Consider the following 49563-nt stretch of genomic DNA (forward strand, 5'->3'; position numbering starts at 1 on the left):
AGCCATGTCGTTCTGTGAGCCAAGGAGTTGGTAGAATGTTTTGTCTTCCTAAGACCGCTTGGCCTCCGACTTGCGTCAGCGTCGGGCCATGCGCATCCTTGACGGGCGCGACGATGCTGACGGTTTGCACCGCCTGCGCGTCGGTCCAGCTCTTCAGCTTGCGCGAGTCTGACGCGCGCACCGTGAGGCCCGCCGCAACCACGGCGACGACCAGCACGACACCGACGATGCCGGCCGTGACGAGCCGGCGGCGCGGCGGCTCACCCGCATATCTGGATTCAAAACCGGGTTCAACGGATTCAGACGACATGAGCAGGACCTCCCGAGGCGGATGCCGGGCTTGCCGCGCGTTTGTCGCGCGCGTGAATAATGCTAAACAGGATAGGAACGAAGAACAGCGAAGCGGTGGTCGCGAACAGCAGGCCGCCGATCACCGCGCGGCCGAGCGGCGCATTCTGCTCGCCGCCTTCGCCGAGCGCGAGCGCCATCGGCAACATGCCGATGATCATCGCGAGCGCGGTCATCAGCACCGGGCGGAAACGCGTGAAGCCGGCTTCGATCGCGGCCTTGACCGGATCGCCGTGCTCCGCGAGCCGCTCGCGGCAGAAGCTCACCACCAGAATGGAGTTCGCGGTCGCGACGCCCATGCACATGATCGCGCCGGTCAGCGCCGGCACCGACAACGTGGTGTGCGTCGCGAACAGCATCCAGACAATGCCGGCCAATGCCGCCGGCAGCGCGGAGACGATCACGAACGGGTCGGACCACGACTGGAAGTTCACGACAATCAGCAGGTAGATCAGCACGACCGCACCGAGCAGGCCGAACAGCATGCCGCCGAACGCGGCATTCATCGTTTGCACCTGGCCGAGCAGCGCGACGTTCGAGCCCTTCGGCAGCTCCTTCGCATGCCGCGCGACGATCTTCTGGATGTCGGAAGCGACCGCGCCGAGATCGCGATCCTGCGTCGCCGCGAAGATTTCGACCATCGGCACGATGTTGTACTGGCTCACGACCGAACTCGTCGCGGTGCGATCGAAGCTCGCGAGGCCGCCCAGCACCTGCGCGTTGAGCGGTGCGCCGGCCGTGATCGGTATGTTGCGCAGCGCGGACAGCGAATCGAGCGTGTACTGCGGCGTCTGCATCACGATCGGGTACGACACGCCGTTCGCGTTGTTGAGCCAGTACGTCGGCGCGACCTGGCTCGAACCGGCGAGGTTCACCACGAGGCTGTTCGTCACGTCGCGCTCGGTGATGTTGAGCAGTTGCGCGCGCGTGCGGTCGACGTTCACGTTGAACGTCGGAATCTGCTGCGACTGCTGGATGCGCGCGTCGACGACGCCCGGCACCTCGCGGATCTCGCGCAGCACCGCGTTCACATAGGCGAAGTTGCCGTTGAGGTTGTTGCCGCGCACCTGCAGATCGATCGGCGCGGGCGAGCCGAAGTTCAGGATCTGGCTGATGATGTCCGCCGGCGGGAACGAGAACGTCTCGCCCGGAAAGCGGCGCGGCAGCTCTTCGCGCATCCGGCGCACATAGTCGGCGGTCGGCGCGTGGCCTTCCTTCAGCTCGATCTGGATATCGCCGTCCTGCGAACCGATCGTGCCCGTGTTGTTGTACGCCGTGTTGATACCGCTGACCGGCTGCCCGATATTGTCGACGACGGTGCCGAGCTCGTCCGGCGGAACGATCGTGCGCACCGCATCCTCGATATTCGCGAAGATTTCCGAGGTCCGTTCGACGCGCGTGCCGACCGGCGCACGCACGTGCATCAGGATCTGCCCCGCATCGACGGCGGGAAAGAAGTTGCGGCCGAGAAACGGCACGAGCGCGAACGACACCAGCACGAAGCCGAGAAAGCCGGTCAGGAAGACCTTGCGATGATCGAGCGCGAGCGTGAGCAGACCGCGATAGACGACCCGGGTGCGCTCGAAACGCGCTTCGAAGCCTCTCTGGAAACGCACGAGCGGGTTGCGCGACGGCGGCTTGTGCCCGTCCCCTTCGTGCGCGGCGTCGTGCGGCTTCAGCAGGAAGTTCGCCATGGTCGGCACGAGCGTACGCGACAGGATGAACGACGACACCATCGCGAAGATCACGGCCTCGGCCATCGGCACGAACAGGAAGCGCGCGACGCCGCTGAGGAAGAACATCGGCACGAACACGATACAGATGCACAGCAGCGAGACGAACGCCGGCGTGACGATCTGCGCGGCGCCGTCGAGAATCGCGTCTTCGACGGGCTTGCCGTGCTCGAGGTGCCAGTTGATGTTCTCGATGGTCACGGTTGCGTCGTCGACCAGAATACCGACCGCGAGCGCAAGGCCGCCGAGCGTCATGATGTTGAGCGTCTCGCCGAGCGCCGACAGCGCGATGATCGAACCGAGAATGGCGAGCGGAATCGAGGTGGCGATGATGACCGTCGAGCGCCAGCTGCCGAGGAACAGCAGAATCATCAGGCTCGTCAGCACGGCGGCGATCACCGCTTCGCGCGCCACGCCGCTCACGGCCGCGCGCACGAACAGCGACTGGTCGCCGATCGGATCAATCTGCAAATTGTCGGGCAGCGCCGCGCGCGCGTCGGCGACGTGCTGCTTGATGCCCGCAATGATCGCGAGCGTCGAGACCGAGCCGTTCTTCAAGACCGACATCAGCACCGAGCGGTGGCCGTTCACGTGCACGATATTGGTTTGCGGCGGCGCGCCGTCGCGTACGTTGGCGACGTCGCGGATATAGACCGTCGTGCCGTTCACCGCCTTGACCGGCAAGTCGGCGAGATCGCGGATCAGCGACGGCGCATTGTTCAGCTGCAGCACGTATTCGTGGTCGCCCATCTTCGCGGTGCCGACCGGCGTGGTCAGGTTCTGCGTGGCGAGCGCGTTCGCGACATCCTGCGCGGACAGTCCGCGCGCCTGCAGCTTCGCCGGATCGACGTCGATCTGCACCTGGCGCGTCTTGCCGCCGAACGGATACGGAATCGATGCGCCGGCCACCGTCACGAGCTGCGGACGCAACTGGTTCAAACCGAGGTCGCCGAGGTTCTGCTCGGAGAGGCCCTTGCCCGATAGCGCGAGCTGGATGATCGGCACCGTCGACGCGTTGTAGTTCAGGATCAGCGGCGGCGTGGTCGCGGGCGGCAACTGCTTTAACTGCGTCTGCGCGACGGCCGTGACCTGCGCGTTCGCGGTCGCGATGTTCACGCCCGGCTGGAAGAACACCTTGATCACCGCGAAGCCGTTGATCGATTCCGCCTCGATGTGCTCGACGTCGTTCACCGTCGTGGTGATCGTGCGTTCGAACGTCGACGTGATGCGGCCGGCCATCTGGTCCGGCGGCAGGCCCGTGTACTGCCACACGATACTGATCACCGGAATGCGGATGTCGGGGAAGATGTCGGTTGGCGTCTTCAGCGCGGACAGCGGCCCGATGATGAAGATGACGATCGCCAGCACGACGAAGGTGTATGGCCGCCGAAGGGCAATACGTACCAGGCCGAGCATGAGTATTCCTGGGTAGAACGGTTACAGGGAAAAGCGCCTGATATACGCCGCCGCGACACCGCAAAAGATACAGCCGCGCCGCACGTTGCCCGCTGCGGCGCGCATGAGATCGGTATCGGCATGGCCATCGCCGCTTACGGCGGCGGCTGATGGAGGCGCGGGGTGGTGCGCTTCACTTCTTCGAAAGGACCGCGAGCGAGGTCCGATCGCAGTCTCGCTACAGGTGACCGGCGATAAATCCTTTCCAAATCCTTTCTGAAACATAAACGGAGCATTGCGAGGATCGTGCGGTGCCGATATGCACTGCGTTCGCGATGCATATCGACCGACCAAGCGGGAATTTACACAAACGCTGAATATTTTGCAGGCCTGCACGCGCTGCTTCGGCGCTGCGAAAGATGCTACTGCAACCATATTTCGCGCGTGCGCGATCTCGCTTCAATGCTGCCGCAACGGCCCTTATTGCCGTTGAAACAGGCGCTTGCGGATGCTGCGCATGCCTGCGTGGGCAACCATTATGCACACCCCGGGCAACATAGTTTTTTTTATTACCGTTTATTTTTTGCCCCGCCGCCGCCCGCGAAGCGCCCGTCGCGCCCCGTCGCGACTTTGTATGGCTTAGTCCATACAAATGAAATAGAAAAATAAAGAAAGCATTCAGAAAAGTTTGCGCCTCACAAACTTAATAAGCCGGTGTTTCAATTCGCGCTGTTTCATCCGGAGCGGTCTGCAGGCCTGCGGCTGTACCAACCAGCAACCACAAAGAATCCCAGTTCACACCACGCGCGAGACGGGTGAGCTGGAACAGCGACATTGAAAATTGGAGCCCCCCTTCTATGTTTCGCAAAGCGATCCTACCCATGGCGTTGGCAGCAGCGCTGCTGACGCTTGCCGCGTGCGGCGACGACAACAACAACAACAATTCGTCGACGCCGGCCGCCTCGGTCAGCCCGCAGGACGCACTGCAGACGGCCACGCCAATCAAGCACCTCGTCGTGATCTACGGTGAGAACGTTTCGTTCGATCACTACTTCGCCACGTATCCGAATTCGACGAACGCAGCGGGCGAACCGCAAGTCACGGCCGCCGCCAATACGCAAAAGGATATCAACACCCTCCAGAACGCCGGCTTGCTGGCACCGAACAATCCGAACGGAGCTGCCGCGTCGCCGAACGTTGCTGCGGCCACGATTAATGGGGTATCCACGCAGCCGCCCAATGTCAATGGCGTCACGCTGACCACGACGACCTCTCAACCGTTCCGTCTCGACCGCACGCAGGCGAACACGAAGAGCCAGAACCATAGCTACGGTCCGGAACAGCTCGCTGCCGACAACAACAAGATGGACGCGTTCCCGCTCTTCACCGCGGCGAGCAGCGTGCTCAGCGGCAGCACGGGCCAGTTCGGGTCAGCTGCACAGGTGCTCGGCTACTTCGACGGCAACACGGTGACGGGTTACTGGAACTACGCCCAAAACTTCGCGATGAGCGATAACGCGTGGACAGACACATTCGGTCCGTCGACACCCGGAGCGGTCGCAGTGGTCGCTGGCCAGAACAACGGCATCCAGCTGTTCAAGACGACGTCCACCACCGACTCGAGCCTTGGCACTCAGGTCACCGACACAAGCACGTCCCCGACCGGCAACGCAATCATCGACGGCGCGAGCGGCTTCACGCTGATCGGCGACCTCGACCCGGCCGGTGACGTCTGTACCAACCAGGGCAACAGCGTGGGAGCAGTCGTCGCGCAGTTCGCGCCGACGGTCAAGAATATCGGCGACCTGCTGAACGCAAAGAATGTCACGTGGGGCGGCTTCATGGGCGGCTTCGATCTGACGGCCACCAACCCGAACGGCACGATCGGCTGCAAGCGCTCGACCTTCTCGTCGGTGCTGAACAGTGCATCGACGGACTACGTGCAGCACCACGCGTGGTTCCAGTACTTCCCGTCGACCGCCAACCTGACGCACCAGCGCCCGTCGTCGCCCTCGATGATCGGCTTTACCGATCCGACGCTCGACAACACGGCGACGCCGGTTCACCACCAGTACGACGTCAACGACTTCTTCAGCGCTGTGACGGCAGGCAACTTCCCGTCGGTCAGCTTCCTGAAGGCGCCGGCGGTTGGCGACGGTCACCCGGGCAACTCGGATCCGCTTGACGAGCAGCAGTTCGTCGTGAAGGTCGTGAACTTCCTGCAGCAGCAACCGGACTGGAAGAACACCGCCGTCGTCGTTGCCTATGACGACTCGGACGGCTGGTACGACCACCAGGCACCGACGATCACGCACGCGTCGTTTGACACCTCGCTGAAGATCACTGCAAGCAACAGTTCCGCTGCGACCAAGCCGGTGTTCCAGGGCGCCGACCAGCTGATCGCGGCCGGTCAATGCACGGGGCCGAACGCGGTCCAGCCGAAGGGCGTGAGCGGCAATGTCGTGAACGGCCGCTGTGGGCCGGCGACGCGTACGCCGTTCCTGCTGATCTCGCCGTGGGCGAAGGCCAACTTCGTCGACCATACGCAGATTTCACAGGCGTCGGTCGTGAAGTTCATCGAAGACAACTGGCTCGGCGGCCAACGCCTCGGCAGCGGTTCGTTCGATGCCGACGCGGGCGACATCCGCAGCATGCTGAACGCGACGGGTACGACGCCGACGGTGTTCCTCGATCCGACCTTCGGCACGAAGCTCGCCGCGGCGCCGACGAACTGAGCGGCAGTGTGAATGACAGACGCATCATGTCCCGCGCGGTGCGCCGCGCCGCTAGCGGTCTCCAGCGAGGCGCGACGTAGCGGGAAACGCGTCAAGCCGTAACCGGTGTCGAGCCAGTGCGTAATCCGTGCTGGCTCGACATTTTTTTTGCCTTATCCCTCGTTGCCCATATCGCCATGAGTCTTCCGAACACCCTGCCGCCCACCTTGCCCGCCGGTAACGATTCGAATCGCGGCGCCGCGAAGCACGCGGTGAAGCGTATCGTCGGCTGGACGCTCGCCGTCGTCGTCGCGGGATGCGCTGCCTTTGCCGCATACGCCGCGATCTATCCCGAGCGGATGCCGCCTGCGATCGGCACGATCGTCGAAGACTTCACCGGCGCGAATCCGCAACCGGTCCATCTGATGCTGCCGCCGCAGCAACCGTTGAGCGCCGTCGCACAACTGGGCCGGCAGATCTTCTTCGACACGTCGTTGTCCGCATCGGGCAAGCAGTCGTGCGCGTCGTGCCATAGCCCCGAGCATGCCTATGGCCCGGCGAACGATCTCTCGGTACAGCTCGGCGGCCCGCATATGACCGACGCCGGCTATCGTCCACCGCCTTCCCTGACCTACCTTTACCGCCAGGCGCCGTTCAGTATCGGCCCGGACCAGGGCGACATGGATGCGGCACCGGTCAGCCTTCAGCAACTCGCGTCCGCTGCCTCCGGCGTGCAGCGCGCCGTCAAGACAGCGGGCGTCGCGCCTGCCGCGCCCGCGATGGTGCCGCAAGGCGGCCTCTTCTGGGACGGTCGCGCCAGCACGCTGCAGGATCAGGCGATCGGACCGATGCTGAACCCCGTCGAGATGGCCAATACCAGCGTCGCCGACGTCGCTCGCAAGCTGACGGGCACGAAGTATCTCGACCAGTTCAAGAAGCTGTTCGGCGATTCGATCGCGAACCGTCCGGACCTGCTCGTCGAAGAAGCGATGTTCGCCGTCGGCCGCTATCAGTACGAAGACCCGTCGTTCCACCCGTTCACCAGCAAGTACGATTACTGGCTGCAGGGCAAGGCGCGCCTCACGCAAGCGGAACTGCACGGCATGCGTCTTTTCAACGATCCGGACAAGGCGAACTGCGCGGGTTGCCACCTGAGCAAGCCGACTCGCGACGGTCTGCCGCCGCTTTTCACCGATACGCAATACGAAGCGCTTGGCGTGCCGCGCAATCGCGATCTCGCGATCAACAAGGATCCGAAGTTCTACGACATGGGCGTTTGCGGCCCCTTCCGCGACGATGTGAAGGACCTCACGCAGTACTGCGGCATGTTCCTCACGCCGACGCTGCGCAACGCCGCGACGCGCCACGTGTTCTTCCACAACGGCGTCTATCACGACCTCCAGCACGTGATGGACTTCTATAACCTGCGCAACACGAGTCCGGACAGGATCTATCCGCGCGATGCGTCTGGCAAGGTCGCGAAGTACGACGATCTGCCGGCGAAATATCAGGCGAATATCGACGTCGCCGACGCGCCGTTCGATCGCAAGCCCGGCGACCAGCCGCCGATGACCGACGGCGAGATCCGCGACATCATCGCGTTCATCAATACGCTGACCGACGGCTACAAGCCTTCGGGCAACTGATCTGCCGATCGGTCGCGCCGCAGAGGCGGCGCGAGAACGCCGACGCTCTCCTGCACGGCGTCGGCACGTGTCTTTTCCGTCTCGCGTTCGGGCTCTGTCGACGGCTCGCGCCGTGACTCACGCCACCGCCGGCGCAGTCGGAAAGCACGCCTGCGCGCCGACACTGGCCGCTTCGTTGAGCACCGTGGCGAGAATCATCGCGCTCGCATTGAGCGGCGCCGGCCGGCCGCGGCGCGGCTTGAACACGGCGTCGCCGACATGGATCGCATGCCCGCTCATCGCGCACACGCCATTCACACGCGCACGCGCCGCATGCCATAGCTGATCGCCATACGAGCAGTGCGTCGCGTCGCGCCACGCGATCGTCGCGGTCGCCGACGTCGGCCGCTCGATCAGCGCAACCTGCGCATCGAAGCGCTCGCCTGCCATCGGCAGCGGGCAGTTCCTGCGTTCGAATTGCACGTGCAACGCCGCGAGCCTCGTGACCGCGGGGTCGGTGCGACCCGACATCAAAGAGAGCAAACCGATGGTCTGTCGCCATGGGTCGCACGCATTCATCATCTTGGCCAGCATGAATCACCTCGTCGTCAAGGAAGTGCGGCTCGATCCGCCTGTTTCACCGGTTACACCCGATGATGCGCTCATTCGGGTTTGCGCCGTCCGCTGACGACGCAGCAGTTCAGAATCCGCGTGTGGCGGCGCGCCGCGACGCCCGGCGGCAAGGTGTACGGCTGAGGAAGCTCGAGTGCAACCGGCTTGCTGTAAACGATTTGAGGGGCCACCGCCATCTGCCGCGCCGCGGCGAATAAAGCCTCGGCGCCGCGCGCGGGTACAGGTTTGCTCATTGTTTCGATCTCCGTGATTCTTTTCGCGGCGGAACACCGCCGGTTCACTGATTGACGTTCGTCTTCACCTTCCAGCAATACGGCGTGTCGCCGACGAACCGTTTGAAAACCGCGGTGAAATGCGACTGCGAGCGGAAGCCGCAGCTCAATGCAACATCGAGCATGCTGTGTTTCGAGCGCGTCAACAGCTGTTGCGCGTGCTCGATCCGGCGCCGCAACAGGTATTCGTGCGGACGCAAGCCCGTCGCGCGGCGGAATTGCGCGGCAAAGTGCATGCGCGTGAGTCCTGCGCTTTGCGCCATCTCGGCCAGACCGATCGAGTCGGACAAATGCGCCTCGATGAATTCGATCGTGCGGCGCATACGCCACTGCGGCAGCGCCGCCGCTTCGCGCGTTTGCCGCGCCGCCGCCGTGAAATAGCGCGACACGAGCCGCGACACGATCGCGAGGCACACGCTGTCGGTAAACAGCTTGCCCGAGGCGGCGTCGGTAGAATGCGAAACCGCCAGCGCCTGTCCGAGCCGCTCGAGCGTCGGGTCGCGCAAAATGCGCGGATCGGCGAGCACGATGTCTCCGGCGTGCGCGTGGCCGAACAGGTCCTCGAAGCACTCGGCGAGCGCCTGCTGCGACACGAACAGGTGCAGCACGTCGCCGGGCGACTCGAAGCGCACGCTGACAGGAACCGTCGGCGCGGTGACCTGCACGGCGCCGGCCGTCACACGGCCCGACACGATCGAGCGTCCCGCGTGCTCGAAATTGAGCGTCGTGCACTTGAGGTTCAGCCCGATGCAGTGGTATCCAGCATGCCCCTGATGCGACGCCTCGAACGAACCGGCGTCGTTGCGCGTCCAGCGCGCGACCATCATTTCCCCATACGGAAGCGAATCGCGCGCCTCGTCGACGACGGGGTAGCGCCAGTGATGCTCGGAATGGATCGGGTTGCCGTTTTTTCTGCGCACGGCGTCCGTGGCGATTTCAGTTGAATGAGTCGACAAGGCAATCATGAGCGGCCTGCGCGAAGTGAGTGTCATGCGATGCGGGAATCACAGCTTCCCGCGCTCACTCAAAGGTATCCGAACAGACCCGGTCCAACTAGCCCTACAAAGGATTGGCATGAGCCACTGTTGGTTTGCTCAACTCATCTGCAGGTTTAATCGTCTAATCCGATTTGCGTACTGTGCGTACGCGCATGCGTCGATAGCGGCAATCCCGTGCGGGATTCGATGGCGGCCGCGCCGTCAGCGCGTTTGCCGATACGACAGACAGTCAAAACACTGATGACTGCGTGTCCGGAAATGCTCGATGCTCTGTCCGGCGGCCACCGCGCGTCTGAGCCACGACGGCATATCGCCGGCTCCGGTCCATGTATTGCCGTATGCATCGCGATAGCGGATCGCGCCGAGTTCGCGCGCGTCGTCGACGAGCGCCTGCTCGAGTGCGTCGAACGTGATGCCGCATTCCTTCATGCGGCGCCGGATCCAGCGAATCAGGCGTTCGCGCGCTTCGCCTTCGAGAGGCAGTGGTACTGCGCGGGTCATGCGGGCTCCTCGGAGATCCATTCTGAACCAATTCGGAAAGATTCAACCCCGAATCCATCGAACGCGTCGTCATTGCGGCAGAGTACCGAGGCTCGCGCGCCCCGCATTTGCCGAACAGCACGTGCCGATTCAAATATGCACGTCCTCTCCGGGCCGATGTAGTAACCGCGCACGCGCGGTTCGCGCGAAGCGGCTTCGCATGGACTGCCGACGGTTCGCCCAAATGGTGGTACGCGTCAGCCGTCGCGGGCCGGTATCTCGTGCGAACGGGAACGGCGTGTGCTCGAATCGTGCGATTTCGACAAATTGCGACTGCCGCTAAAAGACAGCCGATGCCCAGTGACTACACTCGATGCCGGTGGATATTCAGTGCGAATCGTCCCGGATCGCCGGGCCCGCTACGCGTGACCCGCCACACAAGCATCGTCAGAATGCACGTCGGCAGAGCGGCGAATCGCCGGCACTGTAGTGAACAAAAAAACGCGCATCGCTGAATCTCGCTCTTCAGCGTCAAGAGGAAACGGCAACTGGAAACAAGTCCGTCGGGCAGGGGTTGAGTGGCGGCCGATGCCGGTGCTCACGAGCGGCCGCGCGGCGCGCGCGTGACCGATACGATTGAAGTGGGGTTATCCGGCCACGCGGCATGCGCGCGTACATTACCGGCCAGACCGACGAACCGGAGCCCGCACGCTTTGCGCACGGCGTGGCGATACGCGAGGCACTGCGCGACTTCTCGGCGGGTTCCCGGCCATGCTATATATCGCGCTTTTGGCGGACAGCGCTGCCGGCCGTTGCGGCAGCGTGTCTGCTGCGAACAGACCGATCTTCTGTCACACCGCACCCGTGCTTCCCGCACAGGCGCGGTGCGCTCTCCCAGTTGCCGTGAAATTCCCCAGACGCACATTTGACCAGGTGCGCCGCCCCGACGCTCGCGCGCTGCGCATACTCGCAGCGGCGCTTGCGTCCGCTGTGTTTTACGCCGACACACTGACGCCGCTTCACATCGCGGTTGCCGTTCTCTATGTCGTCGTGGTTCTGCTGGTCGCCATGAGCGGCTCGCGGCGCGCGACGATCGTCACCGCATGGATCTGTTCCGCGCTGACGCTGATCGCGCTCGCCATCTCGCACACGGACTGTATTGCGGGCGACGCCGGCGGGCGCGGCGCGATGAGCCTGATCGCGATCGCCGTCACGTCGTTGATCGCCGTGCGCCATCAGAGCGGCACCGCGCGTCTCGTCGAGCAGATCCATCTGCTGAACCTGACGCACGACGCGATCGTCGTCTACGACATGAAAGACCGCATCGCGTTCTGGAATCAGGGCGCGGAAAAGCTTTACGGATGGCCCGCGCATCGCGCGCTCTCGCAGCCGATTCACGAACTCACGCAGACGCGCTTTCCCGATGCCGCCGACGTGCGCGCCGCGTTGCTGCGGGACGGCCGCTGGGACGGCGAGCTCGAACGCACGCGCCGCGACGGCCGCGTCGTGATGATCGCGAGCCGCCTCGCGCTGCTGCGCGACGAACGCGGCAAACCGCGCGCCGTGCTCGCGACCGATAACGACATCACGTGCCGCAAGCTTCTGCAAGCGGAACTGCAGCGCAAGCAGGACGAAATGAGCGCGATGCTCGAAGCGATTCCCGGGATGATCTGGGCGTCGACGCACGACGGCACGATCGAACCCGTCAATCGACGCTGGGATGCGTTCGACATCGCGCGCACGCATGCACCCCAGAACGACCAGAGTCTGTGGCGCAGGCTCGTTCATCCGAATGACCTGCCGCGACTCGAAAACGACTGGCGCACCGCGGTCGCGACCGGCGCGTCGTTCGAAGGCACCGCGCGCCTGCGCCGCAAGGACGGGCTGTACCGCTGGATGCATATTTGCGCGGAGCCACTCTTCGATACGACCGGCCAGATCGTGCGCTGGTATGGCATCAATACCGATATCGAGGAGCGCAAGCGCGTGGAGGAAGCGCTCGAGCGCAGCGAAGCGTTTCTCGCCGAGGGCCAGCGGCTTTCGCGAACGGGCAGCATCGCAATGAAACTTCCGGATGGTGAAATGCTCTGGTCGCAAGAGGCGCATCGCATTTTGGGCTATGCTGCGAACGTCGTTCCAGGCATGGATCTGATCCTCGCGCGCACGCATCCCGAAGACGTCGCGCTCGTGCGCCAGAGCTACCGGCAAGTACTGGCCGAGGCGCCGTTCATCGATATCGAGTACCGGCTCGTCATGCCGGACAGGTCCGTCAAACACGTGCATTTTGTCGCTCATTTGAGCGCGCGCCAGTCCGGGCGGTTCGAGTACGTCGGAGCCTTGATGGATGTGACCGAAGCCAAACAGACCGAAGAGGCGCTCACGCGCTCGATGACCGAGCTCGCCCACGTGACGCGCGTCACGATGCTCGGCGAGCTGACCGCGTCGATCGCGCACGAGGTGAGCCAGCCGATCGCGGCGATCGTCACCTGCGGTCACGCGGCGCTGCGTTGGCTCGACCGGCCCGAGCCCGATCTGGCCGAGGCGCGCGACGCGATCGACAAGGCGATACGCAGCGCGAAGCGCGCCAGCGACATCGTCTGGCGGATCCGCTCGATGGCGCAAAAGCGCGGCCCCACGTATGCGGTGCTCGACCTGAACGCGCTCGTCGACGAATCGATCGAGCTCGTGCTGCACGAACTGCACGATCATCGCGTCGAGCTCGAAATCGCATACGTGACGCCATCGCCGCAGATCAACGGCGACCGGGTACAGTTGCAACAAGTATTGATCAACCTCATCATGAACGGCGCGCAGGCGATGGCGTCGGTCACGGGCCGCGAAAAGAGGATGTGGGTCGCGACGCGCATGGCCGATGCGCAGCATGCGCATGTGATTGTCAGGGACTCCGGCACCGGCATCAGCGCCGAACACGCCGAGCAGCTCTTCGAAGCGTTTTTCACGACCAGGTCCGAGGGCATGGGCATCGGACTGTCGATCTGCCGTTCTATCGTCGAAGCGCACGGCGGCCGCATCTGGGCTGAGTCGCCGCCCGAAGGCGGCGCCGTGCTGCAATTTACCTTGCCCGTAACGATGGGAGACAGCAATGAGCAGTGAAGCCGCCAACGAACCCGTGAACGTCGCGGACAACGCGATCGTCTACGTCGTCGACGACGACGAGTCGATGCGCGATGCCGTCAGCACGTTACTCCGCTCGATCGGCCTCAAGGTGAAGACATTCTCGAGCGCGCAGGATTTTCTCGCCGCCGAGCGGCCCGACGCTCCCGCGTGCCTCATTCTCGACGTGCGCCTGAAAGGACAAAGTGGACTCGCAGTCCAGGAGCAGATTGCCGCGCACCAGATCCGCATGCCGATCGTGTTCATGACCGCGCATGGCGACATTGCGATGTCGGTGAAAGCGATGAAAGCCGGCGCCCACGATTTTCTCGCGAAGCCGTTTCGCGACCAGGACATGCTCGACGCGGTCTCCGAGGCGCTGGCCGCCGACCAGGAGCGGCGCCAGGCGGACCGTTCGTTCGCCGGCTTGCGGCGCTGCTACGACTCGCTGACGCCGCGCGAGCGCGAGGTGATGGCGCTCGTCGCGAGCGGCCTGCTGAACAAGCAGATCGCGGCCGAAATGAAACTCAGCGAAATCACCGTGAAAATTTACCGCAGTCAGGCCATGAAGAAGATGGAAGCGCGCTCGCTCGCCGATTTCGTGCTGAAGGCGGAGGCGCTCGGCGTGAAGGCCGCGCTCGGCGCGCCGTCGTTTGTCAGCATAAGAACGGCGCCGCGGGTTTAGTCGCGCATTCAATCGCGGGTAGCTTTCGGGCGGGCTCACAGCTCGCTGACGATCTTCTTGGCACGCAGCACGCACGCGGGGCTCATGCTCAGTTCGTCGACGCCGAGACCGACCAGCAGCGGAATCATCCGCGGTTGCGCGGCCGCCTCGCCGCACACCGCGACCTCGATGCCGGCCTGCCGCGCCGCGTCGCAGACCATCGCGATCGCGCGCAGCACCGCCGGATGATCGCATCGATAGAGCGGCGCGAGCTTCGGATTCGCGCGGTCGGCGGCCATCACGTACTGCGTGAGGTCGTTCGTGCCGATCGAAAAAAAGTCGACTTCCGGCGCAAGCATATCGGCGGTCAATGCGGCCGCCGGCGTTTCGATCATGATGCCGAGCTTCGGTGCGCCGAACGGAATGCCTTCGCCGGCGAGTTCGCGCGCGCATTCGGCCATCAGCGCCTTGACGCGCCGCACTTCGTCGACGTCGGCGATCATCGGCAGCATCGCCTGCACGTTGCCGGCGCTCGCCGCGCGCAACAGCGCGCGCAACTGCGGTTTGAACACGTCGGGACGGTCGAGGCACATGCGCACGCCGCGCCAGCCGAGGAACGGGTTGTCTTCACGCGCAAACGCGATGCCGGGCACGGGCTTGTCGCCGCCGATGTCGAGCGTGCGGATCACGACCGGATGCGGTGCGAACGCTTCTGCAACGCGACGGTAGACGCTGTATTGCTCGTGCTCGCCCGGCAGCGAGCGGCGATTCATGAACAGCAGCTCGGTGCGAAAGAGGCCCACGCCCATTGCGCCCACCGCCTTGGCCGCCTCGATCTCGTCCGGCGAACCGAGGTTCGCCGCGATGCGAACCGGCCGGCCCGCGCGCGTGACGGGCCCGACGTCGCGATAGACGTCGAGCGCGGCGCGGTGCGCGCGTGCTTCGTCGATGCGCGCCGCGAACCGTTCCTGCAACGCGCGCGTCGGCTCGAACCAGACATGACCGAGCGTGCCGTCGACGGCGACCTGCGCCACGCCGCGCAGCCTGCTATCGGGAACGGCCAGACCGAACACCGCGGGAATACCGTGCGAGCGCGCGATGATGGCGAGATGCGATGTCGCGCTGCCGCGTGTGCAAACGAGCGCCGCGATGTTCGCGACATTCGCGCGCGCGAGATCGGGCGCCGTCAGATCCGAGGCGAGCACGACGCAAGGCTTCGCGATGCCGGCAAGGCTCGCGTCCTGCTGACCGTTCAGACGCAGGGCGACCTGACGCGTGATGCCATGAATATCGTCGGCGCGGCTGCGCAGATACTCGTCGTCGATCGACTCGAACGATGCGGCGAGCGCCGCGCCGACTTCGAGCGTCGCGGCCGTCGCGTCGCGGCCCGCTGCGATGCGCGTTCTGATTTCACCCGCGAATTCGTCGCTGCGCGCGACGCTCACGAGCGCTTCGGCAATGCCGTCGTGATCGCCCATCCGGTCGAACTGGCTGTCGAGCGCGGCCAGTGCGTCGTCCAACGCGCGATCGAAGCGCATCGCTTCGGTTGCCGTTTCGTGCGGCCCGATGAACTGACGCGCGGCTCGTAATGGCTCGGGAAGGTACACGAAGGCGTCGCCGAATGCGACGCCTTCGCTTGCCGGTATGCCGATCAGCGGCGGCGTCTCGTCTGCGGGTGCGCCAGAGCGATCGCCGTCTGCGCCATTGCCGGCGCCGGTACGCGACGACGCATCGGGCGCGTCCGTGTCGCCCCCGCACGCCGCCGCATCGGCGGCGTGCGCGGCGCTCGCCGGCTGCACGCCCGCTTCCGGCGAAGACAGGAACTGCGCCATTCGCGCCACCGCATCGCTTTCGTCGGCGCCGTCCGCGCGCAGCACGATCTGGTCGTGTTCGCGGATGCCGAGCAGCATCAGTTTCACCGCGCTTTTCGCGTCGGCGCTCGTCGAACCGTGCAGCACGAGCAGCGAGCACGAAAACTCTTTCGCGAGCTTCGCGAACTGCGTTGCGGGCCGCGCATGCAGCCCTTCGGTCACTTTCACCACCACCGCTGTTTCGAGCATCGACTTCACCTTCCCGTCTGACGTGCCGTGAGCTCACGGCACGGACGATTGACGCAAGCTTGCGACGGGCGATAAGCGCCGGCCGCTCGTCTGCGAGGCCGGCGCTCGCGGCATGCGCATCCCGCTCAGCGATCCGCGATCTCGATCACCGTGCCGCGTTTCATGCACGCGAGCAGTTCGCCCGCGTCGACCGGCTGCGCGCAGATCTCGCCGGGCCGCTGCGCTTCGTTCGCGCCATTGAAATTGATCACGACGTGACCGAGTTCGCTGACCTTGTTCCATGCGCCTGGGCCCACCGCGGTAACGGACGCGCTGATCGCGCCGATGCGCAGCGTCGAGCCCGCTTGCGGCGCCTGCTGCTGCGCAGCTTCGACACGATGCAGCACCGACACTTCGGCCAGCTCGGGGGGCGCGCCATCCGCGTACAGGATCAGCACGCCGCCTTCGAGCAGTTCCGGCACTTCCGGGCCCACTTCGGAAATCACCGTTTTGTAGTAGTGCATAGTCCGTTTCCAGAGAAGGTCGTCGCTCACAGCGCGAAACTCGCTGCCCATGCAATCAGCACCGAAACCGGTCCCATGATCTGCCGGCTGATCAGCACCGCGGGCACGCCGACGCGGATCGTCTCCGGCTTCGCTTCGCCGAGCGCCATGCCGACCGGCACGAAATCGCAACCGACCTGCGTGTCGTAGGCGAACAGCGCCGGCAGCGCCATTTGCGGCGGAATCGTGCCGTTGCCGATCGCGGGCCCGATGATCGCCGCGCCGATCACCTGCGCGATCACCGCACCCGGGCCCAGCACCGGCGACAGAAACGGCAGCCCGCATATCGCCGACAGCACGACGAGGCCGACGATATTGCCCGCGAGCGGCTCGAGCAGATGCGCGAGACCGTTGCCGATACCGGTTGCGTTGATGATGCCGATCAGCATCGTCACGAAGGCCATGAACGGCAGCACGTTGCGGATCACCGTGTCGATCGCCTTGCGGCCGCTGTTGAACAGCACATTGACGACACCGCCCATCACGCGCCCGATCGAGGTGATGAGCCCGACGATGCCGCGGCTTTCCGCACCGCCGGGCTGCCCTCCGATGCCCGGCGGCGCGACGACAGCCGCTCCCGCGCCGCCGGCCGCCGGCATCGCGAGCGCATCGCCGGGGCTGGCAGGGCCGCCCGCCTCGGGCGCCGGCGCAGCCTCGCCTGCTTCGCGTTCGACCACGGACAGGTTTTCGGGCAGCACGCCCGATACGTACACGTCTTCGGTGATGAACTGCGCAAGCGGCCCCGACTGACCGACCGGCGTCAGGTTGATGGTCGGGATGCGTTTGCGCGGATAGACGCCGCAACGCGCCGTGCCGCCGCAGTCGATCACGACGGCCGCCATTTCCGACTCGAGCGGCGGATTGCGAAATCCGTCGACGACGGTCGCGCCGGTCAGTTCGGCAAGACGCGTCGCGAGTTCAGGAATCTTGCCGCCCGTCACCGCGACGATCTTGTTGTGCTCCGGCGTCGGCTGAACGAAGATCGGGCCGCCCCAGCCGTTCGGCCCATGCACGACCTTGACGGTCCGATAAGCTCTCGTGTCCATTGCGTTGTCCCCTTTCGTGTCCCGGTGATCGGCGGGCAATCACAGCTTGATGTTTTCGCGGCGCGCGATAAGCCGCGTGATGACCTCGGTGAGCATGCCCTTGAAGAGGTTCACGACGAGGCCCACGATCAGGTAGAACAGCGCAAGTTTGGGAATCGAAAACGGCAACGGGTGCGTTTCGGCGAGCTTGGTCAGCCCCGCGGCCACGCCGAGCCAGACGAACAGTTCACCGGGGTTGCAATGCGGAAAGAGCCCGGTAATCGGGTGGCACAACGAAACGGCCGAATCGTAGAACGCAGGCTTGTGCTTCTCTTCGAGAAACACGCCGAACGTGTAGGCCATCGGGTTTGTCAGAAAGAACATCGCAAGCAGCGGCAGCAGCGTATAGCGCGTGATCACGTTCTTCGAAAAGAAACGCGCAAGACCCTGAACGCGGTGCTCGCCGATCAGCGCGATCAGCGTATAGACGGCGGTCAGCAGCACGATCAGTGTCGGCAGGATGCCGGTGACGAAACCGATGAACACCTTGCCGCCCGCGTTGAACACGCCGATGAACGCTTCGGCGAAGTGCGTAAGCCAGTCGAGAACGATCACGGCGACTCTCCCAGTGGTCCAGCTGATGCGCGAAAAGCTCCGTCGTCATGGTTGCGGACGGAACCGGACGATATGGCTGTGGACGGGCGAAACCTCAGGCCGGTTGCGCCGTGCGCTGCGCGCGCTCGAGCGCATCCGACGCAGCGATCACGATACTGCGGCGCAAACCGGAGCCTGCGAGCCGCATACGGAATTCATCGATGGCGAGGCCGGAAAATCCGTCGTGCTGACGAAACCGGCTGAAGACGGTCATACCGGACATGCTCAGAAATTCGCGGACCGTGAGCGCGCTGTCGAGCACGACGATCGCAATCGCGCCACGCCCGAATCGGACCTTGCATGCGCCGACGCCGAGAAAACCGCTAGTCCAGCGGCCCGCCGTGCGACGCAATGCATCGCCGTAGCGGCGCATCTGAAACCACGACGCCACCACTTGCAACGCCCAGAACACGGCTAAAGCGAGCAACGCGCCACGCACATAGTCCATTGTCGTCTCCCGGCTCTTCATGCATGTGTTCCGCGCGACCGATGACCGGAAGGCCGCGACGTATTCGCACGCCGCGCGATTCACACACAGACGCGGAGCATGAACATCATGCTCTCCTAATAATACAATTGTTCAAACTCAACTGAATTGGGGAAAACGCGAGTCGGTCTTTCAAGCGGCTTTATCCGCTTTACCAAGCGCGATTAGCCAGTAGCGCTTAGCAGCGCTTAGCCAGTAGCGATTTCTATCGCGCTTTCCGTCAGTTGGTCTGTCTTTTATTGATCGGTTGCATTGTCACCCTAATCGCGCGTCGAGTACACGCGTTTCTTGATGCATTGTTTTTCGATTCGCTGCTTCAGCTTGCACTCGCGATGTTCTGCGCCACGATCGCGGCGACGTCGTCGCGCGCCTCGATGTGCGGCAGATGCCCGACGCGCGCGAATCGATGCACTGCAACGCGGCCCGGCAGACCCCGCGCGTGCCGCGCGGGCAGAATGCGATCCTGCAGGCCCCAGATCACGCGCACCGGTATCGACAGCGCGGCAAGCACGCCGCGCAGATCGAGGCTTTGTGCGCCGTCGGGAAAAAAAGTATCGGCCAGCGCGGCGAGGCGCGCCCGGACGTGCGCATCGCCCAACTGTTGTTCGGCAGTCGCGACAAACATCTGGTCCATCTGTACGGGGTCGGCGAACAGTTCCTTGAGCCATGCCGCAAAGCTCGCGCGCCGCGACGCCTGCGTGATGCCGTGCAAAAACGCGGCGTTGCTGTCGGGTCCGAGGCCCGCGGGCGCGATGAGCGTCAGCGAACGGATCCTTGTCTGCGCGAGCGAACCACAGGCCGCGGTCGCGAGCGAGATTGCACCGCCGAACGAATGACCGGCCAGATGGCAATGCGTGATGTGCGCGGCAGCCAGCGTTGCGTCGACGGCGGCGACGATGTCGTCGAGTGTGCCGGCGCGCTGCGCGGCCGACTTGCCGTGCGCGGGCAGATCGAGCGCGAGCACGCCGGGCCCCGCCGGAGCGGCACGCTCGAACGCATGGCAGAACGGGCGCCAGCTGTTGAGCTCCGCCGCAAAGCCATGCAATAGCACGAGCGGGTCGCCCGTGCCTTCGCGCAGCCAGACGCCGTGCAAAGGCGCAGCGCGCTCGCGTGGCACATCGCTTGCGCCGATGCGGCCGAGCGGCCCGGAGCCGGCGATGCCATGCAGATCGAGGCCACGTTCGCGCGCAAGGCGCCGTGCGGCAGGCGTCGCGCGCAAGCGGCCCGCGACGGCGCGCATATCGACCGGGACCGCCGGCGCGGAAGACGGCGCCGACGCGACATGCGCACTCGCGGTATCCGCGCTCACCGCATGCGCGACCGGCGCTGCGTCATGCGCCGCACCGCCCGCGTCGTCGCCACTATCCGCGTCCTGCGCAAGCGCCGCAGCGGGCGCCTGCGCCCCCGCGAGGTCCGCCACCGCCTCGCCGTCCGCATAGATCCATGCGATCGGCGTACCCACGGGCACCGTCTCGCCGACTGCCGTGCTGATATGGCGGATCGTGCCGCTTGCCGGCGCATCGACTTCCATCGTCGCCTTGCTCGTCTCGATCTCGAAGATCACCGCGCCCGCGCGCACCGCTTCGCCTTCGTGCACATGCCACGCGGCGATCATGCCTTCGGTCATGTCCATATCGACGCGCGGCAGGATCACTTCGGTCGGCATCTCAACGTCTCCCGCCGACGCTGCGGCGCGCGGCCGCGACGATATCGCCGACCTGCGGCACGGCGGCTTTTTCGAGTTCCGGGTTATACGGCAGCGGGCAGTCGGCACCGCCCACGCGTATGACCGGCGCGTCGAGATAATCGAACGCCTCGCTCTCGCAGACGATCGACGCGATCTCCGCGCCGATGCCGAGCTGCTGTACGCCCTCATATACGCAGATCAGGCGAGAGGTCTTCTTCACGCTATCGACAATCGCATTGCGATCGATCGGCCGCACGCTGCGCAAATCGATCACTTCCGCGTCGATGCCCTCTTCTTCGAGCTGCGCGGCCGCTTCGAGCGAGCGGATCGCCATCACCGATGTCGCGACGATCGTCACGTCGCGCCCCGCGCGGCGCAGCGCCGCCTTGCCGATCGGCTCGGTGTAATAGCCCTCGGGCACCGGCCCTTTGCTTCTGTACAGCAGCTTGTGTTCGAAGATCATCACCGGGTCGGGGTCGTCGAGCGCGGCGAGCAGCAGCCCTTTCGCGTCGTGCGGCGTACTCGGCTGAATCACCTTGAGGCCCGGCACATGCGCGAACCACGCTTCGAGGCTCTGGCTGTGCTGCGCGGCGGCGCCCGTACCGGAGCCGGCCGGAAAGCGCATCACGAGCGGCACCGATACCTCGCCGCCGAGCATGAAGCGCAGCTTCGCCGCCTGGTTGACGATCTGCTCCATCGCGAGCGTCGCGAAATCGGAGAACTGGAATTCGTAGATCGGCCGCGAGCCCGTCAGTGCGGCGCCGACCGCGATACCCGCACCGCCCAGCTCGGAGATCGGCGTATCGATCACGCGCTCGGCGCCGAAACGCTGATAGAGGTCGCCGGTCACCTGAAACGCGCCGCCGTACACGCCGATATCCTCGCCCATCACGAACACGCGCTCGTCGCGCGCGAGTGCGATCGCGATGCCTTCCTGAATCGCTTGTGCATAGGTCAGCTCACGCACGTTCGCATCGGTATTCAACCCGGCGTTCGCATCGGTGTTCGCGCTCATCGCGCGGCTCCCGCCGTTCCCGGCATGCGGGGTTCGGCCTGCGTATAAACGTAGCGCGTGAGCTCGGCGCGCGACGGCGCCGGGCTCGCCTGCGCAAACGCAAGGCCTTCTTCGATCTGCGCTTCGACGTCCGCGCGCATCGCAGCGGCTTGTGCCGCATCGAGCAGGCCGTAGCGTATGAGCTCCTGCTCGAAGCGCGGAATCGGATCGCGCGCGCTCCACTCGTCGATTTCATCGCGTGTGCGGTAGCGGTCGCGGTCGCTCTTCGAATGGCCGCGCAGCCGGTACGTCTCGCACTCGACAAGACTCGGCCCCGCGCCGCCGCGCGCTCGCGCGACCGCCGCTTCGCTGGCGGCCAGCACGTCGGCAAACGCATTGCCGTCGACGGTCACGCCGGGCATATCGTACGCGGCCGCGCGCTGCGCGATATGCGGCACGGCCGTGGAGCGCTCGACCGGCATCGACATCCCGTACCGGTTGTTCTCGCAGACGAAAATCACGGGCAGCTTCCAGATCGACGCGAAATTCAGCGATTCGTGAAACGCGCCCTCGTTGTTCGCGCCATCGCCGAAAAAGCACATGACGACCGAGTCGCGACGCTGGCGGCGAATCGACAGCGCAGCACCGACGGCGATCGGCAGCCCGCCGCCGACAATGCCGTTCGCGCCGAGATTGCCGCGCTGCACGTCGGCGATATGCATCGAGCCGCCGCGCCCGCGGCAATAGCCGGTCTCCTTGCCGAAGAACTCGGCGAACATCCGCTTCGGATCGGCGCCCTTGCCGATACAGTGGCCGTGGCCGCGATGCGTCGACGTGATGTAGTCGGCGTCGGTCAGCGGCAGCGTCGCGGCAATCGCGCTCGCTTCCTGCCCGATCGACAGATGCATCGTGCCGTGAATCAGGCCGCGCATATAAGCCTGCTCGGCGCTTTCCTCGAAACGGCGCACAAGAATCATCTTGCGCAACGCGTCGCGCAACGTTGCGGGATCGTGGCGGCAATAGATCGCGGGAGCCGGGCGCGGAAGCCCGGCGGTTCGCTCCTTTATTTGCTCGCCACGTTGTTCGCCCTGTTGTTCGCCCTGTTGTTCGCCCTGTTGTTCGCCCTGTTGTTCGCCCTGCCGCACGTCGTGTTGCCCGTCGTGTTGTTCCGCTGCTTGCCCGGCTACCTGCTGCATGAACGTCTCCTTCGCGTGCCGCGTGGCCCGTCTCGTGCCTCGTGCCTCGCGTGCGTCAAGCTGCCACGGCCGAAGCGCCGTGCACCATTTCGTCCTGGCGGCGCCGCAGCGCGACGATCGCCGACGCGGCATCGACCGCGCAATTGCGGTACGTCAGCAGTTCGCCGCGCCTGATCGGCTGCGTAACCGAACCGTGTTCGATAAGACCGCATGGCACCGCCTGCTGTGCACGCGCATCGGCAGATGTCATCGCCCACGCGCGATACGTGTATTCGCCGATCGCATCGAGCGGTTCGCCCGGCCGCAAATCCTTCTTCGCAACCGCGCACACTTCGACGACAGGCACCGGCAGCGGCTCCATATCGGCGCGCCCGTACAGCACCGAGCGCGCGCACGTGAGCGGCACTTCGAGGCTCGTCAGGTGATACGGCCGATAGAACGTGTAGTACGGACCCTTGCCGAGCTTCAGGTCTGCCATGCGCTGGCGCAGCCGCGGATGCGCGAGCTCCGCGACGACGAAGACGCCAGGCGCCACGCCCTTGCCGATCGTATAGTCGACCACGCCTTTGCTCGACAGGATCCCGCCATCGGCCTTCGGACACAGCACGCGATGCAGCTCGTCGAGCGTCGCGCTCGGGCCATGCATGCCTGGCACGTCGGGCACGAGGCCGGTTGCGTTGCCGATGGCGGCCATTTCCACGGCGGTTTTCGAGCCGTCGACGAACTCGACGAGCATGCGCGGGTTCATGTTGCGGCGCTGCGCTTCTTCGAGATACGCATCGGGTGTCGCGTCGATATTGAGCGGATTGTTCTTGCCCTTGCCCGCGGCGACGACCGGATAACCGAGCGCGCTGACGAACTGGATCAGTTCGATCGTCGAGCTCGGCTCGTCGCCGGCGCCGAGCGAATAGACGACGCCAAGGCGCTGCGCCTCGCGCCGCAAATACGCGCCGATCGTCACGTCGGCTTCGACGTTCATCATCACCAGATGCTTGCCGTGCTCCATCGCCACGAGGCCGATCTGTGCGCCGACCGCGGGCTTGCCCGTCGCGTCGATCACGACGTCGATCAGGTCGCTCGTGCAGACGAGCTGCGCATCCTGCGTGATCGCGATGTCGCCCGCTTCGATGGCCTGCGCGAGCACACTCGCCGTTTCGACCACGCGATAGCCGGTGTCCGCGGCATTCGCGACGCGCACCGCCGCGCATGCGGCATCGACGCGCAGATCGGCGATCGCGCCGATCGCAAGGCCATGCATCTGCCGCACCTGCGTGACGATGTCCGTACCCATTTCGCCGCTGCCGATCAGGCCGATGCGAATCGGCCGGCCGGTTGCCGCGCGCTGTTCGAGGTCGGCGGCAAGGCCGCTCGGCGTGATGTTGTGCATGAACATGTCTCCTTGCTGCAGGGTTTCGAATGCTCTTGCGATGGCACTTTTGTATTTTATGTTAGCAGTATGTTCACGAAAGGGACAAGGCCGCGCATTGCGAAAATCGCGGGCTAACGCTCGGGACTACCCCTGGATGCGCGGAAAAGGCGCGCGCGAACCGTGCATGCGGCGAACGCGCGCGCATGCACGGTGCAGTGCAAAAAAGATCGGAAAGGACAACGAGGAAAACGCGCGTTACGCGCCGCCCGCGAGCTTGAGCACGTCTTTCGCGGTGTATTCGTCAGTGATCAGAACAGTTGGCTTGAGCAGCTTCAACGCGCCGGCGAGCGCATGAACCTTGCCCGCGCCGCCCGCCGCGAGCACGCGCACCGGCACTTTTTTGATGATGTCGAGCGGCACCGACATCACGCGTTCGTTGATCGGATGATCGACGAGCCTGCCGTTCGCGTCGAAGAAATTGCACAGCACGTCGCCGATCGCACCGGCCTTCACGACCGACGCACGATCCGCGTTCGTAATGAACTTCGATTGGTGCGAGGTCTGATCCGCGCTCGTGCCGGCCGCGCCGAGCACGACCGCGTCGAGCGATTTCGCGAGTTCGAAAATATCGGCGAGCCCGCAGCGCTCGATCAGCGTCTGACGCGTCGCCGCGCTATCGACGAACAGCGGCGCCGTCATCAGATAGCAGTCCGCCTGAAACAGTGTGGCAAGCCGCCACGCGAATTCGGCCGGATTGAACTTGCGCGCCTTCATGATGCCGCCGAGCAGCGAGACGATGGAGAGCCGGTCGACCGCGCGCTCCTCGATAAAGCCGAGCGAACTCACGAGCGTACGACCCCAGCCGACGCCGATGCGCATATCGGCACGCACGAGCGAGGACACGTACGCGCCCGTCGCCGCGGCAATCGGCGCGGTCGCATCGGCGCCGCGCGCGGACAGCGGCACGACGATCGCCTCGCCAAGATTGAAGCGCGTTTCGAGCTGACGCTCGGCGTCGACGCATTCGGCAAGACGGTCGCCGATCGTGATCTGCACCTCATTGCGTTCGCGCGCGGCCGCCAGCAGGCGCACGACCGTTACGCGTCCGACCCCGAGCTTCTGCGCGATTTCGCTCTGCGTCATTTCCTCGACGTAGTACATCCACGCAGCGCGCAAACGCAACCGCCGCGTCGGATTCTGCTCGTCGCTCTCCATGCTCGGCGCGGAAATATTCGCCTTCGGCAAGCTCGGCTCCTATCATTAAAAAGTCGGCATCGGTGCTGAACAGTTGTGCTATCTTAACTTCAAATGTTTCATCGCTGACGCTCAGTCATTGTGCTCGGCATCGAGAGTGCGCGGAGCGCTGCGCCACTGGGTCTCACATCGGGTTCGACACGAGTTTTTCTTCGGGAAAGCCATGGAGACGAAATCGCTGTTGCCGCAGCAACTCTCGCGAGACATCAATCAGCTCGGCATCGCCCTGAAGGATTGTGCGCGGCAGTTGCGCTACGCGGCCCGCAATGTGCCGGGTCCGCTGCGCGGCGAAAACTCGAGCGAAGCGCAAACGGCGCAGACTACGGCCGGGCGCCCGCCGCTTACGTCACAGCGTTCGCCGCGCTCGCCGCTCTCCTCGCTTCCCTCGCTATCGCTTGAATCGGTGGCGCACCTCGCCGACGATCTGCTCGAAAGCGCCGAATCGTTCGCGGGCCACGCGGTGCCGCCGCTGCAGGACCACTGGAAGTCGCCGGTGCCGTTGGCATCGCTGACCACTTATCTCGGCGCATCGAGCAGCGACACGAAGGCGCAGCGCAAATTCTCGATGTCGTACTACGCGGCCGCCAAGCAAGTCGGATCGTAGCCATGTCGTTCTGTGAGCCAAGGAGTTGGTAGAATGTTTTGTCTTCCTAAGACCGCTTGGCCTCCGACTTGCTGGCGAGTTCGCGCGAACGTTCGATCCAGTCGTCGTTCGCCGGCGGCACGGCGGCGCCGGGCGCGCTGGCGCGCCCCTGCGCGCAGCTCGCCGCATCGCTGATCGATCTGCAGCCGATCCGCAGCACGCGCTTCGATACGCTGCCCGATGTCGGCGCGCCCTGGTGGCTCGTCACCGAGCCGAACGCGTATGTGTTTCTGATGCTGACGGTCGCGTCGCTGTGCAGGGAAACGTGCCCGAACGGCATCGTCACCGAGCCCGATGCGGTGCTGCGCTTTTTCGCCGATGTGATCGGCGCGCGCGAAACGGCGCTGCGCACTGCATTGAAAGAGCGCGACCGCGTCGGTGCGCTCGCCGATGAAATCGCCCATATCGTGACGCATCTGTGCTGATCGCCGCGCACGATCGTTTGCCTGGTCGTTTGCCTGATCATTTACCTGGCCGTTTGCCTCATTGCTGATCGCCGAACCCGGGCCAATCTGCCCGCAAAGGAGCCGCGCATGTTTCAGGCGCCGCGCAACAGCCACGTGCAGCCGCCCCGTACATGGGAGCACGTGCAGAAATTGACGCTATGCCGACAGCTGTTGCAGCAGTGCTGCGACGAATATGGCGCGCGTCACGGTATCCGCATCGAAATCGACAGCCGCCGGTTCACCGCGGCTTTCTTCGCATGGATCGATGCGCTCGCTCACAACGACGATTATCGCCAGCGCAATCCGCGCGATTTTTTTCAGTTCGCATACGGCGTGCTGTTACGCGATCTGCTGCTCGAAAATGCCGTGCGGGTCGTGGAAAATCCGCTCGGGCACGTCGTCGATCAGGCCAGCGGCGACATGCGCGCCGCGCCGGCATCGTCGGACGATATCGCGCACTGGTGGCCGCCCGGCTACATGCTCACGTACTTCTGTATCGGCATGTTGAAGCGCACGCTGCGCGAGGAATGCGGCTTCCCGATCGAGCCGTCGGATGCACTTGCGCAGCCCGCGGTATGGCAGTCGTTTCGCGAGAATCTCGTCGAGGAACCGGCGCTTGCGATCGCGTACTTCGACAAGTTCATGGGCATCGAGCCGAACTGGCGCGAGCCGGGCTTTGTCGCGAACCGGCCGGCCGCCGCGCGGCCGCTGAAGAGCGTGCGGCCCGTCTGAGCTTTTCGCGCCCGGCGCCTACGGCAACGGCGCTTTCCGCAACCGGCAACGCCGCCTTCCGCCTACGCCAGCGCCGCCTTCAATCGCGCGCCGGCCAGCGGCAGGTCGCGAATACGTGCGCCGGTCGCATCGGCAATCGCATTTGCGAGCACGCCCGCTGCCGGACCCTGCGCCGCTTCGCCGACGCCGAGGAACGGCAATCCGGGCCGGTCGATCAGATGCACCTCGACGCGCTTGGGCACCGACGAAAAGCGCATGATCGGATACGTGCTCCAGTCGTAGCTCGTGATACCGCGCATGTCGAAGGTCGTCTGTTCGTAGAGTGTCCAGCTCGTCGTTTGCAGGATGCCGCCTTCCACCTGATTGCGCACGCCGTCCGGATTCACGATCTGCCCGCAGTCGATCGCGGCGACCGCGCGTTCGATCGCGACGCCGCCCGTATCGCGGTCGACGGTAATCTCCATCGCGATCGCGCAATACGCCATCAGGTTCTTGTACCTGGCGAACGCGAAGCCGACGCCGCGACTTGCGCCGCCTGCACCGTCGGCACCGGCGTGTGACGATTGCGCCGCGGCCGGCACGCGCCTCTGCCATCCGAAGCGTTGCGCGGCAAGTTGAATCACGTCGCGTGCGCGCGGATCGTCGAGATGCTTCAGACGGAATTCGACCGGATCCGCTTGCGCGACGAGCGCGAGTTCATCCATCAGGCTTTCGATCGCGAAGATGTTCATATGCGCGCCGAGCGAGCGCATCGCCGATACGCGTATCGGCATGTCCGGCAAGAAGTGATTCTGCACGTGCAGGTTCGGCACGCGATACAGCGGAATGCTGTTGCGGTCGCCGCCGCCTTCGGGCATCGGAATCGGCTTCGGCGGCGCCGGTGTGAACGGCTGCGCGAGCAGCTGCGCAGGCAGCAGGCGTCCCGCATTGTCGATCCGGTTGTTATGCGTGTTGCTCCACAGCTCGTAACGCCAGTCGACGATCGTGCCGTTCGCATCGAGCGATGCGCTCGCATGCGTCGTCATCGCGGGGCCGAACGGCTCCCACGTGTGCTCCTGCTCGCGCATCAGCTGCACGCGTACCGTGCGGCCCGGCACCGCGCGCGCGATCAGCGCGGCGTCGGCGGCCACGTCGTCGGCGGCGTTGTGACCGTAGCATCCCGAACCTTCCACATGGATGCAACGCACCCGCGCCTTCGGCAGCGACAGCATTTCCGCGAGCCCCGCGCGCAGCGGAAAAACGCCTTGCGTGTGCGACCACACGGTCAGCGATCCATCTTCGAAACGGGCGAGCGCGCATGACGGGCCGATCGAGCCGTGCGTCATATACGGCTTGCTGTAGCGTACATCGACCGTATGCGCGGCCGGCGCCGCAGCGCCGCTCTGATCCGCGACTTTGATTTCCTGCGCGGGCAGCTTCATCAGCGTTTCGTGGATCGTCGACGGATCGGGCAACGCCGGCCCTGCCTGCCACTGCGCGGCCGCCATTAACTCGCGCATCGCGACGATCGCCTGCCATTCGTCCACCGTGACGACAGCGAGATAGTTGCCGTCGCGCACTACCTTGAGTACGCCTGGCAAGCGCTCGACTGGCGCCGTGTCGAGCGCGGCCAGCGTCGCGCCGTACGCGGGCGGGCGCACGACGCGCGCGTGCACCATCTGCGGCATGCGCATGTCCTGGATGTAGCTCGGGCCGCCCGTCACCTTGCCCGGAATATCGACGCGCGGCAGCGTATGGCCGACCACATGGAACTGCGCGGGCGGCTTCAACGGCACGCCCGGCTGCGCGCTCCGATGCAGATTCGTGCCGCTTACCGCATCGCCATACGACAGACGGCGGCCGTCGGCTGCGACGATCTGGCCGGCTTGCGTGGTCAGCGTCGACGCATCGACATGCAGCTGGGCGGCCGCCGTCTGCAGCAGCAGTGCGCGCACCTGCGCCGCCGCGTTGAAGATGGCGGTGCCGCTGTCGGCGACCGAATGGCTGCCGGCCGTATAACCTTCGTTCGGCGTTTCTCCGGTGTCGGCGGTAATCAGCGTGATCGACTGCGGCTCGATGTCGAGCTGCTCGGCGGCAAGCTGCAAAAACGCGGTGCGAATGCCGGTGCCGAGTTCGGCCTTGCCCGTGCACACCGTGACCTTGCCCGCCGTGTCGATGCGAATCCATGCGTCGAGCTGCGGCGTCGTCTTCAGGCTGCCCGGCAGCTTCGGCGCGAGCGCGGTGAACGTGCCGGCTTCGGTGGTGGTGCTCTGCGCCAGCGCATCGCGCGGCCGCGGCAGCAGCGTGAAGCCGACGAGCAATGCGCCGGCGGTCAGGAAGCGGCGGCGGCCGGCGTCGATGTCGGTCTCACACGCCGTGTCTTGCGCGCCGTTCTGCGCAATATCGTGTTCCATATCGATGCCGCCTGCTGCGTCATCGTTCATGACTGGCTCTCCACCCGATGCTGCCCGCTCATGTTCGATGCCGCTTGCCGGATCGCCGCGACGATCCGCATATGCGTGCCGCAGCGGCACAGATTCGGCTGCATATGCTCGCGAATCTGTTCGTCAGTTGGCGCATCGACACGTTCGAGCAGCGCCTGCGCGCGCATCATCATCCCCGCGATGCAGTAGCCGCATTGCGCAGCCTGCTGATCGATAAACGCGCGCTGCAGCGGCCCTGGGTGCTCGATGCTGCCGAGCCCCTCGACCGTGCGCACGGCGCGCCCGTTGCATGCGGCGACCGGCAGCAGACACGAAAACACCGGCTCGTCGCCGACGATCACCGTGCACGCGCCGCACTGCCCGAGCCCGCACCCGTACTTCGCGCCATTCAGTTGCAACTGGTTGCGCAGCACGTAGAGCAGCGGTGTCGACGGGTCGACATCGATGTCGTGACGGACGTTGTTGACGGTCAGCGTCATCATGGTTCAGCGGTCTCCTTTCTGATACGCGCGACCGCGGCGGCATCGAGGCCCGGCCACGGCGCGTGCGCGCTGAAACGCGCGCGCGTGTAGTTCGCAAGGTCGGCGATCTGCGCGTCGGTGAAGGTCTGCGCGAACGGCGGCATGAAATGCGCGGCGGCGCTGCCGTGCCAGCCGATGCCGTCGAGAATCATCCGCACCGCGTTGCGCGGGCTATCCGCATTGACCGCCGTACCTTGCGCGAGCGATGGACGCTCGCCATGCGTCGTCATCGGCGCGACGGTGCTGTGGCACGACACGCACGCCGCATTGAACAGCGTCGCGCCGTTCGCGAGCGCCGCCGGCGGCGCGAGTGCCTCGAGTTCGACAGGCTGCCGATGCGCGGTCGTAGCCGCAGCGGTTGTCGCGTTGCTCACGCCCGCGCGCGTTTGCAGCGACATCACGTAGGTTGCGATTGCTTCGGCATCTTCGAGCGGCGCCTTCGCGAGCGACTGCGTGACAGGCAGCATCGGTCCGGCCGCCGCGCCGTGCTCGCTCGCAAACCCGGTGCGCAGATAGGCGACGAGTTGCGCATGCGTCCACGGCGTCGGCGCTTGCCAAAGCTTCGTCAACGCGGGCGCGTCCCAGCCTTCGAGCGTGCCGCCCGCAAAAGGCGCGTCGCGCTTTTCGGCGCCGAGCCGGTTGAGCGGCGTATGGCACGCGGCGCAATGCGCGACGCCGTCGACGAGATAACGGCCGAGCTGCCATTGCACCGCGTAGGCGCTATCGGCCTTATCCGCGACGCCGGCATCGGTGGCCGGGGCCGATGCGGCGGCGCCCGCCGGAGCCGGCACCGGCGCGGGTTCGGTGGCAGCTACGGTGGCAGCCATCGAAGCCGGCATCGACGCAGCCGCATCCGCACCGACCACTGCCGACGAAATGGCGGGCGCGACGGCCGGCGCCGCTGCGGCGCGCTGCGGCCCGCGCCGCAGATAAAGCATGTTCCAGCCCGCAACGAGCGGCCGGAAATTCAGCGGGAACACGAGCCGGTTCGGCGGCGCGGCCGCATGCACGGGCGCGCGCGACATCATGAACGCATAGAGGTCGGCGATATCCGTCGCGGTCATATGCGTGAAGTGCGGATACGGAAACGCCGGATACAGCAGATGCCCGTCGCGCGATACGCCGTCGCGCATCGCGCGCGTGAACGCATCGAGCGTCCAGTCGCCGATGCCGGTTTGCGGGTCCGGCGTGATGTTGGTCGCGTAGATCGTGCCGAAAGGCGTCTGCAGCGGACGTCCGCCCGCGTAAGGTTTGCCGTGCGCCGAGGTATGGCAGACGATGCAGTCGCCGAGCGCCGCGAGACGCGCGCCGCGCGCGATCTGTGCAGTATCGGCCGCATGCGCGGGCGGCGCCGTGGCCGGATCGATCGCGGGCTCCCATGCGCGCGACAGCCCGGCGGCAACCGCAAGCACGATAGCGACGAAGACGATCTTTCCTCTCATTCGACCTCCAGACGTGGCACCATCGACGATACAGGCTCATCCTTTCAGCGAGCCTTATCGCAACGCCGTTGCGCGCATGTCCCTCTGTTGATTCCGGTTACGGGTCCGGCGGTCCGGTCCGCAGTCGAGTCGTATGATGCATCGGCCGGACAAAAGCTGCTCGACGCGCATCGCGCGCGGTCCACCTGAAGCGATAGCCGCCTTGCGCGGAATTGGCGACGATAGTCGCCGCGAGTCCCGCACGAGCGCTCAATGCTCTACTTTTCCTCTTCGCGATTCGCTCGCAACGGAAAAATGAGCAGCGCGGCCAGCACACCGATCACGCCGCCGATCACGGTCTCCCACAAGCGCGCCAACAGATACGGTACCGAGTGAACCCCATCCGCGGCCAGCGTGATCATGAGAATGAATGCGAAGGCGCCGCATGCGACGTCGTAGCGCTCGGGCAGGCTCATCGCGTAGACGATCATCGCGAGCGCCGCAAGCGCCCAGACCACGAGCGGCGCATGCTCGGCAAGCGGCAGGCACACGATGCCGAGCGGCACGCCGACCATCGTGCCGACGATGCGCTGTCGCGTACGCAGCACGGTGGCCGTCGCCGACGCGGCCACGACAAACGTGCAGCCCGTAATCGCCCACTCCGATTCCTCGAGCCCGATCAGCTGATTCAGCGCGACGACGATCAGCGCGCCCGTCGCCGCCTGCAGCCCCATCACGAATTCGGGCGGCCAGCGCCGTGCAAATCCCGGCGGCGCCGGCGGCACGGCGGTAAAAGCCGCGAGCAGCGCCGGATGCTCGGCCGGCCCGCTCAACAGACGCGGCACGATCGAGCCGAGCATCGCGATCAGCACTGCCACGGCGATCGCCGGCACATCGGGCGGCCCGAGCGTCATCGCCGATGCATAGAGCTGGCCGATATAGATCTGCGCACCAAGGCCCGCGCCGAGCACGCCGAAGCGCTTCATATAGCCGACGCAGAACGCGCCGCTGACGAGCACGATTTCGGGCCCGGCCCGACCCGCGCCGGTCAAGGACGGGAGCAGCGCGGCATAGAGCGCAGCGCCGATGCCGGCCGCGATGCACAGCAGCGCGAGATCGCGGCTCGATTCGGCGCGCGTGGTCCTCGCTTCGAACACGCTTGCCCAGAGCGCGATGCTCGCGGCGAGCGTCGTCAACATCGCGCTCTGCTGTACTTCGCGCGTGACGTCGTGCAATGCGCCGAGTGCGGCGGCGATGCCGTACGCGGTAACGAGGCGCAGCCCTTTTACGCGGCGATGCGTGCCCGGGTCGACGCGCTCGAACCACGCCTCGAGCGCATGCAAGGGTTGCGCGAGGAAACGCCGCGTAAAGGCCCGAAGCGCGGCGCCGGCGGCGCCGCGAGGCATGCGGCGGGCATGGGGGAGCCCGGCCTGCGCGCTGTCGTCGGGCCGCGGTTGCATTGCATCGACCTGCTCGCGATCGTCCATGACATCGACACTGCCCGTAATCGACACAGTGTCTTTATAGACGCTTTGCACACCGCACGGCAATGGCGGGAAGCACCGCAAGCGATGCGCTGCCGCCAGCTGCGGCCGAAGCGGTGCCGGCCGGTCTCGACGATCAACCTTGCCGCGGCGGATGGCCGGACTGCATCGCGAACGTGGCCGGATTCAGTTCGATATGCAGAATCACGAGCCAGCGCTTCGGGCAATCGGCGGCGATGCGCAGCGCACGCTCGTTGCCGTTGCGAATGGCCTCGTCGATCTTCACATAGCCCTGCTTGCGCGCGCATCCGAACGCGCGGCGTGCATCGGCCTGCAGCCACAGCGTGAGCAGACCGCAGGTCATGCAGCTGAAAAGCCACACGACCTCGTGCGGCAACGAACTGTCGAGCTGCTGCGCGACGTACGTAAAAGCGGTCGTCAGCACCTGATTGACCGCGAACGCGATCGCAATCACCTTGCACATGCCGCGCAGCATCATCAATGGCCGCGCGTACACGATCAGCGCACCGGCGCTACCGGTTCGATTCATGCGATTCATGCGGCACGCGGAAAAGTCGGGCAAGGCAGTTCGAGGCGGCGCGACCAGTTCGCGAGCGTGCGCGCGGCGACCGGCGGCTTGCTCAGAATCGCGCTGTCGTAATCGCGATCGGCAAAGCGCATCACGTCGATGATGCGAAAGCCCTGACTGCGGTAGAACTCGAGCAGATGCGCGGCCGGATAGGGCGTATCGAGCGCGAGCTGCGCATAGCCGCGGATCGCGGCCCAGTGTTCGGCAAACGCGATCAGCGACTTGCCGATGCCGCGGCTTTGCCATGCCGGCTCGACGCCAAACTGGCGCAGCGTCGCGACATGCTCGACGCGATAGTGCTCGCAGGTCGACTCCGCGTCGCGCGCATACAGCGTCATCGTGCCGACCGCCTGGCCGCCGCAGACCGCGACGAAGCAATCGCCGGCTCGCGCGCGCTGCTTCGTCGCCGACGGCGTCTGGGCGACGCACAGGCAGTTCAGGCCCATCATGCCGAGCCGCGCGAACGCGCGATGCAGCATCGCAGTCAGTTGCCCGTACGAGTCGCGCGACGGGTCGAAGCGGCGCAGCACGACGCTCCCGGCGCCGCTGCCACGCTGAACGGTTGCGATGCGGGAAGCCTGTTCTGTCTGATTTTCAGCCGCTACGCGTTGCTTGTGCATGAATACCTCCAGACTTCGCTCGTTGCTCGAAGTCCTGACTTCATTGGAACATCGGTTGATCGACGGGACGCGTAGCGGTCGGTGTGCGGTGCTGCCGCGCACCGCGCGCGCTCGCCTGATCCCGGCATTAATGCGCGCCCGCCAGTTCGGCGCGCAGATCCTGCAGCGCGGTGCGGGCCTGCGCAAGCCGCTCGACCAGTTGCGCCGACGCGCGCGTGAGCGGCATACGCGTTTCGTCCGTGAGCGGATGGTCGAACGCGAGCATCGCCTTGATCGCGGCGGGATTGGGCGCCGCGAAGAGCAGGCGCAGCAACGGCGCGAGATTGTCGAATAGCCGCTTTGCGTGGTCGCCGCGGCCGTCGCAGTGCAGTTCGCCCACCTCGACGAGCAGGTCCGCGCAAACATGCGCGCTCGCGAGGATGCCGCCCGCGCCGCCCGCGTCGAGGCATTCGACAAACGCGTCGTCCGTGCCGCACAGCACGTTGACCGGCAGACCGCGCAGCGCGGCGAACTGATCCTTCGCGCACTCCTTGATCGCGACGACGTTGTCGAACTCGAGCAGCCGGACGACGGTTTGCGTCGCGATCGCGACGCCCGTGCGATGCGGCACGTCGTACAGCACGACCGGGCGTTCGGTTGCGCACGCAACCTGTTCGAAGTGCCATTGCACGCCGGCCTGATCGGGGCACACGTAGGCAGGCGCCGATACGAGATAACCGGCGCAATTCCAGCGCTCGTAGCGGCCGATCTCGCGCACCACCTCGCGCGTATCGAAGCCGCCCGCGCCGACGAGCACCGGCAGGCGGTCGCCGACCACGTCGAGCAGCGCCTGCAGCACGGTCACGCGTTCGCTTTCGGACAGCAGGGCCGCCTCGCCGGTCGTGCCGAGCGCGACAAAGCCGCTGATCCCGGTGCGCAGGTAATAGTCGGCAAGACGCTGCAAGCCTTCGATATCGACATCGCCGTTGCGAAACGGCGTGACGATCGGCAGCCAGATACCGGAGACCATCAGTGCGCCTCTTTCAGGGAGCCGATACGTTCGAGTGAGCCGATCAGCGCCTCGGGCACCGACGCGATCAGCGTATGCATCGTGAAAGCGAGGTCTTCGGGGGCGATCGAGAAGAGTACGCGCACGCCGTCACGGACGACTTCCGTGCCGGCGACGTAAACGCCGAGCGGCGAGTGCAGCAGCGATCTGAGTTGCAGGCGCGCCTCGCTTTCGGATTGCCCGATCAGCGTAACGGGCAGAAGCACGCGTGACAGCGGAAAAGGGATGACGTTGTTGCTGCGCTGAGCAGGCTTTACAGCGCGTGAAAGCGAGCGTACGCAATCGGGGACTTCGGACGGTTGAGAGAGAGCCATGATGAGCGGTCAATCCCGCAGTGGTTGGTCGAGACAGTGACGAGATTAGTCGCGCGGGTATAAATGCGGTGCAAAAAAGCGGCAGCCGCGCGAAAAAATGCAGTGCACGCACTGACAATTTCCCTGCGGCTGCCGGCAATGCAAGCGCCCTTTGCCCATACCTGCCGGCGCATGCCTCTCTAGCGCCTCTTAGCACCGTTTCAACTTGATGACACGCGAAATCTGACCTGTCGTGAAGCTGCTGTTGCGCGCGTAAGGCGCACATTCGAGCGGCGCCGTCAGCGACTGGTCGGTCGCATACTGGCCGACATAACGGAAACGATCGGTTTCCGAGCGGATAAACACGGGGATCGGGTTTGTCTGTTTGGCGAGCGTGCGGCCGGCGGCACGCGCGGCCGCCCCGCTGTTGCAAAGAACCACGTCAGGCGCCTGCGGATTCAAATCCATGCGCAGACACGCAGCCACCACTTTGCCGCGTCGGGTCGGCAGAAAGGCCTGCTTGCTGCCGCCGCACACGGTGTGAATATATTCGCGAGAATATTCCTTGCCGATTTCGAATTCGTCCATAAAGGCCTCCAGAGATCCGCTCGAAGCGAAACCGCTTCAGCGCAGAGACCAGGACAATAGCGAAATCCGCCTAAAACACTTGTCAATTCGGCGCGAGGCGCGATAAAGGACGCGTATTTTTTCGTCGCGTGTTCGCCTATCGCTGCGTCAGTCCTGTTCGCACACGCGCGCAAGCGCCCGGTCCATCGCTACCGCATACAGCGGATCCAGTGCATGACCCGTAACGTAGTCCTGCGTGGCGCGCGCCAGTTGCGTGCTGCAATCGGCCTGTGCACGCAAGGTCTTCGTATCGGCGAGCGCCTGGATAAAGCCTTGCTGCAAACGGTCCAGCTCCGGACGAATGTCCTTCTTCAGATCCACGCGCTTTTCGTCGGGCGCCTGTCCGGCGCGGTGCCATTGCGCGAGTAACCCGTATTGCACGAGTTTATTGGCTTCGATCTGGTCAGCGAAGAAATGCGTGGCGAGCTGCGTCGGCACACCGAGCGCGCGCGCCTCTTCGGCGGCGGCCTTGATCACGTCCGCCTCGCGCGGCAGGTCTTCGACGGGCTTATGCGAGTCCCACTTCGACAGTGCGACCTGCCGCGCGATATGGAGGCGCGCAACGGTCATTTCGAGCAACGGCAGAAACGGCTGGTTGTTCGCGGGCGCGCTTTCGGACGGCGGCGCGGCAAACAGCAGAACAGCGGCGAGCGGAGTAACCAGAAAACGCGATTTATGAAAACTGAACTTCAGCATCGGTCGGATCCTTATGCAGATGGATGCGGGCGCCGGCACAACGGCCCGCGAAGGCGCGGGCTGCGCCCGGAGCCCCAATAACGTCTGTCGCACAGGCCTTATTCCACAGCATCGAACTTTCATCGAGCCTGCGCGCAACGCCTCGAGCGCGGCGCATCTTCGACAAGTTTGTCCACCCTACGTTCAGACCGCGCAGCGCAAGATCAGCTGTCAGAACCGGTAGTCAAGCTTCAGCGTTGCCGCCTGCGCCGATGCATGGCTCGTCGCGATCAATGCGTCGTAACCGACCGACACGGTCAACGCTTTGGTCGGCTGCATGCCGACGCTGACGCCCGTGGTCAACTGGTCGTGCGGCAGGTTCGTGCCCGGTGCCGCGAACAGCGTGCCGTCCTGCGCACCGACCGTGACGACGCGTCCCGTGCCGAGCAGTTCGCGTGCGTAGCCGACCCGCAACTCCAGATTAACCGGCTTTAACTGGTTACCAAAACTTCGGTCAAAAGTGAGTTGCACATACGGCTGCAAACTGCGCACGTTGTCCGTGCCGACGTTCAGATCCTGGCCATTCGCGCCGCTCTCGCTAAAGCCGTTTGCATGCAGATACGAAAAGCGCATACCGATGCGCGGCGTGAGCGTCACGCTGCCGATCGAAAGCGGCATCGCTGCCTGCGCAGCCGCTGTGGCTTCCTGCCCGATGTGATCGCCCTCGGCGGTGCCGAGCGGACCGAACGGCCGCTTCTGCGACAGAAAATCGACACCCGCGCCGACCACGCCGGACACATCGACGGGCCCGATCGTACGGCCGCCGTAGAACGCCGCGCGCACCGTATCGGTCGTACCAGAATCGCCGGTGCTGTCTTCGCTGATGTCGCTGTGGTTGTAGCTGCCCGAGAAGCCGACCGTATACGCGCCCACCTGATGATCGAGGCCCGCGATAAAGCCATAATTGCGCGCCTCGAAGCCGGGCTGGCCACGCGTGCCGTGCACGCTGGTTTGCGAACCGGTCGCGTCGATCCATACCGACGAACGCGACGATTGCGACATCGCCGCGCCGGCAAGCGGCAAGCGCTCGAGCAGCGCGGCGTTCGCCATCTGCGCCGACAACGCGAGGTTGGTGCCGAGCGCGGTGAAGATGCTTGTGTCGATCGGCGCGACGACTGTCGTGCCGCCGCCCGCCGACCCGCCGCCGGGCGCGCCGCCGTCGGCAGGCGGATCGCCGCCGGGTGGCTGCTGCGCATCGCCGGCCAGCACGAGATCGACTTCGTTCGCGCCGTATTGCACCGACTGCTGCAGCGCACCGAGTTGCGCGCCCGCCGCGACCGTGCTCGACACGCTGGAAAAGGTTCCGTTCACGCCTGCGCCGGCCGTGACGATTGCATAACGCTTCGGCTGGTACGTGCCGGGGTCGTACAGAACCTGCAGCCCGCCGTTGAGCGCCGCGGTGCCGCCCACATGCAATTGCGAGCCGGACGTCGGGCTCACTTCGATCGCAAGCGACGCGTTGCTCGCCTGCGAATAGTTGCCGCCCACGGTCAATGTGCCGATCGAGCCGCCCGGCATCACGACGCCGTTATTGACCACGTTGCCGGTAATCGAGCCGTGACCGCGCAGCGTACCCGGCGCATCGACGATGACATCGCCGCCGAGTTGCGCGCCCAGATTATCGATATCGCCGACCGCGAGCGCGCCCGACATCACTTCCGTCACGCCGGAGAACAGATGACTGTCGCCGTTCAGCACGACGGAGCCCGTGCCTTGCTGCACGATTCGCCCCGCGCCCGTGACGTTTCCGGCATAGATGATCGCATCGGGCCGGTTGAACACGAGCAGACCGTCGTTGACCGTGTTGCCGACCAGATCGCCCGCCGCTGTGCCCTGTCCGATCGTCAGAATGCCGCCCGACGACACGACCGGATTCGTCAGCGATCCGAACAGATTTTGCGTGCCGCCGGAGAGCACCTGCGTGCCGCTCACGGACGCGCCGCTCGAGACGATCTGCAAGCCGCCGCTTGCGACGACCGAACCGTTGGCCGTGCCGCCCGATTGCACGTCCTGCGTGCCGCCCGACGAGACCATCGTGCCGGACGTGACGCCGCCCGCGCCGACCGTTTGCGTGCCGCCGGAGGCGACCATCGTGCCCGACGCGACACCGCCCGAACCGACCGTTTGCGAGCCGCCCGACGAGACCATCGTGCCCGACGCGACGCCGCCCGAACCGACCGTTTGCGAGCCGCCCGCGGCGACCGACGTTCCCGAGGCGGCGCCGCCGGCGCCGACGGTTTGCGACCCGCCCGACGCGATTGCCGTGCCGCTTGTCGTACCGCCGCTCGCAATCGTCTGCTGCGCACCGCTGCCGACCGACGTGCCCACGGTCTTCCCGCCCGCCGACACGACTTCGCTGCCGCCGCTGCCGAGCACCGTGCCGCTCGCGGTGCCGCCGGCGACGATCGACGTGCCGCCGCTCGTGACGATGGTGCCGCTTGCCATGCCGCCCGAGGCGACGATGCTCGAGCCGCCGCTGCCGACCGAGGTGCTGCTTGCCGTGCCGCCGGCCGACACGAGCTGCGTGCCGCCGCTCAGCTGCGTGCCGCTCGTCTTGCCGCCCGACGAGACGGTCTCGGTGCCGCCGCTGTCCACCTGCGTGCTGTTCGCGACACCGCCCGACGCTACGGCCTGAGCGCCACCGCTGCTCACGTGCGCGCCGCTCGCGCTGCCGCCCGCTACGTTCTGCTGGCCGCCGGACGTGACTTGCGCGTTCTGCGACGAACCACCCGAAGAGACGATTTCGACACCGCCGCTGCCGGCCTGCGTGCCGCTCGTCACGCCGCCGGAGCCGACTGCGACGCTGCCGCCCGCCGACACCGTCGTGCCGCTTGCCGTACCTGACACGGTCTGCGAGCCGCCGCTCGCGACTTGCGTTCCGACCGTCGTGCCGCCACGCGATACGACTTCGGAACCGCCGTCGACGATCGAGCCGCTCGCCGTGCCGCCGCTCAGTACATTCTGCACGCCGCCTGAATGGACGGTCGTGCCGTTCGCCGTGCCGCTCGCGGAGATGAATACCGTGCCGCCGCTGCCGACCGACGTGCTGTTCGCGCTATCGCCCGCGAGCACGGTCAACTGGCCGCCGTTTTCGACAAGCACGTTTTCCGCGTCGCCAGCGGAGATCACGAACGCATTGCTCGAATTCGTCCCGGTGACCGTGGCCGACGTGTTGGTAACCAACGCAGCGCCCGCGAGCTGCAGCACATCCGTTGCGCTCGCACCGGCTGACACGGCGAGCGTGCCGCCTCCCGACACCGTGGTCTCCGATGCGCTGCCGCCCGTCAGCACGGTCTGTATGCCGCCGCTGTCGACAACCGCGCTGGACGTCGTGCCGCCCGCCGCGACGATCAGCCGGCCGCCGCTGCCGGCCGTGGCGGAGATCGCCGAATCGCCATCGAGCACCGTCAGCTGACCGCCGTTCTCGACGATGACGTCCGACGCCACGCCATTGGAGATCGTGAACGAACCGCTCGCGTTCGTGCCGTTCACGGTCGCCGACGTGTCGGTGATCAGCGCAGCGCCGGCGTTTTGCGTGACGTTCGTTGCGCTGCCGCCGCCGGATACGATCAGACGGCCGCCGTTGTTCACCGTCGTGATGGTCGCGGCGGCGCCCGACGATACGAGCAATTGCCCGCCGTTGCTGACCGTCGTGCTGTTCGCGCTCGCCCCGTTCTCGATCGTCGCGCTGCCGCGCGTGCCGAGCTGCGTGCCGCTTGCGCTCGTTGCGCTCAGCACATCGAGCGAACCGCCGGCTTCGAGATACACGCCCTGCGCAACGCCGCTGGCGATCGAGAACGGGTTCGTCGTGCCGTTCGCGGCGTTGGTGCCGTCGATGGTCGCGGACGTATTCGTGATCAGCGCCGCGCCCGCCTGTTGCGTCACGTTCGTCGCGATGCCGCCCGCCGACACCGCAAGCGTGCCGCCGTTGCCGACCGTCGTCGAACTGGCCGAGCCGCCCGCCATCACGACCGCGGAACCTTGATTGACGATGTGCGTACTGGAGGCGCTCGTGCCGGACAGCACGGTCAACGTGCCGCCGTTTTCCAGCAGCACGTTGTTTGCGGTGCCGCCTGAAATCGCAAAGGTGCCACTGGCATTCGTGCCGCTGACGCTCGCCGAGGTGTCGGTGATCAGCGCTGCGCCGCTCGACTGTGTCACCCCCGTGGCGGTCGCGCCCGCGGACACCGCGATCGTGCCGCCGGAAAGCACCGTCGTACCGGTCGCCGAACCGCCGGCCGACACGGTCTGCCGGCCACCGGCGCTCACGGTCGCGCTCGTCGCCATGCCGCCGTTCAATACGTTCTGCGTGCCGCCGTTGCCGATGTGCGCGGAAGTGTCGGTGCCCTGCACGTTCGCGGTGCCGCCCGCCGACAGCGTGGCCGACAGCGACGCGCCGCCCGCGGATACCGCCAGGGTGCCGCCGCTGACGATCGCCCCGACCGCCGAGCCGGCGCTGCCGATGTTTTCCTGCCCGCCATTGCCGACCGTCGTCGCGCTCGCGACGCCGCCCGACGAGACGTTCAGCGTGCCGCCCGCGCCGACGGCCGCCGACGTGTCCGTACCTGCGAGATTTTCGATGCTGCCGGCGTCGATCGTCGTGCGCGTCGCGCTGCCGCCGGCAGAAACGGTCAGCGTGCCGGCGTTATTGAGAACCGCGCCGATTGCCGAACCACCGGCGGCGACGTTCTCCCTGCCGCCATTGATCGTGCTTGCGCTCGCCACACCGCCCGACGAGACGTTCAACGTGCCGCCTGCGCCGACGCGCCGACAGATCCGTGCCGGCGACATTATCGATGCCGCCTGCGCCAAGCGTCGTACGCGTCGCATTGGCGCCGGCCGAAACGTTCAACGTGCCGCCGTCGACATTCGCGCCGACCGCGGACCCGCCGCTATCGATAAAGCTCTGCGCGCCGCCGAGCAGCGTCGTCGCGCTCGCCGTGCCGCCCGACGACACGGTCTGCGATGCGCCGCTCGACAACGTTGCCGAAATATCGGTTCCGGCGACCGAATCGACGCCGCCGGACAGCACCGTCGTGCGCGTCGCGCTGCCGCCGGCCGATATATCGATCCGCCCGCCGCCGCTGACCGTGGTCCCGCTCGCGACGCCGCCCGCCGCGACCGACACCGCGCCGGTGCTGTCGACCGTCGCGCCGCGCGCCGCGCCACCGGACGACACGACGAGCAAGCCGCCGATGCCGACGCTCGTGCTCTGTGCGACACCGCCCGCAAAAATGGCTTGCTCACCGCCCGTGCCGACGCTCGTACTGCTCGCCACGCCACCCGACCGCACGTTCTGCACACCGCCCGCGGTGACGCTGTCGCCAATAGTCGTGCCGAGCACGTCTTCGTTGGCGCCGATCGTCGCGCCGGTCTCGGTGTCGCCCGCGGCCACCGTCGACTGCGCGAACGCACCAGGCGCAAACCACGGCTGCACGGTCAGCGCCGCGAGCAGCATGCCGAGCAGGCGCGAGCACCGGCGATAGCGCCGGCCGAACGCACGCCCGGCGTGCACGCGGCGCCAGGTGAATGGCTTCATGCTTTTTTTCCCCGAATTCCTTGCTGCTTTTCTTGTGCTTCTTCGTGTGGCTGTTCGTCTGCTTCTTCGTGTTCCTGCTGCTTCGTGTTCCTGCTTCGTCGCGTTCCCGCTGCTTCAATCGGCCGCCACGGCCGCCGGCTGCTCGCCGAACCCCGGAATGCGCCGGATCGTATTGATCACCTGCTCCGCCGTAATGAGCCGCGTGCATTCGAACTGGCGCGGCGTATTCGCATGGCGCGGACACCACAGGAAATCGTGGTGATCGAACTGCACGCGCACGTCGTTCCAGCAGCTATTGCATGTGTGGTAGTTGATCACGCGATATGGCGTTGCGAACTCGTTGGTCGGATGCGTAAAGCCGCTGATCAGCACGACCGGTGTGTGCATCGTCCACGCGAGCCACGACAGACCGCTGCTCAAGCCGACGAAGAAGTCGGCATGCCTGAGCCAGCGCGCGCGCTCGGCGAGCGGCCGGTCGCCCGTGAAATCCTCGGAACCGTACGGTATGTGATTCCACACGACACCGCTGCCATGTGTCGCCTTCTGATCGATGCAGATTACGCGGTAACCGTGCTGTTTCAGAAAGGCGACAATTTCGCGCCAGCCATTCGGGTTGTTCCAGTACTTGCACTGCGTCGTGCTTTGCGCGGCGATGCAGACGTATTTTTCGGCAATCGGCCGGCTGTCGTCGGGCAGGACGATGCGCGGGCGCTCTTCCTGCGGATCGACGCCGAGGATGTAGGCAGCCGTGCGGTGCAGGCCGACGAGGCGGAAGTCGCATGGCTGCCGCACGTTCGCGTCGTCGGTAAAGAAAAGACCGATGTTGTAGGTCGCATAGAAATCGTTCGGGTCGATCGCTTCGGGCGTCGCGAATGCGATCGACGGGTACGCGTCCCTGAAAAGCGGGATCAGCGCGTCGGCCATCACGCAGGTCAGACGGCAGCGATGCTGCGCTTCGAATTTCGCAACATACGGAAACCAGCCGAGCGTGTCGCCAAGCGTGCCGACCGGCAGATGCACGAGCACGTTGCGGCCCGTCAGGTCGAGGCGATGGCGGAACACCTGTTTGCCTTGCGACGAGACTTCGATTTCGAACGGCACGAAATATTTCTTGCTGCTCGCGACCAGGCCGGCCAGCAACTGCGTTTCGAACAGCGGGTTCGCCGTAGCCGTGTCGCGCAACAGCACGCGCCATTCGGCGTCGCCGGGCGGCAACGTGACGCGGCAGCCGTCGTTGAAGTCGAAGCGGATGCCGGCGGGGCCTTCCTGTGTCGGCACGGACGGCGGGCTTTGAATCGGCTGTGCGCCTTCGCCTTTTGCGGCGTCATTGGCCGATACAGCGCTATCGGCTCTATCGCCGCTGGCCGCATTAGCGGCACTAGCGGCACTAGCGGCATTTACGGCACTAGTAGCACTGAAGGCACTCGCGGCGCTCGCGCCGGCCGGCACTTCCCCCACGGCCGCGCCGTCGGCGGACCCCACCGCCGCGCGCGACTGCGCGTCTGCTTGAGACATAATCGATCCGAATGATGAACGACACGGATTTGCCTTGTATTTGTAATGGGCGTTTTCCGGTCGCCGTTGTGCGAAAAAAGCCGGTTATTTAACCATCGGCCGATATGACCCGCAACCGGAAAGCACGCGGGCCTTCGGCCGCGATCGAGGAGCGCCGATGAGTGTGAGCATCGTCCAACTGGGTACGCCGCGCGCGGCCGGCGAAGGGCTTCGCATCGGCACCGTGCGGCGGCCGCCGCGCGGCGTGCCGAAAAGCGAGTTCGGCACGCGCAACTACTACGACGTATGGCTGCCGATCCTGTCGCCGACACCGGAGCTCGTAAGCGAGGCACTCGCCGCGAAAACCGACCGTGAATGGTCCGCGTTCGCGCGCAAATTCCGCGCACAGATGAATAACGGCGACGCGCCGAAGGTGCTCGACACACTCGCTGCATTATCGAAAACAGCCGACTTTTCAGTCGGCTGCTACTGCGACGACGAGAACCGCTGCCATCGCAGCATCCTGCGTCAGTTGCTCGAGGACCGCGGGGCCGCGGTGAAACAGGCCAGTGCGCCGAAGCGGGCGTCTCAGCGCGACGGGCTCGTGCGCGAGAACCGCGGCATCGGTTCCCTGACATAGGTGTCGAGCACCTGATTCGCCGGAACCGGCTTGCCGAACAGGTGCCCCTGCATCACGGTCGCGCCCAGTTCGCGTAGCGCGTCGGCCTGCGCCTGCGTCTCGACGCCTTCGATCACGCAGGTCATGCCGAGGTTCTGGCAAAGGTCCACGATGCTCTTTACGATCGCGCGCGCCGTCGGCTCGCGATCGATACCGGCGACGAAGCTGCCGTCCACCTTCAGCTTGTCGATCGGCAGGCGGTGCACGCTATTGAGGCTCGAAAAGCCGGTGCCGAAGTCGTCGAGCGAAATGCGCGCGCCCAGTTCTTTCAGCGCATCGAGCGCCGTGCGCGCCTGGTCGAAATCCTGGATCAACGCGGTCTCGGTAATTTCGAAGTCGATTCGATGCGGTGCGACACCGCTTGCGAGCGTCGTGCGGATCACATGATCGAGCGCACCGGGCGCGGTCAGATCGCGCGCCGACAGGTTGAACGAGATGCGCACGACCTCGGGCCAGTTGCGCGCGGCTTCGAGCGCCTTGCGCAGCAACACTTCGGTTAGCGCGTGAATCAGGTCGCAACGCTCGGCCACCGGGATGAACACCGACGGCGCAACCACGCCGAGTTCGGGGCTCGTCCAGCGCGCGAGCGCTTCGAACGCCATGATTTCACGCAAAGCCGTATCGAAGATCGGCTGGAAATGCAGCGAGATTTCGCGTTCGTAGTCCGCGCGCCGCAGGCAGTCCTCGATTTTGCTCAGATGGCGGATCTGCGTTTCGTGCTCGGGCGAGAAAATCACCGTGCCGCCGCGCCGATGCGACTGCGCGAAATGCAACGCGTAATACGCGCGTTCGACGAGCTGGGTCGTCGTTTCGCCGGCCTCGGGGAAGTTCGCGAAGCCGATCGAGGTCGACAGCCGCGCCGAGCCCTCGGGCAGCACATAGGGGCGCTCGATCTCGCCGCACAGCGTGTCGCCGAGATCGAGCAGCTGCCGGTAAGCGGTCGCACCGACCACGATCAGCCCGAACTCGTCGCCGCCGATGCGCGCGACGCTCAGTTGCGGCGTCACCTGCGCGGCAAAGCGCCGGCCCGTTTCGACGAGCACGCGGTCGCCGAATGCCTGGCCGTATAGATCGTTGATGCGCCTGAAACCGTCGAGATCGACCACGCCGATCGCGAGACTGCCCGGCGCACGCGCGTGGCCCAGCAGCGGCGCGAGATGCCGGTCGAGATCCGCGAAGAAGCGCCGGCGGTTCGGCAGGCCGGTCAACGCATCGAGATTCGCAAGCCGGAAGTTTTCGTCGCTCAAACGTTGCGTTTCGGCGTGCTTCGCGCGCAGCTGGATCTGCGATTCGACGAGATTCGTGAAGTCGCGGTAATAGATGAGCAGGATCAGCACCATGACAACCGCGACGAGCAGCACGTTGACGGCGATCGCGACGAGGACCGGATGGTGCGTCGTGGCGAAAAACAGCACGAACGGCACGATCACGATCGTGGTCAGCAGCAGCGCCGCGAAGCGCATATGCATGAGACAGAAGATGCAGCCGATCACAGTCATCGCCATGTAGAACGCGACGTGGCTGCGCGCATAGGCATCGCCGTAACCGTACAGCGACAGCGCCCATGCGACGAATGCCGCGCCCATTCCGGCAATCAACCACACCATCGTGCGTAGACGCCGTGCAAGCTCTTCATCCGAGAGATTGCCGTGTCTCGAACGCAACCACGCCGCGACGCGCACGACGCAAAACAGGCATAGCAGCGCGGGTGGGTACACCGACAGATAAATGGGCGCGACGCCGAAGTGCGTGATCGCGACCGTCACCGTATTGACGATCAGCACCGCGTAAAGCAAAGGCACTTGCTGCAGGAACGCACGATATTGGGAGCGCCGCAGTTCGAGGCGAACTGCCGGTGCGATGCGCGAACCGGACAACCTTTTGAAATAAGACATGCGCGCCCCGCTGCTTTTCCGCTGAATGTTTTAGGCCTCGCCAATCCCAGCAAAATTCCCGCCACTATGCGTTAAATGTTCTCCAATCCTTATGATGTGCAGCCAACCGTATTGATCATAGGCAGCACATGTGCCTGAAAACACGCGCGAAAAAAATCGCCGGCGCATAAACGCCGGCGATTTCATACGGTGCCGCCCGTTCCGATCGCAAGCATACGGGTCGATACCAATCCTTAAGCAGGACAGACCGTCTTACACGCCGCTGTCCGCGGGTACGCTTGCCGCTCGAATCGGCTCGGCGGCGGCCATGCGCGCTTCGGCCGGCAGCGCCCATTCGAGCCAGCGCGAGCGGTGCAGCACGACGAGCACGAACGCGAGCGCCGACAGGCCGCCGAACGTCGCGAACCCCATCTGGTAACTGCCCGTGCTTTCCTTCGTCATACCCATGATGACCGGCAGATAGAATCCGCCGATGCCGCCCGCCGCGCCGACGATGCCCGACATCAGACCGGTCTTGCCCTTCCAGCGTTGCGGCACGAGCTGGAACGTCGCGCCGTTGCCGAGCCCGAAGCACAGATACATCGCGACGAGCAGCGCGATGCCCGCGCCGAGCGGCGGCATCCATGCAGCGAACACGAAGTCGCAGACCGAGATCGCCGCAAGCAGCATCACGAGCGCGCGCACGCCGGAGATGCGATCGGCCACGAGGCCGCCGACCGGCCGCACGAGCGCGCCGATAAACGCGAGCAGCGACATGAAGAGACCCGCTTCGAGCGCCGGCATCTGGTAGAGCGAGATCAGCAGCGTCGTGACGTACGAAGACATGCCGACGAAGCCGCCGAACGTGATGCTGTAGACGAGCATCACGACCCACGTATCGCCTTCGACGAGCACGCTGCGGTAATGGCGCGGCAGCACGAAGATCGCGAGCAGCGCGCCGAGCACCGGCAGCAGCAGTACGCCCGTCTTGCCGGGCCCGAACATGCCTGCATGCACGGCGAGCACGAGCGCGACGAGACCCGCGAGCGTGATGAAAAAGCTGCCGAACGCCCGCGACGCGCTGCCCGATTTCGGTGCGAGATCGTGCGCCCAGAAAAACAGCGCGGTCGCGGCCAGCGCGAGCAGCGGCAATGCGGCGCCCGCGGCCGTGGTCCAGCCGAAATGCGCGGCAAGGCCGGGGAACATGAAGCCGTCGAGCACCGCGCCGATATTGCCGGCTGCCGCGAGACCGAGCACGAGCCCCTGCACCTTCGGCGGATAGTTGCTGCCCGCCATCGGCAACGCAACCGCGAAGCTCGCGCCGCCGACGCCGAGGAACACGCCGAGCACGAGCAGCAGCGTGTACGACGGCGTGCCCGGCATCAGCAGCAGGACGACCGACGGAATCGCCGACAGCAGCACGCCCATCAGGGCGATGCGCCGGCCATTGCACGCCTGGTACAGATTGCCGAGCGTCACGCGCAGGATCGCCGCGGCGAGCACCGGCACCGCGACCAGAAAGCCCAGTTCGGCCGGCGACATCGCGATGTCTTTGTGAATGAACGGCGCGAGCGGCCCGAACATGACCCACACGGTGAAACCGGTATCGAAGTAGAAGAAGCACGCGAGCAGCGCGCGCCAGTTACCGCTCGCCAACGAACTGAACAGATTTTTCATCGGTCTCTCTGCGAGGGCGCGCACGAAAAAGTGTGCGCGCAAAAGAAAAGCGTCCCGAACCGCACGTGTGCGACGCGAATCGGTACGCCGATCGCGCTACGTGTGGTTCGGGACGCCGTTGCCCCAGGTGGTCCGCTCGACATGAGCGCACCGCTCTCGAACTGCAATCATCGAGGCCGCCATTGGCCTCGGCGGCGATTAACGCAATAGGTATGCCATCGCGTGTCGAAATGGCGCGCGGCACCCGGCCGGCGGCGCCGGACGGATCCGGCTCGGCGCGCGCAATCGCTTGCCGCAAGGGGCTGTGCGCGCCATGCGACGGGCGTCAGAAAAATGAAAGCGGCTGCAGGCAGGTTGCCAACAGCCGCTTTTTGCCGCTCGGGAATCGCGTTACGCCGCGCCGGCCGATCGCCATCGCGCACGCTGGCGAAGCGAACCGGTGCCGCGCCGTGGTGCACCGCACCACGGCCGTGCGTCGCGCGGTCGCCTTACCGCTGGTTCGACCCCGAGATCACGTCGACCCACACCGCCAGCACGAGAATGCCGCCCTTCACGATCATCTGCCAGTAAGAGTCGACGTCGAGCATCGACATGCCGTTGTCGAGGCTCGCCATCACGAGCGCACCGATCAGCGCGCCGTACACCGTGCCCGAGCCGCCGCGCATCGAGGTGCCGCCGATAAAACAGGCGGCGATCGCATCGAGTTCGCCGGTCGTGCCCGCCGACGGCGACCCCGCCGCGAGCCGCGCGGTTTCGACGAGCCCGCCGAACGCGCACATCAAACCCATGAGCGCGAAGATCGCGAGCTTCACGCGGTTCGTGTTGACGCCCGACAGGCGCGTCGCCTCGAGATTCGAGCCGACCGCATAGATGCGGCGGCCGAACACGGTCTGCGTCGCGATGTACGTGAAGATGCCGAGCAGCGCGAGCAGCACGAGCACCGGCACCGGAATGCCGCCGTAGCGGTTCAGCGTCGCGACGAACGCGAACACGATGAGCCCCGCCGCCACGATCTTCACGCCGTCCTGCCAGAGCGGCACGACGGGCAGGTTGTAATGCTGGCGGCTCTTGCGCTGCCGCACGGTCAGTACGGCGAGCAGCGCGAACAGCGCGATCGCGAGCACATTGCCGGCGACGCGCGGCAGATATCCTTGTCCGACGAATACGAGCGCGTCCGACGCGGGCGCGATGGTCGAGCCGCCCGTGATGCCGAGCAGCACGCCCCGATACGCGAGCATGCCGCCGAGGCCGACGATAAACGACGGCACGCGCAGATAGGTGGACCACCAGCCGTTGAAAATACCGACCGCGACGCCGGCGAGCATCACGACCGGCAGCGTCGCCGCGAGCGGCCAGTGGAACCTGACGTCGAGAATCGCGGCGAGGCCGCCGAGCAGGCCGAGCAAGTCGGAGGCCAAGCGGTCTTAGGAAGACAAAACATTCTACCAACTCCTTGGCTCACAGAACGACATGG

The 49563-nt window shown here is 65.5% G+C and carries 38 protein-coding genes and 2 pseudogenes; 8 read left to right on the plus strand and 32 right to left on the minus strand.

All coding sequences use genetic code 11. The features are described 5' to 3' along the window. Positions 1-310: pseudogene (locus tag QYH69_RS31445) on the minus strand (hypothetical protein); the annotation flags it as partial. Continuing rightward, a complete protein-coding gene (locus QYH69_RS31450; RefSeq protein WP_308835575.1) occupies positions 300-3497 on the minus strand; it encodes an efflux RND transporter permease subunit in 3198 nt (1065 codons plus the stop codon). The gene QYH69_RS31450 and the pseudogene QYH69_RS31445, both read right to left, overlap by 11 nt. A gap of 836 nt (positions 3498-4333) precedes the next feature. Between QYH69_RS31450 and QYH69_RS31455 the strand changes: the two genes are divergently transcribed. After that, positions 4334-6211: an alkaline phosphatase family protein gene (locus QYH69_RS31455; RefSeq protein ID WP_308835576.1), complete on the plus strand. Its 1878-nt coding sequence runs from the start codon at positions 4334-4336 to the stop codon at positions 6209-6211. Positions 6212-6387: 176 nt separating this feature from the next. Next, positions 6388-7836 (plus strand): cytochrome c peroxidase, encoded by a 1449-nt coding sequence (locus tag QYH69_RS31460; RefSeq protein WP_308835577.1) that lies wholly within the window; start codon positions 6388-6390, stop codon positions 7834-7836. A 117-nt stretch (positions 7837-7953) separates the two neighbouring features. Here the strand turns inward: QYH69_RS31460 and QYH69_RS31465 are convergent, their stop codons facing one another. The 4 genes from QYH69_RS31465 to QYH69_RS31480 form a co-directional block, all read right to left on the minus strand. After that, positions 7954-8409: a DUF3331 domain-containing protein gene (locus QYH69_RS31465; RefSeq protein WP_308835578.1), complete on the minus strand. Its 456-nt coding sequence runs from the start codon at positions 8407-8409 to the stop codon at positions 7954-7956. Between the two features lie 68 nt (positions 8410-8477). Continuing rightward, positions 8478-8681: a hypothetical protein gene (locus QYH69_RS31470; protein WP_308835579.1), complete on the minus strand. Its 204-nt coding sequence runs from the start codon at positions 8679-8681 to the stop codon at positions 8478-8480. A 44-nt stretch (positions 8682-8725) separates the two neighbouring features. Then, positions 8726-9685 (minus strand): AraC family transcriptional regulator, encoded by a 960-nt coding sequence (locus tag QYH69_RS31475; protein ID WP_308835580.1) that lies wholly within the window; start codon positions 9683-9685, stop codon positions 8726-8728. A 234-nt stretch (positions 9686-9919) separates the two neighbouring features. Next, on the minus strand, positions 9920-10219 hold the full coding sequence (locus QYH69_RS31480) for an H-NS family nucleoid-associated regulatory protein (protein WP_308835581.1): 300 nt from the start codon (positions 10217-10219) through the stop codon (positions 9920-9922). An 882-nt stretch (positions 10220-11101) separates the two neighbouring features. On the opposite strand from QYH69_RS31480, the gene QYH69_RS31485 reads away from it, so the two are divergent. Both QYH69_RS31485 and QYH69_RS31490 read left to right on the plus strand, forming a co-directional pair. After that, positions 11102-13312: a PAS domain-containing protein gene (locus QYH69_RS31485; protein ID WP_308835582.1), complete on the plus strand. Its 2211-nt coding sequence runs from the start codon at positions 11102-11104 to the stop codon at positions 13310-13312. Next, positions 13302-13997: a response regulator transcription factor gene (locus tag QYH69_RS31490; protein ID WP_075157949.1), complete on the plus strand. Its 696-nt coding sequence runs from the start codon at positions 13302-13304 to the stop codon at positions 13995-13997. Before QYH69_RS31485 ends, QYH69_RS31490 begins: the two co-directional genes overlap by 11 nt. A 35-nt stretch (positions 13998-14032) precedes the next feature. Here the strand turns inward: QYH69_RS31490 and ptsP are convergent, their stop codons facing one another. The 10 genes from ptsP to QYH69_RS31540 all read right to left on the minus strand — a co-directional run bounded on the left by ptsP (position 14033) and on the right by QYH69_RS31540 (position 25235). Then, positions 14033-16036 carry a phosphoenolpyruvate--protein phosphotransferase gene (ptsP, locus tag QYH69_RS31495; RefSeq protein ID WP_308835583.1) on the minus strand — a complete coding sequence of 668 codons (2004 nt, stop codon included), beginning with the start codon at positions 16034-16036 and terminating at the stop codon, positions 14033-14035. A 125-nt stretch (positions 16037-16161) separates the two neighbouring features. Next, positions 16162-16539: a PTS glucitol/sorbitol transporter subunit IIA gene (locus QYH69_RS31500; protein WP_308835584.1), complete on the minus strand. Its 378-nt coding sequence runs from the start codon at positions 16537-16539 to the stop codon at positions 16162-16164. A 26-nt stretch (positions 16540-16565) separates the two neighbouring features. Then, complete coding sequence (locus QYH69_RS31505) at positions 16566-17624, minus strand: PTS glucitol/sorbitol transporter subunit IIB (protein WP_308835585.1); 1059 nt, start codon at positions 17622-17624, stop codon at positions 16566-16568. Positions 17625-17663: 39 nt separating this feature from the next. Further along, positions 17664-18218, minus strand: coding sequence for a PTS glucitol/sorbitol transporter subunit IIC (locus QYH69_RS31510; protein WP_075157952.1), 555 nt, complete (start codon positions 18216-18218; stop codon positions 17664-17666). Between the two features lie 94 nt (positions 18219-18312). Beyond that, on the minus strand, positions 18313-18726 hold the full coding sequence (locus QYH69_RS31515; RefSeq protein WP_308835586.1) for a transcriptional regulator GutM: 414 nt from the start codon (positions 18724-18726) through the stop codon (positions 18313-18315). Between the two features lie 334 nt (positions 18727-19060). Next, positions 19061-20410, minus strand: coding sequence for an acetoin dehydrogenase dihydrolipoyllysine-residue acetyltransferase subunit (locus tag QYH69_RS31520; RefSeq protein ID WP_308835587.1), 1350 nt, complete (start codon positions 20408-20410; stop codon positions 19061-19063). 1 nt (position 20411) lies between these two features. After that, positions 20412-21446, minus strand: a complete 1035-nt coding sequence (locus tag QYH69_RS31525) for an alpha-ketoacid dehydrogenase subunit beta (RefSeq protein WP_308835588.1) — start codon at positions 21444-21446, stop codon at positions 20412-20414. Next, entirely contained in the window at positions 21443-22621 is a 1179-nt protein-coding gene (locus QYH69_RS31530; protein WP_308835589.1) for a thiamine pyrophosphate-dependent dehydrogenase E1 component subunit alpha, read from the minus strand. The genes QYH69_RS31525 and QYH69_RS31530 overlap by 4 nt, the downstream gene beginning before the upstream one ends. 55 nt (positions 22622-22676) lie before the next feature. Then, positions 22677-24008, minus strand: coding sequence for a homoserine dehydrogenase (locus QYH69_RS31535; RefSeq protein WP_308835591.1), 1332 nt, complete (start codon positions 24006-24008; stop codon positions 22677-22679). 237 nt (positions 24009-24245) lie between these two features. Next, positions 24246-25235 (minus strand): sugar-binding transcriptional regulator, encoded by a 990-nt coding sequence (locus QYH69_RS31540; protein ID WP_308835592.1) that lies wholly within the window; start codon positions 25233-25235, stop codon positions 24246-24248. Positions 25236-25407: 172 nt separating this feature from the next. On the opposite strand from QYH69_RS31540, the gene QYH69_RS31545 reads away from it, so the two are divergent. The 3 genes from QYH69_RS31545 (at position 25408) to QYH69_RS31555 (ending at position 27065) form a co-directional block, all read left to right on the plus strand. After that, the gene (locus tag QYH69_RS31545) at positions 25408-25848 is read left to right on the plus strand and encodes a hypothetical protein (protein WP_308835593.1); all 441 of its coding nucleotides are present in this window, start codon (positions 25408-25410) and stop codon (positions 25846-25848) included. A 56-nt stretch (positions 25849-25904) separates the two neighbouring features. Continuing rightward, complete coding sequence (locus QYH69_RS31550; protein WP_308835594.1) at positions 25905-26312, plus strand: hypothetical protein; 408 nt, start codon at positions 25905-25907, stop codon at positions 26310-26312. A 108-nt stretch (positions 26313-26420) separates the two neighbouring features. Beyond that, positions 26421-27065 carry a hypothetical protein gene (locus QYH69_RS31555; protein WP_308835595.1) on the plus strand — a complete coding sequence of 215 codons (645 nt, stop codon included), beginning with the start codon at positions 26421-26423 and terminating at the stop codon, positions 27063-27065. Between the two features lie 62 nt (positions 27066-27127). On the opposite strand, the gene QYH69_RS31560 is transcribed toward QYH69_RS31555, so the two are convergent. The 13 genes from QYH69_RS31560 to QYH69_RS31620 form a co-directional block, all read right to left on the minus strand. Beyond that, on the minus strand, positions 27128-29458 hold the full coding sequence (locus QYH69_RS31560) for a molybdopterin cofactor-binding domain-containing protein (protein WP_308835610.1): 2331 nt from the start codon (positions 29456-29458) through the stop codon (positions 27128-27130). A gap of 26 nt (positions 29459-29484) precedes the next feature. Then, the gene (locus QYH69_RS31565; RefSeq protein WP_075157959.1) at positions 29485-29970 is read right to left on the minus strand and encodes a (2Fe-2S)-binding protein; all 486 of its coding nucleotides are present in this window, start codon (positions 29968-29970) and stop codon (positions 29485-29487) included. Beyond that, positions 29967-31451, minus strand: coding sequence for a cytochrome c (locus QYH69_RS31570; RefSeq protein ID WP_308835596.1), 1485 nt, complete (start codon positions 31449-31451; stop codon positions 29967-29969). Before QYH69_RS31570 ends, QYH69_RS31565 begins: the two co-directional genes overlap by 4 nt. A gap of 257 nt (positions 31452-31708) precedes the next feature. Then, a complete protein-coding gene (locus QYH69_RS31575) occupies positions 31709-32836 on the minus strand; it encodes an FUSC family protein (protein ID WP_374992538.1) in 1128 nt (375 codons plus the stop codon). Positions 32837-33050: 214 nt separating this feature from the next. Next, a complete protein-coding gene (locus tag QYH69_RS31580; protein WP_308835598.1) occupies positions 33051-33464 on the minus strand; it encodes a hypothetical protein in 414 nt (137 codons plus the stop codon). A 5-nt stretch (positions 33465-33469) separates the two neighbouring features. Then, positions 33470-34123 (minus strand): GNAT family N-acetyltransferase, encoded by a 654-nt coding sequence (locus tag QYH69_RS31585; RefSeq protein ID WP_308835599.1) that lies wholly within the window; start codon positions 34121-34123, stop codon positions 33470-33472. Between the two features lie 127 nt (positions 34124-34250). After that, positions 34251-35132 carry a 4-hydroxy-tetrahydrodipicolinate synthase gene (locus tag QYH69_RS31590; protein ID WP_308835600.1) on the minus strand — a complete coding sequence of 294 codons (882 nt, stop codon included), beginning with the start codon at positions 35130-35132 and terminating at the stop codon, positions 34251-34253. Beyond that, positions 35132-35485, minus strand: a complete 354-nt coding sequence (locus QYH69_RS31595; RefSeq protein WP_308835601.1) for a hypothetical protein — start codon at positions 35483-35485, stop codon at positions 35132-35134. Before QYH69_RS31595 ends, QYH69_RS31590 begins: the two co-directional genes overlap by 1 nt. Before the next feature lie 189 nt (positions 35486-35674). Continuing rightward, positions 35675-36052, minus strand: a complete 378-nt coding sequence (locus tag QYH69_RS31600) for a DUF6697 family protein (RefSeq protein ID WP_308835602.1) — start codon at positions 36050-36052, stop codon at positions 35675-35677. Positions 36053-36199: 147 nt separating this feature from the next. Beyond that, positions 36200-36787 (minus strand): chorismate mutase, encoded by a 588-nt coding sequence (locus QYH69_RS31605; protein WP_308835603.1) that lies wholly within the window; start codon positions 36785-36787, stop codon positions 36200-36202. A gap of 210 nt (positions 36788-36997) precedes the next feature. Beyond that, on the minus strand, positions 36998-41572 hold the full coding sequence (locus QYH69_RS31610) for an AIDA repeat-containing protein (protein WP_308835604.1): 4575 nt from the start codon (positions 41570-41572) through the stop codon (positions 36998-37000). Further along, entirely contained in the window at positions 41472-42365 is an 894-nt protein-coding gene (locus QYH69_RS31615; RefSeq protein ID WP_308835605.1) for a hypothetical protein, read from the minus strand. The genes QYH69_RS31610 and QYH69_RS31615 overlap by 101 nt, the downstream gene beginning before the upstream one ends. A 114-nt stretch (positions 42366-42479) precedes the next feature. Next, positions 42480-43880, minus strand: a complete 1401-nt coding sequence (locus QYH69_RS31620; RefSeq protein WP_308835606.1) for an autotransporter strand-loop-strand O-heptosyltransferase — start codon at positions 43878-43880, stop codon at positions 42480-42482. A gap of 157 nt (positions 43881-44037) precedes the next feature. Here QYH69_RS31620 and QYH69_RS31625 point away from each other — a divergent pair, with 157 nt between their 5' ends. After that, on the plus strand, positions 44038-44499 hold the full coding sequence (locus tag QYH69_RS31625) for a DUF488 family protein (protein WP_308835607.1): 462 nt from the start codon (positions 44038-44040) through the stop codon (positions 44497-44499). On the opposite strand, the gene QYH69_RS31630 is transcribed toward QYH69_RS31625, so the two are convergent. The 3 genes and pseudogenes from QYH69_RS31630 to QYH69_RS31640 all read right to left on the minus strand — a co-directional run. Further along, positions 44448-46433, minus strand: a complete 1986-nt coding sequence (locus tag QYH69_RS31630) for an EAL domain-containing protein (protein ID WP_308835608.1) — start codon at positions 46431-46433, stop codon at positions 44448-44450. The two genes, QYH69_RS31625 and QYH69_RS31630, sit on opposite strands and share 52 nt — an antisense overlap. A 252-nt stretch (positions 46434-46685) precedes the next feature. Beyond that, entirely contained in the window at positions 46686-48089 is a 1404-nt protein-coding gene (locus QYH69_RS31635; protein ID WP_308835609.1) for an MFS transporter, read from the minus strand. Positions 48090-48577: 488 nt separating this feature from the next. Then, positions 48578-49498, minus strand: a pseudogene (locus QYH69_RS31640) (sugar ABC transporter permease); the annotation flags it as partial. Between the last annotated feature and the right edge of the window lie 65 nt (positions 49499-49563).

Origin of the sequence: Paraburkholderia sp. SARCC-3016, from assembly GCF_031119615.1 — a bacterium.
Lineage (GTDB): Bacteria > Pseudomonadota > Gammaproteobacteria > Burkholderiales > Burkholderiaceae > Paraburkholderia.

Bases quoted from the DNA above. Each gene is read 5' to 3' on its own strand.
- QYH69_RS31555 (WP_308835595.1), top strand. From the start codon at position 26,421: ATGTTTCAGGCGCCGCGCAACAGCCACGTGCAGCCGCCCCGTACATGG.
- QYH69_RS31535 (WP_308835591.1), bottom strand. From the start codon at position 24,008: ATGCACAACATCACGCCGAGCGGCCTTGCCGCCGACCTCGAACAGCGC.
- QYH69_RS31600 (WP_308835602.1), bottom strand. From the start codon at position 36,052: ATGGACGAATTCGAAATCGGCAAGGAATATTCTCGCGAATATATTCAC.
- QYH69_RS31470 (WP_308835579.1), bottom strand. From the start codon at position 8,681: ATGAGCAAACCTGTACCCGCGCGCGGCGCCGAGGCTTTATTCGCCGCG.
- QYH69_RS31570 (WP_308835596.1), bottom strand. From the start codon at position 31,451: ATGAGAGGAAAGATCGTCTTCGTCGCTATCGTGCTTGCGGTTGCCGCC.
- QYH69_RS31595 (WP_308835601.1), bottom strand. From the start codon at position 35,485: ATGGCTCTCTCTCAACCGTCCGAAGTCCCCGATTGCGTACGCTCGCTT.
- QYH69_RS31455 (WP_308835576.1), top strand. From the start codon at position 4,334: ATGTTTCGCAAAGCGATCCTACCCATGGCGTTGGCAGCAGCGCTGCTG.
- QYH69_RS31620 (WP_308835606.1), bottom strand. From the start codon at position 43,880: ATGTCTCAAGCAGACGCGCAGTCGCGCGCGGCGGTGGGGTCCGCCGAC.
- QYH69_RS31625 (WP_308835607.1), top strand. From the start codon at position 44,038: ATGAGTGTGAGCATCGTCCAACTGGGTACGCCGCGCGCGGCCGGCGAA.
- QYH69_RS31605 (WP_308835603.1), bottom strand. From the start codon at position 36,787: ATGCTGAAGTTCAGTTTTCATAAATCGCGTTTTCTGGTTACTCCGCTC.
- QYH69_RS31580 (WP_308835598.1), bottom strand. From the start codon at position 33,464: ATGAATCGAACCGGTAGCGCCGGTGCGCTGATCGTGTACGCGCGGCCA.
- QYH69_RS31590 (WP_308835600.1), bottom strand. From the start codon at position 35,132: ATGGTCTCCGGTATCTGGCTGCCGATCGTCACGCCGTTTCGCAACGGC.
- QYH69_RS31530 (WP_308835589.1), bottom strand. From the start codon at position 22,621: ATGCAGCAGGTAGCCGGGCAAGCAGCGGAACAACACGACGGGCAACAC.
- QYH69_RS31615 (WP_308835605.1), bottom strand. From the start codon at position 42,365: ATGAAGCCATTCACCTGGCGCCGCGTGCACGCCGGGCGTGCGTTCGGC.
- QYH69_RS31460 (WP_308835577.1), top strand. From the start codon at position 6,388: ATGAGTCTTCCGAACACCCTGCCGCCCACCTTGCCCGCCGGTAACGAT.
- QYH69_RS31520 (WP_308835587.1), bottom strand. From the start codon at position 20,410: ATGCCGACCGAAGTGATCCTGCCGCGCGTCGATATGGACATGACCGAA.
- QYH69_RS31450 (WP_308835575.1), bottom strand. From the start codon at position 3,497: ATGCTCGGCCTGGTACGTATTGCCCTTCGGCGGCCATACACCTTCGTC.
- QYH69_RS31475 (WP_308835580.1), bottom strand. From the start codon at position 9,685: ATGATTGCCTTGTCGACTCATTCAACTGAAATCGCCACGGACGCCGTG.
- ptsP (WP_308835583.1), bottom strand. From the start codon at position 16,036: ATGCTCGAAACAGCGGTGGTGGTGAAAGTGACCGAAGGGCTGCATGCG.
- QYH69_RS31515 (WP_308835586.1), bottom strand. From the start codon at position 18,726: ATGAAGAGCCGGGAGACGACAATGGACTATGTGCGTGGCGCGTTGCTC.
- QYH69_RS31505 (WP_308835585.1), bottom strand. From the start codon at position 17,624: ATGGACACGAGAGCTTATCGGACCGTCAAGGTCGTGCATGGGCCGAAC.
- QYH69_RS31635 (WP_308835609.1), bottom strand. From the start codon at position 48,089: ATGAAAAATCTGTTCAGTTCGTTGGCGAGCGGTAACTGGCGCGCGCTG.
- QYH69_RS31490 (WP_075157949.1), top strand. From the start codon at position 13,302: ATGAGCAGTGAAGCCGCCAACGAACCCGTGAACGTCGCGGACAACGCG.
- QYH69_RS31480 (WP_308835581.1), bottom strand. From the start codon at position 10,219: ATGACCCGCGCAGTACCACTGCCTCTCGAAGGCGAAGCGCGCGAACGC.
- QYH69_RS31565 (WP_075157959.1), bottom strand. From the start codon at position 29,970: ATGATGACGCTGACCGTCAACAACGTCCGTCACGACATCGATGTCGAC.
- QYH69_RS31630 (WP_308835608.1), bottom strand. From the start codon at position 46,433: ATGTCTTATTTCAAAAGGTTGTCCGGTTCGCGCATCGCACCGGCAGTT.
- QYH69_RS31575 (WP_374992538.1), bottom strand. From the start codon at position 32,836: ATGCCTCGCGGCGCCGCCGGCGCCGCGCTTCGGGCCTTTACGCGGCGT.
- QYH69_RS31560 (WP_308835610.1), bottom strand. From the start codon at position 29,458: ATGGAACACGATATTGCGCAGAACGGCGCGCAAGACACGGCGTGTGAG.
- QYH69_RS31525 (WP_308835588.1), bottom strand. From the start codon at position 21,446: ATGAGCGCGAACACCGATGCGAACGCCGGGTTGAATACCGATGCGAAC.
- QYH69_RS31585 (WP_308835599.1), bottom strand. From the start codon at position 34,123: ATGCACAAGCAACGCGTAGCGGCTGAAAATCAGACAGAACAGGCTTCC.
- QYH69_RS31500 (WP_308835584.1), bottom strand. From the start codon at position 16,539: ATGCACTACTACAAAACGGTGATTTCCGAAGTGGGCCCGGAAGTGCCG.
- QYH69_RS31545 (WP_308835593.1), top strand. From the start codon at position 25,408: ATGGAGACGAAATCGCTGTTGCCGCAGCAACTCTCGCGAGACATCAAT.
- QYH69_RS31465 (WP_308835578.1), bottom strand. From the start codon at position 8,409: ATGCTGGCCAAGATGATGAATGCGTGCGACCCATGGCGACAGACCATC.